Origin of the sequence: Arthrobacter sp. AB6, assembly GCF_031844545.1 — a bacterium.
GTDB lineage: Bacteria > Actinomycetota > Actinomycetes > Actinomycetales > Micrococcaceae > Arthrobacter.
The window spans coordinates 1-57,671 of the sequence record NZ_JAUZVL010000027.1; the positions used below are offsets into that span (position 1 = coordinate 1).

Sequence of the window (57,671 nt, forward strand, 5' to 3'; positions counted from 1 at the left end):
TAAGCTCGAGGGCCTGAGCCCGGTGCAATACCGAGCCCAGGCCCTCGCGGCTTAGGATCTTACTTGGCCAGTCCAACTATCGGGGACCACTTCACAGGCGGGGCCCTTCTCCTGTCTCCCATGGTTTCCGCCATCCTGGAGCGGCTGCGGTTGGATGCTAGATTTGAAGTGATGCCAGCCCAACAACCCTCTGGGGATGCCTTGAACGACGCCGCAAACCTGCCCCGCGTATCCATAGTCATCCCGGCCTACAACGAGGAGAGCGTTATCAGGCAGTGCCTGATAGCTGCCATCTACCAATCCGTCCCCGCCCACGAGATCGTGGTGGTGGACAACCTGTCCAAGGACCGGACCGCTGACATTGTGCGCCAAATGCAGCTCGAATACCCGGAAAGTCCGCTGATCCTGTTGAGCCAGGACCAGGAGCAAGGCCTTATCCCCACCCGGAACTTCGGGCTGGACCACGCAACAGGGGACGTCCTGGGCCGGATCGACGCCGACTCGGTAGTGGAGCCGGACTGGGTGGAGCAGGTGCAAAGGGCATTTCAGGACCAGTCGGTCCAGGCGGCCACGGGTCCGGTGGTCTATTACGACATGCCGATGCGCCGGTTTGGGCTCAAAGCCGATGACAAGATGCGCCAGCTGATGCTCAAGCTGGCCAAACACCAGTACCACTTCCTGTTCGGCTCCAACATGGCCCTCCGGTCCTCCGCCTGGGACGCCATCCGGGCAGAGACCTGCCGTGATGAAAAGGACGAGATGCACGAGGACATCGATCTGTCCCTGCACCTCGCCGAACACGACCTGAAAATCCAGTACTGGCCACAGATGGTCTCCGGCATGTCCGCCCGGCGGCTGGAGGACTCACCGCGGGACTACCGCTATTACGTCACGCGGTTCGACCGTACCTACAAAGCCCACAACGTCAAGAAGATGGCGCTGAAGGCTCCCATGGTGGTGTTCTTTTCGGTGTACTTCCCCGCAAAGCTCCTCCGGGCCATCCACACGGTCAACACAGCCCAGCCTGTGCGCCGCGGCGGCCAGTAGGCGCCCGGGCAAAGCGTCCTCAGTCCGTTCCCAACTCTGCAAGCGGCCGGTCCGACGGCGGTTCTTCCTGCCCGTTCCGCGCTGGCCTTCCCCGGCGCCATGGCCTGCCTGACCTTTGGCCCAGCACGACGACGGCGAGTCCTGCCAAAATCAGGCCCAGTCCGGCATAGGTTCCGGCCGGGAGCGTCTCCTCCAGGAAAACCGCGGCAAGCAGTGCAGCCCCCGGAATTTCCAGAAGGATAATCATGGAGACCACCAGCGGGCTCATGGAGGCCAGGAGGTGGTTGAACGCTGTGTGGCCCACAAGCTGCGCGCAGACTGTAATCGCCAGGATCCCCAGCCAGCCCGCCGCTTCAAAGCCCGCCAGCGGTTGCCCGGCCAGCAGAGCCATGACGGCCACGAAGGCTGCACACATCCCGTAGCAGAGGGTGGTGTACGTACCCGTCGTCATACTTTGCCGGGCCTTTCCGCCTGCCAGCGTGTAAAGGCCGGCCAGCGCGCCGCCGGCCACGGCCAGGAGGTCGCCCAGCAGGGCCTGCGGGGACGAGCCCATGTCAAACCCGGTAATGGCAACAACACCGCCAAAAGCGACGCCCAGCCCGGCCAGCACCTGCCACCGGTGGCGGGTCCCGCGGAAGAGTTGGAAGACCGCGATCCACGCCGACTGCAGGCACACCAGCGCCGTAGCAGCCGCGACAGAGGTGAGCTGCAACGAGGTGATGAAGCAGGCAAAGTGGAATGCCAGGGCGACGGCGGCCAGCAGGCACCAGCGAAACTCACGCCTGGTGATCCTGCCGAATTGCCGGGGCTCCCGCACCAGCGTGGGAGAGGCCATCACGGCTGCGCCGATCGCGTTGCGCCAGAAGGCAATGGCGAGGGCACTCACAGTGGTGGCGCCCAGGGTGGCAGCAATCAGCGGACCGGATGACGCGACCCCCAGGACGCCGAGGGCTGCAATAAAGAAGTTCACTGACCAACCCTAATGCGCAGTTCCATTTGCTGTTTGAGCTCATGCCGGCGGACAAAGCAAAAGTCCCGGCCGGCGTTTCCGCTGACCGGGACTTTCCTATGGTGGAGGCACGGGGACTCGAACCCCGAACCCCCTGCTTGCAAAGCAGGTGCGCTACCAATTGCGCCATGCCCCCATAAGAAGCAACCCGTCAATCATACCCTAGAACCAGGAGCCGTTTGACCAGCTCCAGTCCGGGCCCCGGCGCTAGTCCACCGAGTCGGTTGACTTGCTCCAGGCATCTTTCCGGGCTTCGGATTCCTGTGCTTTCCGGTAGAGCAGGACGCCTGCGATCGCTGCTGCCAGTACAAGCAACTTCTTCACATGCTCCCCGTTCCGGCCGGGCTGCGGGTTACGCGAACCAGACCTGCTTGAACCTGCACAGGTTCCGTGGGCGTACCAGGACTTGAACCTGGGACCTCTTCGTTATCAGCGAAGCGCTCTAACCGCCTGAGCTATACGCCCCGATGCCTCATCGGGCCGAGACATGACTTTACAGCACATCCCGGCCCGATCTCAAATCGGGCATTTTCGCCGGTATCCGGCCGGCGAAAGCGGGGACCCTAGTCGTCCGTAAGGGTGACGCCGATGCCGCCCACAAGGGTGGCAGAGATGTTGTAGAGCACTGCCGAGAGCATGGAGAGAGCGGTCAGCAGGACCACGTTCACCACCGCGATGATGGTGGCGAAGGATGCCACCTGTCCGAGCGAAGCCACCTTCTTCAGCTCAAAGCCGCCGCCCTCGGAGCCGGCCAGGGTGCCCAGCAGGCTGTCCACCTGGTCGAAGATACCGGTGAGGTCGAGAACGGTCCACAGCACAATGGCGGCCACCACCGTGACAATTCCCAGTGCGACGGACAGCAGGAACGCCATCTTCAGGACGGACCACGGGTCCACCTTGCTGATCAGCAGCCGGGCACGCCGGACCTTGGCTTTCGGAGCAGGCTTGACCAGGCCCGGGGTGCCCTGCCCGGGAACGCCCGACGGCGGGCGCTGGCCGGGTGCCGGGCGCTGGCCGGGCTGTCCCACGGGACGCTGTGCAGGCGGTCCCGCAGGCCGGTCGCCCTGGGCCGGCCGCTGGCCTGGCACCACCGGGCGCTGCCCCTGGGCGGAGGCTGGTGCGGCAGGGCGCTGTTGGGGACGAACGGGGGCGTTGACCCGGGGAGCGGCTGAGGGCCGGCTGCCGTCGGGAACGGTATTGTTCGACTTGGGAAATGAGTCGGGATTACTCACTCGTTACCTCCGTTTGGTCTTCGTTCGGCTCAGCGTTGCCCGAGGCGTCCTCTGACTCAACGGCCGGTGATTCTTCTGCCAATGCTGGGCTGGCTGATTCCTCGAGGGATCCGCCGTCTTCAGCCAACGTTACGTCATCCTCCGGTGATTCCTCGCCCTCAAGGCCGCGTTCGCTGTTGCGTGCCACCTCGATAATCCGGTCGTTTTTGTCCGGCTTGGCAAAGATCACGCCCATGGTGTCACGGCCCTTGGCAGGGACGCCGGCAACGGAGGACCGGACCACTTTGCCGCCCTCCATCACCACCAGCACCTCGTCCTCTTCCTGGACGATCAGCGCGCCCACGAGGTCGCCGCGTTCTTCCGCGAGCTTGGCTACCTTGATGCCCAGCCCGCCGCGTCCCTGAAGCCGGTATTCCTCTACCGCTGTCCGCTTGGCATACCCGCCCTCGGTCACGATGAAGACGTAGGAGCCGTCGGTCACCACGTTGGCAGCCAGCAGTTCATCCTCCTCGCGGAACTTCATACCGGTGACTCCGGAGGTTGCCCGGCCCATGGGCCGGAGGGCATCCTCGGTGGCGGTGAAGCGGATGGACTGGCCCTTGCGGGACACCAGCAAGAGGTCGTCAGTTTCCGAAACCAGCTGTGCGGACACCAACTCGTCGCCGTCGCGCAGGTTGATGGCAATCACGCCGGCAGAACGGTTGGTGTCGTAATCCTCAAGCCGGGTCTTCTTGACCAGCCCGCGTTTGGTGGCCAGGACCAAATACGGCGCCTGTTGGTAGTCCTTCAGGTCCAGGACCTGGGCGATGTGTTCGTCCGGCTGGAACGCCATGAGGTTGGCCACGTGCTGGCCCTTGGCGTCGCGGCCTGCTTCCATCAGCTCATAGGCCTTGGCCCGGTACACGCGGCCCAGGTTGGTGAAGAACAGCAGCCAGTGGTGGGTGGTGGTGACGAAGAAGTGCTCCACGACGTCGTCCCCGCGGAGCTGGGCACCCTTGATCCCCTTGCCGCCGCGCTGCTGCGAACGGTAGTTGTCGCTGCGGGTTCGCTTGACGTAGCCGCCGCGCGTAATGGTGACCACCATCTCCTCTTCGGGAATCAGGTCTTCCATGGACATGTCGCCGTCGAAGCCCATGAGGATCCGGGTACGGCGGTCGTCCCCGTGCTTGTCCACGATTTCGCCGAGCTCGGTGCTGATGATCTCGCGCTGGCGCTGCTCCGAACCAAGGATTTCGTTGTACTCGGCGATCAGCGCTTCAAGTTCGGCGTGCCGGTCCTGGATCTTCTGGCGCTCCAGGGCGGCGAGGCGGCGCAGCTGCATGTCCAGGATGGCCCTGGCCTGCAGTTCGTCGATGTCCAGCAGTTCCATCAGTCCGTCACGTGCCGCTTCGGTGGTGTTGGAAGCGCGGATGAGGGCAATTACCTCGTCCAGCATGTCCAGTGCTTTCAGCAGCGCCCGCAGGATGTGGGCTTCTTCCTCCGCCTTGCGCAGCCGGTACCGCGTGCGGCGGGCAATGACATCCATCTGGTGGGTCACCCAGTGCCGGATGAAGGCGTCCAGGCTCAGGGTCCGGGGCACGCCGTCAACAATCGCAAGCATATTCGCCGAAAAATTGGTCTGCAGGTCGGTGTGCTTGTAAAGGTTGTTCAGCACCACCTTGGCCACGGCATCGCGTTTCAGCACGATGACCAGCCGCTGGCCGGTGCGGCCGGAAGTCTCATCGCGGAGGTCCGCAATGCCCTGGATCTTGCCGTCCTTGACCAGTTCGGCGATCTTGATGGCCAGGTTGTCCGGATTTGCCTGGTACGGCAGCTCGGTGACCACCAGGCAGGTGCGTCCCTGCAGCTCTTCGACGTTTACCACCGCACGCATGGTGACGGAGCCGCGGCCGGTCCGGTAGGCATCCTCGATGCCCTTGTGGCCCAGGATGGTGGCTCCGGTGGGGAAATCGGGACCCTTGACCCGCAGCAGGAGTTCTTCCAGCAGTTCTTCGCGGCTGGCGCCGGGGTTGGCCAGGTACCACTGCACCCCGTCCGCCACCTCGCGGAGGTTGTGCGGCGGAATGTTGGTGGCCATGCCGACGGCGATGCCGGAGGATCCGTTCACCAGCAGGTTGGGGAACCTGGCGGGGAGGATGGTTGGTTCCTGGTTCTTGCCGTCGTAGTTGTCCTGGAAATCGACGGTTTCCTCGTCGATGTCCCGGACCATTTCCATTGCAAGCGGAGCCATCTTCGTTTCGGTGTACCGGGGCGCCGCCGCGCCATCATTGCCCGGGGAGCCGAAGTTGCCCTGGCCGAGGGCCAGGGGGTAGCGCATGGTCCAGTCCTGGATGAGGCGGACCAAAGCGTCGTAGATCGCCGTGTCGCCGTGCGGGTGGTACTGGCCCATGACCTCGCCCACCACACGGGCACACTTGTTGAAGGAACGGTCCGGGCGGTAACCGCCGTCGAACATCGCATAAAGGACCCGCCGGTGGACCGGCTTCAGGCCGTCCCGGACGTCCGGAAGGGCACGGCCCACAATGACAGCCATTGCGTAGTCCAGGTAGGACCGCTGCATTTCTGTCTGGAGGTCCACCTGCTCCACGCGGTCGATCAGCACGTCGCCTTCAAGAACGGTGTCCGGAGTGCCGGCGTCGGACGCCGGGTTCTCGGGTGTTTCGTCGCTCATTAATTATTTTCCGTTTCAGGTATATGTGAGATTCCGAATATTAGGACGGCGTGCTTCCTAGATATCGAGGAACCTGACGTCCTTGGCGTTCTGCTGAATGAAGTTGCGGCGTGATTCAACGTCCTCGCCCATCAGGACCGAGAAGATCTGGTCCGCCGCGAGGGCGTCGTCCATCGTCACCTGCAGCAGGGTGCGGTGGTCCGGATCCATGGTGGTGTCCCACAGTTCGGTGTAGTCCATTTCGCCGAGGCCCTTGTAGCGCTGAATGCCGTTGTCCTTGGGAATCCGGCGTCCGGCCGCCTGGCCGGCCACGAGTTTCGCGTCGCGTTCGCGGTCGCTGTAAACGTAATCGTGGGCTGCGTTGGACCACTTGATGCGGTACAGCGGCGGCTGGGCGAGGTAGACATAGCCGTTCTCAATCAGGGGACGCATGTAGCGGAACAGCAGGGTCATCAGCAGGGTGGTGATGTGCTGTCCGTCCACGTCGGCATCCGCCATCAGGACGATCTTGTGGTACCGGAGCTTGGAGAGGTCGAAATCCTCGCCGATACCGGTCCCGAAGGCGGTGATCATGGACTGGACTTCGGCGTTGCCCAACGCTTTGTCCAGGCGCGCGCGCTCCACGTTCAGGATCTTTCCGCGCAGGGGCAGGATGGCCTGGGTCTCCGGATTGCGGCCGCGTTTGGCAGAGCCGCCGGCGGAGTCGCCCTCCACGATGTAGACCTCGCACTTCTCCGGATTCTTCGAGGAGCAGTCGGAGAGCTTGCCCGGCATGCCGAAGGATTCCAGCGGGCTCTTCCGGCGGGCGTTGTCCCGTGCCTTGCGCGCGGCCATTCGGGCCTGCGCTGCGGAGATCGCCTTCCGAATGACGTCCCGGGCGGGTCCGGGGTTGCGCTCCAGCCAGTCACCCAGTCCGTCGGTGACCACGCGCTGCACGAAGCCTTTGACCTCGGAGTTGCCGAGTTTGGTCTTGGTCTGGCCCTCGAACTGGGGCTCGGCAAGCTTGACGGAAATGACGGCGGTGAGGCCTTCGCGGATGTCGTCACCGGTGAGGTTGTCGTCTTTTTCCTTGATGATTCCCTTCTCACGCGCGTAGCGGTTGATCAGGGACGTCATGGCAGCGCGGAAGCCTTCTTCGTGGGTTCCGCCCTCATGGGTGTTGATGGTGTTGGCGTACGTGTGCACGCTCTCGGAGTAGGCGTTGGTCCACTGCATCGCCATCTCGAGGGCTATCTTGCGCTCTTTGTCCTCAGTTTCGAAGGCGATGACGTCCTCATGGACCACATCCACCTTCTTGCCGGAGTTCAGGTGCTTGACGTAGTCCAGCAGGCCTTCGTCGTACTGGTACACCACGGTGCGGTGCTCTGCGCTGACTTCGCCCTCGGTAACCACGGCGTCCAGGTCCAGGTCGGCGTCGGCATCCGCCTCAGCAGCGGTGCGCTCGTCCGTCAGCGTGATGCGAAGCCCCTTGTTGAGGAAGGCCATCTGCTGGAAGCGGGCACGCAGCGTCTCAAAGTCGAAGTCGGTGCTTTCGAAGATCGCAGGATCCGGGTAGAAGGTCTGGGTGGTACCCGTAAGGTCCGTTTCCTCACCCTTGACCAGGCTGCCCTGCGGCTTGCCGCCGTCCGCAAAGGACATCCGCCAGACATGGCCTTGGCGCCGCACTTCAGTGTCCACGCGGCTTGAAAGCGCGTTGACCACGGAGATGCCGACACCGTGGAGGCCGCCGGAAACCGCATAACCGCCGCCGCCGAATTTTCCGCCGGCGTGCAGGATGGTCATGACCACTTCAACCGTGGGCTTGTGCTCCGTGGGGTGCATGTCGACGGGAATGCCGCGGCCGTCGTCCACAACTTTCACGCCGCCGTCGGCCTGCAGGACAACCTCAATGTGGGTGCAGTAGCCGGCAAGGGCCTCATCCACCGAGTTGTCAACAACTTCGTAAACAAGGTGGTGGAGCCCGCGGGGTCCGGTTGAACCGATGTACATGCCCGGGCGTTTCCGTACCGCTTCCAGGCCTTCAAGGACAGTGATGTCGCTGGCACCGTATTCACGCGGCGTCGCCGATGCAGCCGGGGTGTCAGGCGTACGGGCATCCTCGACTGCGGGTTCAGCTGCCAGAATATCTGTATTGTCGTTAGCCACAGGCGCTGTCGACTCCTCTGTTCTCGATGATGGCCGGCCGAGTCCCCTCCTAGATCAGGAAAGTCATCCGCCAACAGGCACAAACTTATAGCGCCGGTGGCCTGCTGATGGTGGGGATCCGCACTCCGCGTGCTGTGAGCGCGCGAAAACGGACTCAGTCAACGTTTCACCCGCGCCCAGTTATCTACACAGATTCTACCGCGCGCCAGCCCATTTCCCCGCATTCCGGGGCCGTCGGTGGGCAGTGGTGTGCCCATGCGAGGGCGTTGGCCGCGCCTAGGGCGCGTTGGAGGTACGGCCTCCGGGTGCCTATACGCCCGGCATCCCTTACAGGCCTCTACACGCCGTTGGGCGGATTATCAAGAGGACGGTGCCGGGCACTACCCGTAAGTGTCCCGGGGGCCCCGGCCGTTTACCGAGCGGCCACCCTTGCGCCAGCTCGGAGCCGCAGGGCCAAGCACCTGGATGCTGGTCACCACCCCGTCGCCCAGCTCCACCCGGAACTTTTCCAGGAGGCTGGTGCTAAGGAGCCGCAGCTGGGTGGCCCAGGCAGTTGAGTCGCAGCGGACGTGCAGGGTGGTGTCGGTGAAACTTTCCGGGATGCAGTGGGCCGAGATTTCAGGCCCGACCAGGGTTGCCCATTCAGCCATCACGGACCCCACCGCCACCGGGGAGGTCCATCCTCGTTCCGCCACCAGGCGCCCCACCACCTTGCCCAGGCCAAGGGGGTCGCGGCCCGTCGCGTGGAACTGGCTGAAGCCGCGGGTGTCGCGGGTGCCCTTTTTCGCCTTGGGGGTGCCCGGGCGGTGCGCTGCCCTGCGGATTTCGCCCCGCGCTGCGGCGGCCTCGCGCATCCGGTTCAGGGCAACCTGCGGGGCATCGATGTTGTCGGGATCGCGGCCGGGCTGGAGCCCGCCGCCCTTCTCATTGTCCCTGCTCATCAATACCTCCCGGGATGACTTTCACCCGCCGTCCGGACAGCTCTTCCGGGATGTCGGCGTCGACGGCGGCGGTCACCAGGACCTGCTCCGCGCCGGAGACTATTGCGGCCAGTTTACGCCGCCGCTGGACGTCCAGCTCGGCAAAAACGTCGTCGAGGATCAGGACGGGAGCCGACCCTCCGGTACGGGCGTCGTCCAGCATCACATAGTAGGAGGCGAGCCGCAGCGAGAGGCACATGGACCATGTTTCCCCATGCGAGGCATAACCCTTGGCCGGCGCCTGGCCGAGGATGAGTTCCAGCTCGTCGCGGTGCGGTCCCACGAGCGAAATGCCCCGTTCGAGTTCCTTACGGCGGGATTCGGCGAAGGCGCGGACGTACCGCTCCGCCAACTGGTCCACGGAGAACTGGCGCAGGTCCTCCACGTCCGCCGAAGTACCTCCAGCCGCGCTGCCCGCAGCGGGAGGCAGCGCTGCGCCGTCGTCGTCCACCTGGTTCTGGAGGGTGGAGCGGTAGACGGCATCTGCCGGTTTTGACCCGTCGGTCAGGTCAGCATACGCCCGCGCCAGGTGCGGGCGGATCCGCTCCACCAGTTCAAGCCTTGCGTAAAGGAGTTCCGCGCCGGCCTTCGCCATGTGCTGGTCCCACACATCCAGCGTTGCCTCATGGGCGGGAGTGAATTTGCCTGCGCGGGCAGACTTCAGCAACGCATTGCGCTGCTTCAACACGCGGTCGTAATCGCTCCGCGTTGCGGCATGATGCGGAATGAGGCTCGCGAGCAACTCGTCCAGGAACCGGCGCCGGTTAGAAGGATCCCCCTTGACCAAGGCCAGGTCCTCCGGAGCGAAGAGGACCGTCTGGCAGATGCCGAGCAAGTCACGGGCGCGAACCGGATTACTGCGGTTGATTCGGCCGCGGTTTGCCCGCCCTGCGTTGATCTCAAGTTCCAGGACCGTAGTCTGTCCGCCCCGGACCAGGCGAGCCCTCACCAAAGCCCTGTCCGTTCCAAACCGCAAGAGGGGTGCATCCGAGCTGACACGGTGGGAGCTGAGGGTAGCCAGGTAGCCGATGGCCTCCATCAGGTTGGTCTTGCCGATGCCGTTGTATCCAACCAGGACAGTGACGCCCGGACCCAGGGCAAGGTCAACGTGGGCGTAACTGCGGAAGTCAGTCAGGGAAAGGTGTTCGAGGTACACGCGGATTTCGGCAATTCTGGGAACCTCGCGGGTTCCCGGGTGGATGCTACTTGGCTGGACGGGTGGCGTGCCCGCCGAACTGGTGGCGCAGGGCGGACACCATCTTCATGGCCGGGGAGCTGTCCTCGCGAGATTCGAAGCGGGCGAACAGTGCCGCGGTGATGGCCGGGGCAGGAATTGCGTTGGCAATGGCCTCTTCCACCGTCCATCTGCCCTCACCCGAATCCTCGACGTAGTCGTCGATGTTCTGCAGCCCCGGATCCTCATCCAGCGCCTTGACCAGCAGGTCCAGCAGCCAGGACCGGACCACCGTGCCTTTTTGCCAGGCGCGGAAGGTGCCGGGGAGGTCGTTGATGATGTCCTTGGAAGCCAGCAGCTGGTATCCCTCGGCATACGCCTGCATCAGGCCGTATTCGATTCCGTTGTGGACCATTTTGGCGTAGTGGCCTGCGCCGATCCCGCCCACATGCACAAAGCTGTCTTCGCGTTCGCCCTCCGGGCGCAGGGCATCAAACACTGGAAGTGCGCGTTCAATATCCGCAGCATCTCCGCCCGCCATCAGGCCGTAGCCGTTCTGCAGCCCCCAGACTCCGCCGGACACGCCGCAGTCTGCGAAGCGGATGCCCTTGGCGCCGAGAAGTTCGCCATGCTTTTGGTCCTCGGTGAAGCGGGAATTGCCGCCGTCGATCACCAGGTCGCCTTGGTCCAGCTTTTCGCCGAGCTCGGTGATGACGGCGTCCGTGATTGCGCCGGCGGGAACCATGACCCAGATCAGCCGCGGAACCGGGACTGCGGCAAGAAGCTCATCAAGGGTCGCGACGTCGGTGATGTCCGGGTTCCGGTCGAAACCGGTGACCTCCACGCCGCCCTTGCGCAGCCGTTCGCGCATGTTGAATCCCATTTTGCCAAGGCCGATCAGTCCAATGTGCATTCTGGAACTCGTTTCTGCGCTAGAGGTGTGGCTGCGGGACCGTGTTCCCAACTAGGTAGCGCTAAGTGTCGTTTTGAACCTCCAAAACGACACTTGGCGCTACCTAGTTGGAGGGTGCTAGTTGGGGAGGCGGACGGGCATCACGAGGTAGCGGTAATCATCCTGGTCCTCGCCGTCGGCGTCCGCCTGGGCTGTGATCATGGCCGGTTTGGGCGCAGTGGTGAACGAGAACCGGACGAACTTGGTCTCGATCACGCTGAGGCCTTCCACCAGGTAGTGGGGGTTGAAGGCCACCGTGATGTCGTCACCGGAAAGCTGGGCCTCGAGTTCCTCGGATGCCTGGGCGTCCTCTCCGGTGCCGGCGTCTAGGTTCAGGAGCCCCTGGGTGAATGCGAGACGGACGGGGGTGTTACGTTCAGCCACCAGGGAGACGCGGCGTACCGCTTCAACAAGCTCCTGGGTCTGCACTGTCGCGTGGATGGGAGTCGAGTCCGGGAACAGCGAGCGGATCTTGGGGTAGTCCCCGTCCACCAGCAACGAGGTGGTGGTTCGTCCGCCGCTCTCGAAACCGATAAGCCTGCTGTCGTCGTCGGCGAGTGCAAGGTTGATGTCCCCGCTGTTACCGAGGGTCTTGGCGACTTCGTTCAGGGTTTTTGCCTTGACCAGGGCGCTGGTGGAGATGCCCGGGGTGACCGGCTTCCACGGCACTTCGCGCATGGCAAGGCGGTATCGGTCAGTGGCGAGCAGCGTGATGAGGTCGTCCTCGATCTCCATCCGCACACCGGTGAGGATGGGGAGGGTGTCATCCTTGCTGGCGGCAATGATGACCTGTGACACCGCTTGGGCGAAGGAATCACCGGGGACAGTTCCGCTGATTGCCGGGAGCGCAGGAAGCGGGGGGTACTCGGCCTCGGGCATTGTGGCGAGGTGGAAGCTGCTTCGACGGCAGGTCAGGGTGACCTTGTTGCCGTCCGTTTCGACGTCCACCGGTGCCGAAGGGAGGCTGCGGCAGATGTCCGCCAGGAGCCGGCCGGATACCAGGATGGTGCCTTCGTCCCTGACGTCAGCTGCGATTTCCAGGCGGGCAGAGGTCTCGTAGTCAAAGCTGGAGAGGCTGACCGTGCCGGCTTCAGCCTTCACCAGCAGGCCGGACAGGACTGGCACAGGCGGCCGCGGAGACAACGACCGGGCTGTCCAGGTGACGGCTTCTGCCAGGACGTCCCGATCGACTCTGAACTTCACGGAAGGGTGCCGCCTTTCATTGCTGCTGCCATAAGACCTGGAACTACCCGCAGGCAGTTCCAAAAAGTGGGGTGCCCCACCACCTGAACCTGCATGGTCCGTGCTGCAGGAACCACACGAAAACCCAAGGATGGGAGCGCTGCTGACAGCTTAGCCGGAAGATCGGGGATTAACCCATCCCCGATGCTCTCCGCTGCCCGAAGGGCCGCCCGGCCCGGTGTGGTCTGGACGAGCGCGGAGGTCTTGTTGTTTGAGGGATTTCAATTTCTTGGGATTAGTAGTGTTAATAACTACTGTGGAAACTGTGGATAACCTTCCCCTGCCGCGGGATTCAGGGGTTAAGCCCTGTTCATCCAGTGTGGGTGGCGCAGGTTTTAAACAGGGTGTGGATGGGGACAAGATTTTTCGCGATTTCTCGAATCCACAGGCGCCTTAAGGGTTTTAAGCCCATTAACCGCGGTTGTCCCCTTAAGTATCCACAGGCTTATCCACATGCACCTGTTAATAAGGTATGGGTGCGCCGGCTAGGAGTCGCGCTGCTGCTGCTTGATCCGGTTGGTCAGCTCTGTCACCTGGTTGTAGATCACACGCCGTTCCGCCATCAGCTCGCGGATCTTCCGGTCGGCGTGGATCACGGTGGTGTGGTCGCGGCCGCCAAGTTCCTGGCCGATCTTGGGCAGCGACATATCGGTGAGCTCGCGGCACAGGTACATGGCAATCTGGCGTGCTGTCACCAGGGTCCGGGTCCTCGACTTGCTGCACAGCTCTTCCATGCTCAGCTTGAAGTACTCGGCGGTCTGCTGGAGGATCTGGCTGGACGTGATCTCCTGGGCGCCGTCGTCGGTAATGAGGTCCTTGAGGACCATTTCCGCAAGTGCCACGTCCACAGGCTGGCGGTTGAGGCTTGCAAAGGCAGTGACCCGGATCAGGGCACCTTCAAGTTCGCGGATGTTGCTGGAGATCTTGGACGCGATGTACTCCAGCGCGTCATCCGGAGCAGAAAGCCCTTCGCTCAGGGCCTTCTTGCGGAGGATGGCGATGCGGGTTTCGAGTTCGGGCGGCTGGATGTCCGTGAGGAGGCCCCACTCAAAGCGGGACTTCATGCGGTCCTCGAATCCTGCCAGCAGCTTGGGCGGCTGGTCCGAGGTGATGACCACCTGCTTGTTGTTGTTGTGCAGGGAATTGAACGTGTGGAAGAACTCCTCCAGCGTCCGGTCCTTGCCCGCGAGGAACTGGATGTCATCGATGAGCAGTACGTCCACGTTGCGGTACGTGGTCTTGAAGCTGGCGCCTTCATCGTCACGGATGGAGTTGATGAAGTCGTTGGTGAACTCTTCGGAGTTGACGTAGCGGACGCGGATGCCGCTGTAGAGCCGGCGGGCGTAGTGGCCGATGGCGTGCAGCAGGTGCGTCTTGCCCAGCCCGGAATCACCGTAGATGAACAGCGGGTTGTAGGCCTTCGCCGGTGCTTCAGCGACGGCGACGGCCGCTGCGTGCGCGAAGCGGTTGGAGGAGCCGATGACGAACGTGTCGAAGACGTACTTAGGGTTCAGGCGGCCGAACTCGTGGGAAGTGCTGGGCAGCATGGGCTGCGGCTTCTGCTCGATGAGCTGGTCCGGGGAGAAGGACGGCTCGACGACGACGGGCTCGGGTTCTTTGTGGATAGGCACCAGGTCCGTGTCCACGTCGATCGCGCACCGGATGTCCTCGGAGAAAACGTTGTGCAGTGCGTCATCCAGGGCGTCCTTGACCTGGGTCTGGAGCACTTCGCGGGTGAGTTCGTTGGGAACTGCCACCAGGAGGGTGGACCCGATCAGGCCCTGCGCCTGGGCGAGGATGACAAAGCCGCGCTGCCGCGGTGAAACGCGGTGGTCCTGTTCCAGCAGGCTGACAACGCGCCGCCAGGAACTTCCGACAGTATTGGCGTGGTTGGCTTCGTCTACTGTCATCAATCGGTTCCCTCAAAACTTGCTTTGCCTGCATTGCCTGCAGCCGCGAGTCTTGAACCAGGATGGGTTCAGCTTCATCCACAGGGTTATGCACAGCACGTGGATAATCGGCTACTGGGCCACTCTAGGGGATGAAAAGCCTAGAAGATAGCTGGCAAGGAGCTTGTGGATAATTACATGGATGTGGTTCCGAAATCAGCCTTGTGAGCCACTTCATCCACAGGTCTGGACGGCGGGTTAGGCACAGCTGGGGATAGCCGGCAGGGGGTGCGTCGGTTTGACTCAGGGGTTCCGATTGCCCTAACGTTGTGAAGTCCTTTGTGTCCGCTTTTTGGCCCCATCTGAATCTCTTAGGCGCAGTGCGCTTGAGCAGCCGGGGGAAGCGTGCATATACAAAACTTAGCGTCGGCCAGTTCTTCCCCATACTGATCGGGTGGGCGCACCTTTGATCCACTGGAGTAACTAACGTGAGCAAGCGGACTTTTCAGCCGAATAACCGCCGTCGAGCCAAGAAGCACGGCTTCCGCCTTCGTATGCGTACCCGTGCCGGCCGCGCCATCCTGGCAGCCCGTCGTGGCAAGGGCCGTACCGAGCTGTCGGCGTAAATAACTGACTTGTCGGTAGACATTTCTTTGCGAGTTTAAAGGTGCTGGCCACCCGTAACCGTTTGAGGACTGCGACCGATTTTTCAACAACCGTACGTTCCGGTGTCCGCAATGGACGCCGGAACGTAGTGTTATATACGGCAGCTATTGCTGCCGACGAACCCAGCCGGATCGGGTTCATCGTTTCCAAGAGTGTAGGGAACGCTGTGGCCAGGAACCTCGTTAAGAGGAGACTGAGAGAAGCAGGTGCTGCCTCGCTGCGCGAGTACGGCACCGGGTTTGCCATAGTGGTCCGGGCGCTTCCCGCGTCCGCAACTGCCAGCTGGGACCAGCTGCTGTCGGATTACAATGCCGCATTGGAATCAACGATCACCCGGCTGGCCGGCCGTCCTGCAGGGGCTGCCGCAAACAGTTCGGCCGGTACTACACAGGAGGGGACACTGCGTGCGTAACGCCACCGCCGTCGTCGTTACCTGTCTCCGACGTAGTGCCGCAGCAGTTGCGCTGTTCCTCTGGAACCTGCCCCGCAACATCCTCATTCTTTTGTTAATGGCCTACCGCAAGGTGATTTCACCCTTGTACGGCCAGGTATGCCGTTTCTTTCCTTCGTGCTCGGCCTATGCCCTCGAAGCGATTACGGTGCACGGCGCCGTCAGGGGAAGTTGGCTGGCAGCCCTGCGCCTGGCGCGCTGCCATCCCTGGAACGCCGGCGGTGTGGACCACGTCCCCGCCGGCCACCGACACTGGCCTGAAAACCAGACCCCCACAATTGTTGTACTGAACAACCCGGACAAGTACCTGGCTGCGCAGTCTGATGGAGAAGGCCGCACTGCGGCCTGACGAATAGGGATATCGTATGGACTTCTTTGAAACAATCATGTTTCCGTTCAAGTGGCTTGTTTCCATCATCATGGTGGGCTTCCACGAGGGCCTGACCGCCATTGGCCTGCCGGAGGCTTCGGGCTGGACTTGGACGCTGTCCATCATCGGGTTGGTGCTGGTCATCCGTGCCGCCTTGATTCCCGTATTCGTCAAGCAGATCAAGGCCCAGCGCGGCATGCAGCTGCTGCAGCCGGACCTGAAGAAACTCCAGGACAAGTACAAGGGCAAAACCGACCAGCTGTCCCGCCAGGCCATGGCGCAGGAACAGATGGCCATGTACAAGAAGCACGGGACCAACCCGTTCTCCGCCTGCCTGCCCATGCTGATCCAGATGCCGTTCTTCTTTGCACTGTTCACCGTACTGTCCGGTATTTCGACGGCTAGCCGTGAGGGCAAAAGCATTGGTGCGATGAACCACGAACAGGTGGTCCAGTTTGACCAGTCCACCATTTTCGGGGCCCCGCTGTCTGCGACGCTGCTGCACGGAACGCCGCCGGGTGGCAACGTCGTTGCGGTCTGGATTCTCTCCATCCTGATGATCCTGGCCATGACGGCCTCGCAGTTCATCACGCAGAAGCAGATCATGGCCAAGAACATGTCCGAAGAGGCCATGGCTAGCCCGTTCATGCGCCAGCAGAAGATGATGCTCTACATCCTGCCTATCGTGTTCGGCGTGGGCGGCATCAACTTCCCCATCGGTGTCCTCATCTACTGGACCACCACCAACCTTTGGACCATGGGCCAGCAGTTCTTCGTCATCCGCCGCATGCCGACGCCGGGATCCCCCGCCGCCAAGGCCCTCGCCGAGCGCCGTGCCGCCAAGGGCCTTCCGGCCTTGCCCATCTTGGGCGGCAAGAAGGACGAAGCGGCCGAGGCCGCCGCCGCGGCGGCCGTCGCTCAGGCCAAAGCACAGCGCATCCAGCCACAACGCAAGAACAGGAAGAAGAAGTAATGTCTGCCGAGAGCACCGAACACGCCCTTTCCGAGGACATCATCGCGAGCCAGGCTGCGTCCGCGCATGGCGAATCCTTGGGGACTGACGTAGCCAAGGGATCGTCAGCCAGCCGCCTGGAGGAAGAGGGCGACGTGGCAGCGGACTACCTGGAGGAGCTGCTGGACATTGCCGACATCGACGGCGATATCGACATTGAAGTCCGCAACGGCCGCACTTACATTTCCATCGTGACCGAGGAAGAGTCCGATGCCCTGGATAGCCTGGTGGGTGAGGACGGAGAAGTCCTTGAGGCACTTCAGGAGCTCACCAGGCTCTCTGTTCTCTCGGCGACTGACAACCGGTCCAGGCTGGTCCTGGACATCAACGGCTACCGCCAGGAGCGCACCGGCCATCTGCAGAAGATCGCGGAAGATGCGGCAGCTTCGGTTAAGGAAAACGGCAAGCCGGTGGCACTGGAACCGATGAGCGCCTACGAGCGCAAGATTGTCCATGATGCCGTTGCCGACCTGGGACTGGTCAGTGAGTCCGAGGGCGAAGGCGACGGACGCCACATTGTTGTGTCCGCAGACTAGAGAATTGCTAACCCGCTAATCATGGTTGACATCACGGCAGCTGAACTCGTGGCCGCTGAGAAAATATTCGGTGACCGGTTGGACCTGGCTAAGCGCTATGTGGAACACCTGGCCACGTCCGGAACGGAGCGCGGCCTCATTGGACCGCGTGAGATTCCCCGGCTCTGGAGCCGGCATGTCCTCAATTGCGCTGTCATTGAAAGCGAGATTCCCGAGGGCAGCCATGTGGCCGACGTCGGTAGTGGCGCAGGCCTGCCGGGCCTCTGCCTCGCCATTGCCCGTCCGGACCTTGAACTGACCCTGATTGAGCCGTTGGAGCGCAGGGTCATTTGGCTGCAGGAAGTTGTTGACGATCTTGGCCTGGACAACGTCACCGTGATGCGGACCCGGGCCGAGTTGGCAGTGGGACACGTGGAGGCTGATGTGGTGACAGCCCGCGCGGTATCTGCACTCAGCAACCTCGCCGGCCTCACGATTCCGCTCCTCGGCGGCAAGGGCGAAGTTGTGGCCATCAAGGGTCGCAGTGCGGCTGAGGAAATCGAAAAGGCCGCCAAGACCATCCGCAAACTGGGCGGCATTGAAACGTCTGTTCGGACTGTGGGCGAGAGCCTGCTCGAGGAACCTACTACTGTGGTGCGCATCGTTGTAAACAAGTCCCAAAAGAAAGCCTAGTTCAGGCCCGGTGACCAAACTCTGCCGGGTCCAGCGGTTAGGCTAGACATCGGCAGCAAATTTGGCCGAACGAGAGTGAGTGTGCCCCAGTGACCAGTAGCGAAGCCTCCACGCAACGGATACCGCCGTTCGTGTCCTTGGGGTCAGCACGTTCCGTCGCTGGTCCCATCGTGGTCCCGGCCAGGGGTGGAATTCACCCGGAAAGGGTTGTTGCAGGCGCTAACGCCATGGCCGTTTCACGTGAAACAACCACCGCCGGTAGATCTAACATCATTGATGGAATTGATGATTCCAGCCCGATCGCCCGCGAACTGGCGCACGAAACCAAGCGCCGTGAACGGTTGGTGGGCCGGCAGCTTCCTCGCCCTGAGAAGACGCGCGTCTTTACTGTCTCAAACCAGAAGGGCGGAGTGGGAAAGACCACCACCACCGTCAACATTGCTGCCGCGCTGGCCGCGGCCGGGTTGAACGTCCTGGTCATCGATATCGACCCCCAGGGCAACGCGTCCACCGCCCTCGGAATCGAGCACCATGCCGATGTGGACAGCATCTACGATGTCCTGATAAACGATGTCCCGCTCGCCGACGTAGTGGCGCCCTGCCCCGACATCGACAATCTGATCTGTGCACCCGCCACCATCCACCTTGCCGGGGCGGAAATTGAACTGGTCTCGCTGGTGGCCCGTGAGCAGCGACTCCGCCGCGCAATTGACGTCTATGCGAAGGCGCGCGAGAAGAGCGGCGAACAGCGGCTCGACTACATCTTTATCGATTGCCCGCCAAGCCTTGGACTCCTGACGGTCAATGCCTTCTGTGCTGCCAATGAGGTTCTGATTCCCATACAGTGCGAATACTACGCACTTGAAGGATTGAGCCAACTCCTCAAGAACATTGAGATGATCCAGAAGCACCTCAACGCGGATCTTGTCGTTTCCACCATTCTTTTGACGATGTATGACGGACGGACAAATCTCGCCGCCCAGGTTGCGGCCGAGGTTCGCCAGCACTTCCCGGACCAGGTGCTGTCTGCTGTTGTTCCGCGTTCCGTGCGGATATCGGAGGCACCGAGCTACCAGCAAACTGTCATGACGTACGACCCTTCCTCCAGTGGAGCCCTGTCTTATCTGGAAGCCGCCGCTGAAATAGCAGAACGCTGAATCTTCAAACTGCAACGACCGGAGAACGGCAAGGCCGGGCTCTAACACTGGAGGGATTACCAATGAGCGAGAAGCGACGTGGCCTGGGCCGCGGTCTTGGCGCGCTGATTCCAAGTTCCGCCGCCGCCAACGGTTCGGGTAATGGTACAGCTGTTTCCCGACCGGTAGACCTCTTCTTCCCTGAGGGACGCAAGAAGACGGAACCAGCCGAAGACGCGACGAACAGCCAGTCCTCTGATGAGGCAGCAAGTGGACGGACCGTTGGTCCGTCCGCTAAGCAGTTGTCATCGGCATCTCCTGCGGGCAAGAGCACGGCTGGACGAAGCGCGGCGGGCAAGTCCCGTTCCTCAGGCAGTGTTTCCGCTGAAACTGAAAAGGTCAGTGAATCCCCTGACAAGGTTGAGGCCGCTCCTGACCAGCAGGAGCAGACAGGTATGACTGCCACCGCGCCGGCATCTGGTGATGGCGGTGAACGGAACGACGAACCCACCTGGACTGACTCGGGCGTGGAACTGGTAGAGGTTCCCGGTGTTCGTTTCGCTGAAATTCCGGTCTCGGATATCCACCCCAACCGCAAACAGCCACGATCGGTCTTTGACGAAGACGAGATGGCTGAGCTCGTTCACTCCGTCCGCGAAATAGGCGTCCTCCAGCCAATTGTTGTCCGGAAATCAACCGAACCCGGTGGTGAACCCTTTGAGCTCGTCATGGGTGAGCGCCGCTGGAGGGCGGTACAGGCTGCAGGCCTTGATACCATCCCTGCAATTGTCAGGGATACCACGGACGACGACCTTCTGCGGGACGCCCTGCTGGAGAACCTGCACCGGAGCCAGCTGAACCCTCTCGAAGAAGCGGCGGCCTACCAGCAACTCCTGGAAGACTTCGGAACAACCCATGAGCAGTTGGCCGATCGTATTGGCCGTTCCCGTCCCCAGGTGTCGAACACGCTGCGGTTGCTCAAGCTACCCCCATTAGTGCAGCGCAGGGTTGCGGCAGGTGTCTTGTCCGCAGGCCACGCCCGGGCGCTCTTGGCCCTGCCAGACGCAGCAGCAATGGAGCGACTGGCCCAAAAGATCGTGGCCGAGGGTATGTCTGTGCGAGCCACCGAAGAAGCCGTGACGATGTACCAGGATCCCGCCAAGCCTGCGAAGAACAACATTCCCCGCCCCGGGGCACGCCACGAGCGGCTCGACTACTTGGCGTCCTCGCTTTCTGACCGTCTTGATACCAACGTGAAAATTTCCCTTGGTGTCCGCAAAGGCAAGGTCAGTATCGAATTTGCAAGTGTAGAGGATCTAAACCGGATTATGGATGTCCTTGCACCTGGTTCGAACAACTAAAGCGCATCTTTCCGTAGCTTGAAGGCCTGATTCCTTGTGGATCAGGCCTTCATTTTTTGAGCAAAGGCTGCCTTTTGTTCACCGCGCTTATCCCGGTTGTCGTGTGAACCTGCAGCGGTTCAGCGGATGCCGGTCAGGCGCCGTTTCCCTAAATATCCCGATTTTGGTCCTGCCTCTGGGGCGTAATGAATGTTGCGGCACCCACGCCCGTGAGTGCAGCTAAAGCTCAGATGAATTTCTTAGGCTACGGCCCGTGTGGGCGGTGTTGCGGTCTCTTGTATTCGTCCTTTATCAGCGGTTGGACACCGTCCCATAGAGCTAATAGGACGAAAGAGGTGCACCTTCGACGTGGTACTTTTGCAGGGTGGCTCGGCCCTACGCTAACCGCCGACTTCGAAGATTTTCAGCATGTTTCACGTGAAACTTTTGGCTTTTTCCACTGTGCTGCGGGCTGCTTAATCGCCATCGGCACGTGGGTAGCGGTAGTTCTTTAGCACTGGAGCCGGGATGCGAATTGGAGAGCCCGCGATGCGTATGCAACCACTGCGCTTACTACTGTGTTCTGCCGCTCGCCTCGGGGAGGCTAGCCATCTTCACCGAGTTCCTCAAGTGCTATCCGAACCGGCCCTGCATCCACCTAGTGCTGTTCGTCCAATGGAACGATTCCGCTCGTGTTCAGCTCGCGTGGTGTATTCGTTTAGGACTGTCTGTAGCTCGCCGCCGAAACGCAGTTCCGCGGTGGTAGCGCAGCGCTGTTTCACGTGGAACAAGCGCGGCTGTGGAGCCGCGAGGACCGTGGATAGGTTGGTGCGATCTTTACTAGACTGCAGAAATCTGGATTTGTAGAGAGCCGAAATCGTCATGCCTACACGTGGTTTGGACTTTGGTTGCTGCCATATCCTCCACGGTTATGTCCGCATGAGCAGGGTGCAGAGACGCGTTCCTTTCGGTGGTCCCCGTCAATTTTGGACATGGGTCCAGCCCAGGGGGTCGGGTCAGCTTGGATAGTGAGCGTTCCCCGTGCGCAGGCCGAGGAGCTGGTTTGCGTTTAGATGCCTCACTGCAAATGTTGCGGATGACCCTTTCGCACCGCGTCCTACGTCGGTCCGCCCGGTCCCCCGCCGCATCCCGGGACGAACTTCTCTGTTTCACGTGAAACAATGCCCGGCACGGAGGGCCGCACTTCACAAGTTGCACGATACGTGTCGACAGCTGACGTGGGCGCACTGGGATGAGTAGCGGGTACAAGACCTGCGTAGCGGGTACAACACGTAAGGACGAGTGAGTGTGAGGGGCAGCTTAAGGTGAGAATCTCCTTACCGATATACGACCGGCAAGCCCATATGGTGGGGTTCTAATGCTTCTTAGGCGGCAGGAGGACGCGTCCTCAAAAGGATGTCCCGAAGCGGACAGAGGTCCGAGAGGCAGTTCTTCGCTAACCCGGGTATCAAGTCCGTTTCCCCAGCCAACAGGCTTCTGCAGAGCTGGCTCATGTCCCCGCTCCCCTGACTGGTCGTAAGCCCCGGCCGCCCACTGTACGGCCGCCGAGTAAGTGGCTCTGGTGGGACAGAGGTCTTGTACGAGGGTTCTCCCGACAACGTTCCTACGAACCTGCCGGTGGGAGGACCTTATAGCCGCGTACAAGTTGCGGGCACGCGGGCCGCCGCTTCCTCTACCCACCTGACGTCCTGGCGACCAAGGAGTCATCAAGGACCCAGCTGCGGACGGTCTGTGCGGGGCAACTACACGCGAACGCAACGGCCAGGTTTCCGAGCCCGTGCGCTGGTTGGTATGACAACGAGGGCCATGATGCCTGTGAGTCTGAGACCGCGCCCTGCGTAGGCACGACGCACCGCTCATGAGCACTGCGACAATCCTCGCTAGGTGTCCCCCGGGTGCTCCACCTCGTGGCTAGGAAGAACTGGGCTAGTTGTCGTCTGGGATGCTCTCTAGTGTATTTAGTCTTTCCACATGTCGGCCGAACTGTGGTGGATATCTCTGTGGATTGGGCTGTGGATAACTCTGTGGATTGCGGTCCTAAAAACGCAGCGTGTATGGGCCCATGAAGCAACAAGTCACGGTCCGCTCATCCCGTCGACGATCGTTCAGGAGTTCCTCCTTCACCCGGTTTCACGTGAAACAAAGCCAGGGGCACTTTCTGGACTGCTTCTTGAGCACCGATCTACTGCCAGCGGTTTAATCGGCGCATAAATGGAGTCGGTGAACGGGGCTAGGAGCGCGCTGGTGACCGATTGCTGGCTCATGAATAGGGCCGTCAGCTGCGCGTGCGGCCTGTGGCTCGCCTGCAGGCTTAGTGGCCACTGTGGGCTGGCGGATACGCCCCTGTGGATAAGGCTGTGAATAAAGCGCGAATGGCACTGTGGATAACTTGTGGATAGACGAGCGGTCGGTTGAGGGCTCCAGGAGCCCATTATGCGTCCTATGCTCGATCAGCACATGCAGGACCGGCGGACTATTAGGCGTGTAGACCTGTGGGTGGGAATCCGAGCGGTGAATCACACATGGGTGGCGCCATCGTTTTGCGTCGAAACCGACGGTACAGAGCCGAGGAGGAAGCTAATGACAATTACGGTCGGTGCAGCAACGGGTCGTGTGCCACGCCGTGACGCTGTCAGTGTGAGTGTGTACGAGGGTGCTTGGTAGATTTCTTGCCTAGGAAGAAGCGACCTGATGCAGACCCTGTCGGCTGGTCCCGCAGTTCACGTCGAGGGCGCCCGGTGACCGTATGGCCGTACAGCGGACCTTTTCCAATGGCTGTCGGGTGTCCCCCACGAATCGACGTCCAGGGGCCAAGCGACAGTCACTAGGCGGTACCGCCAAATGACATCAATGAGACTTGCCAGCGAGTACAGAGGAAGCGGAGCGGCGACCGGCTGTGGGTACGCTGTCGAGCTTTTCGGCATGCCTCTCGCGGCCTTTCCCGCCTGCGACCAAGGGAATGTTTCACGTGAAACGGATCCGGGCGTTGCCATGAACTAGCTTGTGAATCCAGGCAAGAATGGGCAGATGTGGTTGTGCTAGCCGGGCTGGATCAGCATTTTAGGGAAGTGGGCCGGCGCATGTCGGAGGCGCCGCTCTCGCGGATTGCTCAGCCACCAGATCCCCGGCAAGCGGGCTGAGACGCCGGCGAGAAGTACGTGATGCGGCGATGCTTGTACGAACTGTCGAGAAAGGATCTGGCAGCCAGGTTGTCTTGCGACTCTATGTGGGCTTGATCCAAGTGCAGCGGCACGAGGTGACGTTGAGCGGGGGGTGAGGCGGGCGTCGTTGAGTTCTGTCGATGCATCAGAGGTGGGCGTCACCTCGTTGGGCTTGGTTGGGTACCAGACGAACAGCAGGGCGACGCCAACTCGGCGTGATTTCTTGAATGTAGTAGTTTGGCATAAGTCGGGGCATTATGTGGCCGCCTGTGGGTTAGGCCATCCCTGTCGTTCGTCGCAGCCTTCGTTTCGGGGCGTCCGATCACGGCCCACCGCTTCTCCGCCGCTTCAGGGATGGTGTTCGGAGACGAGGAGCGAATTGCGATGAGGTCCTCGGAATTGAACGGTGCGGCGTTGGCGCTGTGCGGAGAACCGCGTTTGCTGGTGGAGAGACGGTTCAAGCGATCCACCGTGTCAGGTGTGGCGCGTTTCCAGACAAACGGGGCACGCCAGCAAATCCCTTGATGAGACATCGGGGCCAGCGTCACTCGGGGTCTACCAGGGCGAATTCGCTGTTGCTCCAAGGCACTGATGCGTGTTTCACGTGAAACGGACTGGTCTGGTCTGCAGCCGAAGGCCGAATGAACCACGAGCGGGTATGCGCAGTACTAAATCTCGTCACCTTGTTTGCGAAGTACGGGGGCCTCCCTCCCGATCATCGAAAGAAACGCGATGAATTCATGCGTGGCGTGGCGTGGCGTGGCGTGTCGTGGCGTGGCTCCGTGGCCGTACCCTGCCCGGAAGCGACTGACTCCACCAAGGAATGCGGGCTCCCTTTCGCTGGACCCCGCCCCCCAAAAAGAAACGCTGCTTCTCAGTACTGCGGCCAGCCGCGTACCGGCACCGTTTCACGTGAAACACAGAGGACGCACGGACTGGCTCGAACTGGCAGCGGATGTCAGCCCCGGGCTTGTCGGCCCGTCATGCCGCAGAGCGCACCGCCACAGTGCCCGAAACAAAGAAGTGGCCACCGCCGGAAGGCAGTGGCCACTTCTAAACTGCTGAAAGCGCGGACCCTAGGACAGGACGTCAGCGAATTCCTTTTCGAAAAACTGTTTCGGCTTAGCTCCAATAACAGTGTTCTTCACTTCACCACCCTGGAACAGGTACACAGCGGGGATGGATGTGATGCCGTATTCGGCGGCGATGGATGGATTGTCGTCCACGTTCACCTTGACGACATCAACCTTCTCGCTGTATTCCACCGAAATTTCGTCCAGGATAGGGCCGAGCTTGCGGCACGGGCCGCACCATTCGGCCCAGAAATCAACAATAACCGGCTTGTCGGAGGAAAGAACGTCCGTGCTGAAGCTAGCGTCTGTTACGTCTTTGGCGTTACTCATAACCCTTGTCTCTCTCTTCGGATACTGTTTGCGATGATTATGCGGGCAAATCTGCCAAGTAGTGCTCAACATCAATTGCAGCTACACAACCCGAGCCGGATGCCGTAATGGCTTGGCGATAAGTGGGGTCAACAACGTCGCCGGCGGCGAAAACCCCGGGGATGCTTGTCTTCGAACTCCGGCCTTCGACAGCAATGGTTCCCTCGGGTGTCAGGTCAAGGACATCCTTGACAAGCTCCGTCCTGGGGTCGTTGCCGATGGCCACGAATACGCCGGTCACCGAAAGATCGGAAACTGTCCCGTCAACGAGGTTCCTCAGCTTCAGGCCGCTGACTTTATCCTCGCCCACGACGTCATCCACGGTGCTATTCCAGATGAAGTTGATCTTTTCGTGGGCCAAAGCGCGGTCGGCCATGATCTTGGATGCCTTCAGGGTGTCGCGTCGGTGGACAACCGTCACCGTTTTCGCGAACTTGGTGAGGAACAGTGCTTCCTCCATCGCGGAGTCTCCCCCGCCGATCACAGCAATGTCTTGGTCTTTGAAGAAGAAACCGTCACAGGTTGCACACCAGCTAACGCCGTGGCCAGACAGGCGCTTTTCGTTCGGCAGCCCGAGTTCCCGGTAAGCGGACCCCGTAGAGAGGATGATTGCCTTCGCACGGAAGCTCTCACCCGTGGCGATGGTCACCGTTTTTACGGGACCTTCGAGGTGAAGCGAAGTCACGTCCTCAAACTGGATCTCCGTGCCAAAGCGTGCGGCCTGCTTCTCGAAGTTCTCCATCAGGTCCGGGCCCATGATCCCTTCCGGGAAGCCGGGATAATTCTCGACGTCGGTGGTGTTCATCAGCTCACCGCCGGCGGTGACGGAGCCAGCAAGCAAAAGCGGTTTGAGGTTGGCACGGGCGGTGTAGACAGCTGCCGTGTAACCAGCCGGGCCAGAGCCCACAATGATGACATCACGTACTTCGGACGCGGTGTTTTCTGCGATGGTCACTGAACGGTGAACCTCTTCCTTATTTGACGCGCCTCCCCGTGGAGGCCGGCCACATGGCACAACTGTTACTTGATCCTGAATATTCCGGCGCCTGGCCGTGGTGAAACGCCGGCGGACAGCGGACAGCAGTCACCGGAGGCGCTCTTCCAAGGTTACAGTCCAACCGCGCAGGCGCCGCGCCTGCCCCAGCCGTGGGCGGCGACAACCAGCGCAACAGCCCACTCCACTGCAGCTGCCGCCCCTCACGTAGATGGAGTTTACTGGACCTTGATCTCCGCGAGCCGGACGCCGTAACCGTAGCGCGTCTTAGGAGCAGCAAGCCGTGGCAGTGAGTTGATGGAGACAATCACGTACTGAGCCTGGACCGGCTCGGCCAAAGGCATTGTCAGGTCCGTTGACGTGAAGCTGTTGGTCCCTACGGCTTTGGCACCATCCAGGGCGGGCCGGTCGTTGGTGTATACCGTGATGTTGCCACCGGCCCCTCCCAACTGCGAGAGCGTGATGGAGGAAACCTTGGCGGGCTTCTTAAGCTTTACCACCAGCGGGACGCCCTGGGGTGCCAGTCCGCCCCAGTTTTCGGTGGCAAACTCCATGTCCGACCAGTAGCTGGCAGCGTTTCCGTCATAGGCCTTCACCAAGTCACCATCGAAGGTGGCCGCGAAATCGAAGCTCCCCTGCCTGCTGATGTTTTCAATTGCAGGCGGGGCGGCAGGAGCAGCCGATGAGGGCGCTTGTGTTCCGGGTGCCGTGGTTTCCGGGGCACCGCCGTTGGTGGCAGGGGCGGGGGAGCCGGCCTGCGGCTGCGGGGAGAAAAGGCTGCCCAAATTGGTCACGGCGAAAACAAGACCGGCAATGAGGACCACAGCGAGCAACCCGCCTACGAGCCATCGCATTGACCTGGGCTCGCGTCCGGCCTCGTCACGGTCATCGTCATACTCGCCTTGGCTGTCAAACGCAGCAGCCGCGGCCGTAGGCGCGGCGGAGCGCGCAAAAGAGGATGGCTTCTTGTTGGCCGTTTGGGGTTCGTCTTCAACCGGCGCGGTCCCGGAAGGCTGGTCTTCGGCGTAGGCGTAGTCGGCATCGGACCATAGGGACACTTTCGGCCTTCCGCCTGGAGTGCCCTCCACGTTTCCGGGAGTCGGGACCTGCTGGTCCCGTGCCTGGCCGGTGTTCAGCGCAGTAGCGCGGGTTGAGGCTTCGCTGGCGTTACGGGCTCCGGAGCCAGCCCCGGCAGCACCGCCCAACGCTCCACCCACGGTGGCTGCCCCGCCCACTGCGGAGGCCCCGGCGGACTTGCGGGCGGAGGAAGGCGACGCTGCTGGCTTCGCGGGCGGTTTCGGCGGCACAGCCGGTGCCTGCCGATAGGGGTCCACCTGGCTTGGGTGTGTGTCCGAGTACTTGATGTAGCCCGCTTCAATGTGGTCTTCATCGTCGTAGGGTTCGGGTTCGTGAGACCTCGGCTGGCCGAAGATTTCGCTGCCCAGCGTGTCGGTGAAAAAGGGTTCCACGTACGGCGGATTCGACGCAACCACCAGGTCAAGCAGATCCGCAGCCGACGTGTGGTTGGTGATGAGGTAGGTGGCAGCCTCGGTCATGCCAAGGTCCAGGACCTGGACGGTGCCGGGCCGTTCACCGGTGGCCACTTCCCGGGCGCTCTGGGCAACCTGTTCAGTGTTGCCGGGCCCGGCAACGAGGATGCTGACGGGACGGTTCAGGACCTGGTCCACACCGTCCAGCACCAGATCGTGGTCGTGCGAGGCCAATACAGTGGCGGTGACCTTGTAACGGCCGCCCAGTACTGATCCGACATCGATCGGGTTGGACACGTGTTCCTCCTAGACTGTCCGGGAGTGCCGGCTTGAATGATGCAACCGCCATCCAGGAGCCGCCGGGCGGCTGGCCCTGGATGCAACTACCCCTGTACCTTCTCGATCCTAGCCGATTGCGCCCCTTGCTCCCTGGATAAAGGCAGCGGCGAGCGACTCGAAAGTCACTTTTTTCGGGGGCGCCGAGGCTTGAAGTAGGGGTTCTCGCCGGGCTTCCCCTGGAAGGTACGGCGCCCTGGCAGCGGAATTTCTTCCCGCAGCAAACCTCCCCGGGCCGTACTGGGCTGGTCCTCCGCGGGAAGGTAATCCTCGTGGGACGACGCCGGGCCGTCGCCGTCGCGCGCCTGCCTCCGCCGTGCGTGGTGTTCAGCGTCTTCCTGTTCCGGAGCCGGCCCCGCCCTGAAGGAAACGGCGTCGAATTCGCCGGAAATCCGGGGAATGAGCCCGGTATCCACGGAGGTGGTGGCACGCTCCGGTGCGGGCCGTCGTCGTTCACTGGAGGATCCGCCAGGGGAAGAGTCCGACGGCGGGGTCCCGGCTTCCGCGGACGGTGCAGGCGGTGCGCCGCGGCCCAGCCGTCCCAGGAGGGGGCGGAGCAGGTCGCGCAGTTCAGCAACGCGGAACAGCTTGAGCAGGAAGAAGTAGGCCACCAGCATGACCGGGCCCACCACGACGAGCGTGATGAGGGCTGTGATCCGGTCGCGCCAGGCGAAACCGTCCGGGCTGTAACTGCCCATCAGCCACAGCGCACCTGCACCGGCAATGGCGGAACCAAGCGCCGCGTAGCCCATGCGGATGTAGGAGTTGGCGATCCGTGGCCCGTCCAGGTGTCCCAGGAGGCGCCGCAGGAACCAGGCACTGATGACCACGGAGAGGATATTGCCCACCATGTAGAGGACGGCGATCGCGTAGATGATCTGGGTAACCGGCAGGAACTGGATGGCGAAAGCACCGGCCACGTAGACAACAGCCAGGAGCAGCTGGATGTAGAAGGGGGTCCGGGCGTCCTCATTCGCGTAAAAAACCCGGGACATCATGAAGTTGGCGCTCATGAACGGCGTGCTGAGCGCGAGGATGGTCAGCGTCTGGGCCAGCATTACGCCATCCTGGCGAAGCCCGCCGGAGAAGAACATGCCCAGGGGCCCGGCGAGGGCAAAGAGGGCCAGGGCGCCAAACACGGTGGCAACCGCCATGGTCCGCAGGCCGTGCGAGAGTGCGTCGCGCAGTTCGTCGTGGTTCCCGTCCTGCGAAGCCCGGGTCATCCGGTTGAACAGCACCGTGGCCAGTGACAGCGCGATGATGGAGTGCGGCAGCAGGTACAGCTGGCTGGCCACCTCCAGCACTGCGTTGCCGGGCAGCATGTTCGCGGCCGGGTCTCCCGCCTGCTGCAGCCGGATGCGTTCCGCTCCCGGGATGGTGGCGATGCGCATGACGTACAGGAAGGCGAGCTGCCCGACGGCGGCAGTCAGCAGGGTCCAGACGCTCAGCTTGGCTGCCTGGCCCAGTCCCACGCCCCGCCAGCCGAACCGCGGGCGGAGTCCCAGCCGCAGCCGGAAAACGGGGATCATCAGGATGGCTGTCTGGGACACCACGCCGATGGTGGAGAACCCGGCCACCAGCAGGGTCTGGGTATCGCCCCAGTTGTCCAGGGTGTGCGGATTCAGCTCGTTCGCACCGAAGATCCAGATGAACATGCCCAGGCCGGCGATGGCCACCACGTTGTTGAGGATGGGTGCCCACATGGCGGGGCCAAACGCGCCGTTGGCGTTCAGGACCTGGGTGAGGAGGGCGTAGAGGCCGTAGAAGAAGATCTGCGGAAGGCACCAGAAAGCAAAGGTGATTGCCAACGCCTTCTGCGACGGAGAGTATCCCTGCGTGGTGAGTTCGATGACCCACGGCGCCGCCAGGGTTACCAGGGCGGTCAGGCCCAGCAGGAGGAGCACAGCCAGCGTCAGCAGCCGGCTGATGTAGTCCGCTCCCCTGTCCGGAGCCTTGCTTGCCTTGATGATCTGCGGCACCAGGACGGCGTTGAACACGCCGCCGGCAACCAGCAGGAAGATCAGGTTGGGCAGGTTGTTCGCGTTAATGAAGGTGTCATTGACGGTGGAGCCAAGACCCAGGGCGGTGCCCAGCATCCAGGTCTTTCCGAAACCCAGGAACCGCGAGACGAGTGTCCCGGCAGCCATGATGGCGCTGGACCTGGTTTCGCTGGCAACCGTGCCGCCCGGGGAACTGTCCGCCCCGGCCGGCACGGGGGGAACGCCGTCAGGGACGGCATCGCCGGGCGGGCCGGCTTTATCGGAAGGAAAGTTGGTAGCTGACATCGGGTTCATCGTCTCACTCAAAGGCAGTTAAAGCCGCAATGCAGGCACCGGCTGCCCGGAGCGGCTGCAGCCCTAAAGGTGCCCGGGAAGGACGTCCCTGGCCAGATCGGCGATCCGGCGCTCATTGGGGAAGGACAGCTTGCGCGCCAGTTCCTGGATGGGAACCCAGGCCACGTCCACGGCTTCCTGGTCCGGATCGTTCTCGATGGTGAGCTCGCCGCCGGTGGCTCGCAGGAGGTAGTGATGGACCGTCTTGTGCACTCGATGGCCGCTGACGGTAAACCAGTAGTCGATGCTTCCCAGCGGTGCGAGGATGTCGCCTTCGATGCCGGTCTCCTCGGCAATTTCGCGGACCGCGGCTTGCTCGTTGTTTTCTTTGCCCTCCGGGTGGCCCTTGGGAAGGCACCACTCCAGGCGCCCGCCGCGATTAAGGCGGGCGATAATCGCAACCCTCAATTCGGCGTCGGACGTGTCCACCACGACGCCGCCGGCGGAGACCTCCTCCACCGTAGGCAGGGATGCCGGTGCCGAATGCTGGGCAGGCGCAACGTGCGCACCAATTGCCGATGGCTTTGGCGCGTTTGTCCTCCTGCCTGGAGCGCTCGGTACTGGATGGGCCATGGAGTCCACTCTAACGACTGTTGCCCGTTCGTGATGACCGGAACATGACACCAACATGGACGGCATATGACGCACTTTGCCGTGCACCGAGCGATTCCGTGCGATCTTGACCCCAATTTGGCCTGCCGACACGCTGATTTCTGCCAAGCTTAAGTAACTATGGCGCACGCACATCACAAGACTGATTCCCAGACCGTCGATTTCCAAGTGGACCCGGTGGTCCTGGAGCTCGGCCGGCGCTTCGTGGACGCCGGCCACGAACTGTCCCTGGTAGGCGGACCGGTGCGTGACCTTTTCCTGGGCCGGACGTCCCCGGACCTGGACTTCACTACCGACGCCACCCCGGACCAGACCGTGGCACTCATCAAGAAGTGGGCGGATAACTACTGGGAGATCGGCCGGGCCTTTGGCACGATCGGCATGCGCAAAGCCGGCTTCCAGATCGAAATCACCACCTACCGGGCAGAGGCCTACGATCCCGATTCCCGGAAGCCGGTGGTGGCATTCGGTTCGTCCTTGACCGATGACCTGCTCCGGCGCGACTTCACCATCAACGCCATGGCCCTGAAGCTGCCCTCACTGGAACTGGTGGACCCCTTCGGCGGGGTCCGCGACCTTCATGCCTCCGTGCTGGCCACCCCGGGGGCACCCGAGCTGTCCTTCTCCGACGATCCGCTGAGGATGATGCGCGCGGCACGGTTCGCCGCCCAGCTGGGCGTATCCGTGCACGACGACGTCCGGCGGGCCATGACGCAGATGGCGGAGCGGATCACCATCATTTCCGCGGAACGCGTGCGGGACGAACTGGTCAAACTCATCTGTGGCGCCCGCCCGCGCGTCGGCGTGGACCTGCTGGTGGATACGGGGCTCGCGGAGTTCGTGCTGCCTGAGGTTTCCGCGCTCCGCCTGGAATCTGACGAGCACCACCGGCACAAGGACGTCTACCAGCACTCCCTGCAGGTCCTGGAGCAGGCAGCGGAGCTGGAGACGGACGGTGAAGGCTCCGTGCCGGGGCCGGACTTCGTGCTGCGCTTCGCAGCATTAATGCACGACGTCGGTAAGCCGGCTACGCGCCGCTTTGAACCGGGCGGCGCCGTGAGCTTCCGCCACCACGACATGGTGGGAGCCAAGCTCACCTCCAAGCGGATGAAGGCGCTGCGCTTCGACAACGACACCACCAAAGCTGTTGCCCGCCTCGTGGAACTCCACATGCGTTTCTACGGGTACGGAGACGCCGGCTGGAGCGATTCTGCAGTCCGCCGCTACGTGACCGATGCCGGGCCGCTGCTGGAACGGCTGCACCGGCTCACCCGCTCGGACGTCACCACCCGCAACCAGCGGAAGGCCGAACGCCTCGCTTTCGCCTATGACGACCTCGAAGCCCGCATCGCCGCGCTGCGCGAACAGGAGTCGCTGGAGGCTGTCCGCCCCGATCTGGACGGGGCCCGGATCATGGCCCTGCTGGGGCTCAAACCAGGGCCGGTGGTGGGCCGCGCCTACAAGTTCCTGCTGAATGAGCGGATGGAGAACGGGCCCCTGCCCACGGAAGTAGCGGAAGCACGGCTCCTCCGCTGGTGGACCGAACAACCGGAATCCACCCCGGATGAAGCTGAACCCGCGTCCGTTGAAGCCGATCCCGCACCCGCACCTGCCGCGGCGGAGGCTGGAACGCCTCCCGCCGCCGTCGAGCCTTTCCCTTCTGAGGAGTCCAAGTGACAATTCCCGCCCTTGCCCCGCGCCCCCAGCTGTGGATCCTCCGCCACGGCGAGACCGAATGGTCCAAGAGCGGCCAGTACACCGGGCTCACGGATCTTCCGTTGACTGTCGAGGGCGAACAGCAGGCCGTGGAGGCCCGTAAGGTCTTGGATCCCGTCGACTTCGACCTGGTGCTCACGTCTCCCCTGCGGCGGGCACGGCGGACAGCAGAGCTGGCCGGCTTCCCTGATGCCCAGCATGAACCCCTTGCCGTCGAATGGAACTATGGCGACTACGAAGGCATCAGCTCCGACCTGATCCGAAAGGACAACCCCGACTACCTGATCTGGACGCACGGGGTTCCCAATGGCGAAACGCTGGACGAGGTTGCGGCCAGGGCGGACAAAATCATTGGCCGGGTGCTGGAATCCGGCATGGATAACGTGCTGATTGTGGCCCACGGCCACTTCTCGAGAATCCTCACGGCGCGTTGGCTGGAATTGCCGCCCATGGAAGGCCGCCATTTCATTCTGGGCACCGCCAAGGTCTGCACGCTGGGCTGGGACAAAAGGACACCCGCTATTGTCCGCTGGGGCCTTTAAAGGTTTCTGGAATTTGTTGGATTTATTTTTGTTTTCTTACTGGCGGATATACTTCGCCATAGTGTAGTTTTGTTCCTGACCCCAGGGCGTCTGCCGGGGGTATCGGCGCATGTTGCAAGGCCCAAGGCCTAAGCAATGGCAGAGCAGAAAAGGAGGTTGGGAAAATGATTACTTTGACTAGCGGACGGAAGATGAACGTCACCGCGGCCCCGGCCTCTGATGCTTTTGCGCGCCCATTTTGGGGACACGCGGGCTCCTAGCCTTGCTTGGTTTGGGTGGACCGTCCTCCCACGTGCAACGCCATAGCCAGGACCCCTGAGTCGGCCCGTAAAGCCGGAGCCACGCTCTTTCCTTAGCCCGCTGTGCCCCCTGCCTTGCCAACCAACGGTCCGCGCGCTGTTTTGTTCGGCAATTCTGCCTAATCCCGGTTATTCCTAAGCGCGTTTTTTGCGCCCTAATTCCAGTCCCAATTGCATTTAGCGAAAAGGGATTAATTGCCGCGCCCGGTTTGCGGGCCAGCCAGTACAAAAGGAGGTGATACCCATGAGAAAGTTCCGGAAACTCCTGCTGCCGGCACAAGGCCGGCGCAGCGGCAGGAGGCTGATCAACGAACCCCTGCTGGAGAAGCAGCGCGAAGACGTCTTCGTCCTGCTGCACCAGCAGATCGGCGGTACGCGGTAGGCGGGACGGCAGGCACGTGGACCACGGCCCGTCCGCGGGAAGCGTGCCCGCCCTGTACCTGCCCGGTGCGGCGGTAAGCTCAAGCCATGCAGGAGTCCCAGCCGCCGGAGCACCAAGGAAGGTTGCACCTGGTGGTTCCCAGCCGGAGCGATGTCCTGCTGAGGAACTTCACTGAAGTTGTGGGCGGCCCCCTGGGATCCAGGGCATCTCCAGGAATCGTCTCCCCCGGCGTCTTCACTGTGGAACGTGTACTGATCCTGCTGACCGTGCTGGCGGCACTCGCGGGCATCCTGCTCAAGGGCTACTGCCGCGCCAACGGATGGGAATCCCCCACCCAGTTTTACGCCACCTGCTACTCAGACTTCCCGGAACTCTTCCGGAACCGCGGGCTCGCGGACGGACAGTTTCCCATCGCGGGCAGCGGAAGCCTGTTTGAGTACCCGGTCCTTACCGGCATGATCGCGGGGGTAACGGCATGGCTGGTTCCCGGGACCGGAGTGGCGGACGCCCGGATGCTCGCCTATTTCGATATCAATGCTGCGCTTCTGGCCGCCGTCACGGTGGTTGCCGTCCTGGCTACGGCCCGGATGACCAGCCGCCGCCCTTGGGACGCAGCCATGGTGGCGCTGGCCCCGGGCATCGTCCTGGCCGGCACCATTAACTGGGATCTTTGGGCGGTGGCCCTGCTCGCGGTGGGGATGTATTTTTTCTCGCGGGAACGGCTGGTTCTTGCGGGAGTCTTCATCGGGTTGGCCACGGCAGTGAAACTGTATCCGCTGCTCATCCTGGGCGCCATGCTCCTGCTCGCCGTGCGGACCGGCCGCTTCCGGCCCCTGTTGAAGACGGCGGGCGCCGCGGGGGCCGCGTGGTTGGCAGTCAACCTGCCGTTCGCCGTCGCAAATCCCTCCGGGTGGGCATACTTCTTCCAGTTCTCAACCGACCGCGGCGCCGGGTACGGCTCACCGTGGTTTGCCTACAACCTGCTGCTGAACAGGTTGAGGGGGCAGGAACTGGGCGCCGACGCGGTGAACCTGCTGTCGCTCGGCTTTTTTGCCGCGGCCTGCGTCCTGATCGCACTGATCGCCTTCACAGCGCCGCGCCGCCCGCGCCTGGCCCAACTGGCCTTCCTGGCCGTGGCGGCATTCATCCTCACCAACAAGGTCTACTCACCGCAGTATGTTGTCTGGCTGATCCCGCTGCTCGCGCTGGCCAGGCCGCGGTGGCGGGACTTCCTGGTCTGGCAGGGCGTCGAAGGCCTGCATTGGGCCGCGGTGTGGATGTACCTTGGACAGGTGACCAGCGCAGGTTCCTCCCAGCACAACCTGGATATGCCCTACTACGTCCTGGCCGTGGCGGCGCACATGGTGGCCGTTGCCTACCTGATGGCACGGGTGACGTGGGACATCTACGACCCCACCTACGATCCCATCCGGCGGCACCACCTGGACGATCCCCACGGCGGACCCTTCACCGGCGCCCCGGACCGGTTCCACCTGAACCTGCGGAAGGCGGCGGATCGGGGCGTCCGGCGGAAGGCCGCGTCCGATGCCTGACGTTGCGGTAGTGGGCTCCGGACCCAACGGGCTGGCAGCCGCAGCGGTGATGGCACGGGCAGGGCTCTCGGTAGAGGTTTTCGAGGCTGCGGCTGCAATCGGCGGCGGGACGCGCACTGCGGAACTCATGCAGCCGGGACACTTCCACGATGTCTGCTCTGCCGTCCATCCCATGGCCCTGGCATCGCCTTTCTTCCGCGCCTTCGAGCTGTCCCGGCGGGTGCAACTCGCGACTCCCGCGCTGTCCTACGGCTCTCCCCTGGACGGCGGCCGGTCCGCCCTTGCCTACCGGTCGCTTGACCGGACGGCAGCGGGACTCGGGCGGGACGGGGCCGCCTACCGGCGCCTCATGGGACCTCTGGTCCGCGCCATTGACGACGTCATGGACTTCACGCAGAACCAGCTCTTCCGTGTCCCCCGGAATCCCGTCGCTGCGGGCATCTTCGGCCTGCGGACCCTGGAACAGGGCTCGGGACTGTGGAACACCCGGTTCCGTGAAGAACTTGCCCCCGCCCTCCTCAGCGGCGTCGCTGCCCACGCCGTGTCCCACCTGCCGTCACTGGCCGCGTCCGGGGCGGGACTGATGCTGGGGGCGCTGGGCCACGCTGAAGGGTGGCCCATTCCCCTGGGTGGTTCCGCCGCCATTGCCGCCGCCCTGGCGGAGGACATCAGGGCGCACGGCGGGGTCCTCCACACGAACGCCCCGATAAACCGGCTGCAGGACCTCCCGGCCGCCCGGGCCACCCTGCTTGACGTAGCGCCGCGGGGACTGGCGGACATGGCCGGGAATTCCCTTCCCCACCGTTACCGCAAAGCCCTGGAGTCCTTCCGCTACGGGAACGGCTCATGCAAGGTGGACTTCATTCTTTCCGGCCCCGTGCCGTGGACAGCTGCGGAACTGGCAGAGGCCGGAACAGTCCACGTGGGCGGCACCAGGGCCGAACTCGCGCATGCGGAAAACGAAGTCAGCGCGGGCCGCCACCCCGAGCGGCCGTATGTGCTGGTGGCCCAGCCTTCACGCTTCGATCCCGGCCGGGCTCCCGCCGGGCGCCACACGCTGTGGACCTACTGCCATGTACCTGCCGGCTCAACCAAGGACATGTCCGGGGCGATCACCGCCCAGCTGGAACGGTTTGCCCCGGGCTTCCGGGACCTGGTGCTGGACACGAACGTGGTTACCGCGGCGCAGCTGGCAGAGTACAACCGGAACTACATCGGCGGGGACTTCAGTGCCGGGACCATGGACCTCCGCGGCCTGGTCCAGCGGCCGGTGGTGTCGCGGCACCCGTGGCGCACCCCGCTGCGGGGCGTCTACCTCTGTTCCTCCTCCACGCCGCCCGGCCCGGGGGTTACGGGCATGCCCGGCCTCCACGCGGCAACGCATGCGCTAAAGGACATGTTCCAACTGCCCGTTCCCGCGCTGGGCCTGAACACGCCCTAGGAAAGCGGGCCGCCTGCGAAGGGCCCCTGAATGGCCAATTGCACTGGGCGCAACGGGTGATAATAACCGGATGGGGAAAACAACAAAACTTTCTATGGCCGCCGCCGTGCTGATCCTGGGAACGTCGCTGGTGGCCTGTGACGACGGCAGGAGCGGGGCCGAAGCGGCAGCCAGGCAGTTCGCCACAGCCGTATCGTCCCTGGACGTGGGGCCGGTGGCCTTCGAGGGCAAGGACGCCGCAGCCGCCAATGACCAGCTGCGAAACGTCTTTGCTGCACTCGACCCCCTGAAGCCGGCGGTTGAAGCGGGCGACGTAACCCTTGACGGGGACAATGCCTCCGCGCCCCTGAACTACACCTGGACATTCGGCGAGGCGGAGTGGAAGTACACGGTTCCGGCAAAGTTCCGGAAGTCCGGGGACAAGTGGCTTGCGGTCTGGGACCCCGCCACGCTGGCGCCCGGCCTTGCCGACAGCGAGATCCTGTCCAAAGGCTCCCAGTCCCCGCAGCGCGCGGACATCCTCGGAGCCGGTGATGTCCCGCTGGTCACGTACCGGCCGGTGGTGAACGTCGGTATCGATAAGCCCCAGCTGGTGGGTGCCGACCCCGCAGACTCTGCCGCCAGGCTCGCCGCCCTCGTCGGCGTTGACCCGGCCGGTTACGTCCAGCAGGTGCAGGCCTCCGGCGCCGAAGCCTTCGTTTCCGCGATCACCCTGCGGGAAGAGGGCCGGACCATCACCAATGAGCAGATCGCTGCCATTCCCGGTGCCCGTGCCATTCCCGCCTCGGTGCCGCTGGCGCCCAGCCGGACCTTCGCCCGCGCCGTCCTCGGCACCGTCGGCGAGGCCACGGCAGAGCAGATTGAAGCCTCCGAAGGCGCCCTGACCGCGGGGGACGTGACAGGCATCGGCGGGCTGCAGCAGCAGTACGACGAACAGCTCAGGGGGACGGACGCCGTCGTGGTCCGCGCCCAGCGCGCGGACCTGACCCGCGAACAGATCCAGTCGGCGGCAACGGACCCCCGGCGGGTCCTCTTCGAAGTGGCTCCCACGCCGGGAACGCCGCTGAAGACAACCATCGATCCGAGGCTGCAGTCGTTGGCCGAAAGCACCTTGCAAGGCGTCGCTCCGGCCTCCGCCATCGTGGCGCTGCGCCCTTCCAGCGGCGCAGTCCTGGCCGTGGCGTCGGGTCCGGGCAGCAACGGCTACAACACCGCCATGCTGGGCCAGTACGCGCCGGGATCGATCTTCAAAATGGTGGATTCCCTGGCGATGTTCCGCAACGGATTGACTCCTGACTCCAAGGTCGAATGCACGCCCACGCTGACAGTGGACGGGCGGACGTTCAAGAACGCCGAAGGCTACCCGGAGGGCTCCCTCGGCTCCGTCAGCCTGCGCGACGCCTTTGCGCACTCCTGCAACACGGCGTTCATCGCCGCCAGGAACACTGTGTCGCAGGGGCAGCTGGAAGCCGCCGCCCTGGCCATGGGAATCGCCGTCGAGGCACCTTCACTGGGGGCGGAGGCGTTCCTGGGATCCGTTCCCGGGGAGGCGACAGGGACGGAGCATGCCGCCTCCATGATCGGCCAGGGCAAGGTGCTGCTCTCGCCCCTGGCAGCAGCCATGATGGCCGGTTCCGTGGCCAAGGGTGCGCCCGTCTCGCCGCAGCTGGTGATGAATCCCGGCGGCGGCGCTGCAGCCGCCGGGACAACGAGCGGTTCCACGGCACCGGCCGCCCAGCCCTCGGCCACAGCAACGGCTGAGGCTCCGGTGACGGCTTCAGCCGAGCCCATCACGGCAGCGGAGGCTGCCTCCCTGGCGGAAATGATGCGCGCCGTGGTCACCTCGGGGCATGCCGGCTTCCTTTCAAGCGTTCCGGGCGCTCCAGTAGGGGCCAAGACCGGCACGGCGGAGTTCGGTAAGGAGAATCCCCCGAAGACGCACGCGTGGATCGTGGCTGTCCACGGAGACCTTGCCGTGGCCGTCTTCGTGGAGGACGGCGGACTGGGCGCGACCACCTCCGGGCCGCTGCTGAAGGAGTTCCTCACCGCCGCCGGGTGACGCGGGGGCAAGAACCCGCCGCCGGCGGCGGTGAGCGTCGTCAGGCTGCGAAACCGTCAGCGATCTCCAGCACCTCGTCCAGGATGGCCAGGCCGGCCTTCGTATCCGCCACGCTCGTGTTGCAGGGCGGAACCACATGGATGCGGTTGAAGTTGGCGAACGGCAGCAGGCCCCGGGACTTGCACGCGGCGACAAGCTGGTTCATTTCCGGGCTGGACCCGCCGTATGGTGCCAGCGGTTCCCGGGATTCCCGGTTGCGGACAAGCTCGATGGCCCAGAACACGCCGACGCCCCTGACGTCGCCGACAGACCTGTGCCGCTCCGCAAAGGCGCTGAGTGCTGGACCGATCACCGTCTCACCCAAGGTGGCCGCGTGCTGGACTATACGCTCGTCCTCCATGGCGTTAATGGTGGCCACCGCTGCTGCCGTAGCCAGTGGATGGCCGGAATAGGTCAGGCCGCCGGGATAGGTCCGCTGCCCGAATGTGGCGGCGATCTCCGGGCTGATGGCCACCCCGCCCAGGGGGACATAGCCGGAATTGACGCCCTTGGCGAAGGTGAGCAGGTCAGGCACCACGTCGAAGTGCTCTACTGCGAACCACTTGCCCGTTCGGCCGAAGCCTGCCATGACTTCGTCTGCGATTAGGACGATACCGAACCGGGTGCAGAGCTCACGGACGCCCTCGAAGTAGCCCGGCGGAGGCATGTAGATGCCTGCAGTTCCGGGAATGGACTCCAGGATGAGCGCTGCGATGGTGGACGGGCCCTCCATGCTGATCAGCTGTTCGAGGTGGGCGAGGGCACGTTGGCTTTCCTCTTCCTGCGTCGTGGCGTGGAAGGCCGAACGGTACAGGTAAGGCGGGAAGAAGTGGACCGTTCCGGTGCTGCCGTTGTCGCTGGGCCAGCGCCGGGGGTCGCCGGTGAGGTTGACTGCCAATTGGGTGCCGCCATGGTAGGAGCGGTAGGCCGAGAGCACTTTGTGGCGCCTGGTGTGCAGTCTGGCCATCCGCACGGCGTGTTCGTTGGCATCGGCGCCGCCGTTGGTGAAGAACACCTTGTCCAGTTCCCCGGGCGTCCGCTCGGCGATCAGGCGGGCCGCTTCGGAGCGGGCGTCGTTGGCATAGCTGGGCGCAATCGTGCACAGCTTGGTGGCCTGCGCCGCGATCGCGGATACCACCGCGGGGTGCTGGTGGCCGATGTTGGTGTTCACCAGCTGGGAGGAGAAGTCCAGGTATTTGTTCCCGTCGCCGTCCCAGACATGGGATCCCTCGGCAGCTGAAATAACCATGGGATCCAGCAGGTCCTGGGCGGACCAGGAATGGAAGACGTGCTTGCGGTCCAGTTCATAGGCACGCCGGGAGATGGCAGGATCAATGTCCGGCAGCGGACCGGACTCAATGGTTGAGGTCATTGCAGTTTCCTCTCGGGAGTCTTGGCGCTTATGCGTTCTGCGGGAAGCCGAGGTTGATGCCGCCGTGGCTGGGGTCCAGCCAACGGGACGTGACCGCCTTGCCGCGGGTGAAGAACCCGACGCCTTCCGTGCCGTGCGCGTGGGTGTCGCCGAACAGCGAGTTCTTCCAGCCGCCGAAGGAGTAGTAGGCCATGGGAACGGGAACCGGGACGTTGATTCCCACCATGCCCACTTCCACTTCATTCTCGAAGCGCCGGGCTGCCCCGCCGTCGTTGGTGAAGATTGCCGTGCCGTTTCCGTAGGGGTTGCTATTGATCAGGTTGAGCGCCTGCTCATAGGTGTCCATGCGGACCACGGACAGGACCGGGCCGAAGATCTCGTCCTGGTAGATGGACATGTCCGGCGTGACGTTGTCGAAGAGGGTGGGGCCCACGAAGAAACCGTCGCCTTCGGCGTCCGCGGCGATGTTCCGGCCGTCGACGACGACAGTGGCACCGGATGCTTCGCCGGCGTCGATGTAGCCGGCCACTTTGTCGCGGTGCTGGGCGGTGACGAGCGGGCCCATGTCGCAGCCGCGCAGTCCGTCGCCGGTGCGAAGTGCCGCGGCGCGCTGGGCGATCTTGGCGACGAGGTCGTCTGCGATGTCGCCCACGGCCAGGAGGGCGGAGATGGCCATGCAGCGTTCTCCGGCGGAACCAAAGCCCGCGTTGATTGCGGCGTCTGCAGCCAGGTCAAGGTCCGCGTCAGGAAGGACAATCATGTGGTTCTTCGCGCCGCCGAGGGCCTGGACGCGCTTCCCGTTGGCCGTAGCGGTATGGTAGACGTACTTGGCGATCGGCGTGGAGCCGACGAAGGATACGGCCTTTACATCGGGGTTGTTCAGCAGGCCGTCAACGGCGACTTTGTCGCCGTGCAGGACGTTGAAGACGCCGGCTGGAAGCCCCGCTTCCTTCCACAGTTCCGCCATCCAGTTGACGGCCGTGGGGTCCTTTTCGCTGGGCTTGATGATCACTGTGTTGCCGGCCGCGATGGCAAGCGGGAAGAACCACATAGGCACCATGGCCGGGAAGTTGAAGGGGCTGATGACCGCGACGGGACCAAGCGCCTGGCGGATGGAATGGACATCGACGCTGGTGGAGGCGTTCTCCGTGTAGCTGCCCTTGAGCAGGTGCGGGATGCCGCAGGCGAACTCGACGACCTCCTGGCCGCGCGTCACTTCGCCCAGCGCGTCATCCAGGACTTTGCCGTGCTCCGAGGTGATGATGGCTGCGAGCTCGCCCTTCCGGGAATTGAGCAGCTCTCGGAAGGCGAAAAGGATCTGGGTGCGGCGGGCAAGGGACGTGTCCCGCCAGGCGGGGAAAGCGGCCTTGGCGGCGGCCACGGCTGCATCGCATTCCTGGCTGGAGGCCAGCGCCACCTGTCCGGTGACCTTGCCGGTGGCAGGATTGGTGACCGGAGCGGTGCGGTCCCCGACCGGGACGTAGCTGCCGTTGATCCAGTGCTCGATCGTGTTCAAAGTTTCTCCTTGATGGGCGTGCAATGCGTCCAGTCTTTAGGGAGCCGGTGCCGGGCGTAAGGGACGGTGTGTAAGGCAAATCACAGGATCGTTTACACTTTGTAAATGCTCCCCTCGGTTCGTGACGTCCTTGCGCTGCCTGTGCTTCAGGACGGCGCCCTCCAGCTCCTGGGCAGTTCCAGCCGCTTGGACCTGCCTGTCCGCTGGGTGCACGTCAGCGAAGTGCTGGATATTTCCGGCCTGCTTGCCGGCGGGGAACTGGTCCTCACTACCGGCCTGGAATTGGAAAAGGACCCCGGGCTGACAGCCTCATTTGTGGCGTCGCTGGAACAGGCGGGAGCCGCCGGTCTCGTCGTCGAACTCACCGGCAAGCGTGACCGCAGCCTGGCCGCGCTGCGGGCGGCGGCGCAAGGGACCACCCTGCCGGTTGCCGTGGTGCAGCGGCGGGTCCGCTTCGTCCAGGTTACGGAGGTGGTGCACCGGATGATTGTTGCCGAACAGCTGGAACGCGTGGAACACGCGCGCGATGTCCACGAGGCGTTCACGCTCCTGAGCCTGGAAAATGCCGGGACGGAGCTGGTAGTGGAAAAGGCGGCTGAGTTGATCGGCGCTCCGGTGGTCCTGGAGGACCTGTCCCACCTGGTCCTTGCCTTCTCAGCCCCGGGCCACTCGGCAACCGAGCTGTTGGAGGACTGGGAGCGGCGGTCCCGCACAACCCCCTCGCCGGCCGGAACGGCGCGCGCGGGAGCAGAGGACTGGCTGCAGACCCGGGTGGGACTGCAGCGGCAGCTTTGGGGAAGGCTGGTAGTTCCGTTCGGAGTGGACGACGACGGCCTGGCGGGGATGGTGCTTGAGCGTGCGGCACAGGCGCTGGCGATCAACCGGCTCGCCGAAAGGGACCGGCGGGAACTTAGCCAGCAGGCCCAGGCGGGCCTGCTCAATACGCTCCGCCAGCCGCGCGGCCTCGATGAAGCCGAGGCACTGGCCCGGGCAGGAGCCCTGGGTTTGAAACGTTCCCCGTTGTACATGCCGGTGGTGTTCCGCAGAGTGGGCCCGCAGGCAGCCGCCCCTGCCGGGCCGGGATCGCGGGCCGGCGGGCCGTCCTCCCGCGATCCGCTTGCCGGCCAGGAGGAGGAGCGGGTTCTCCTTGAGCAGCTGGGCCGCGCCCTCAAGTCCATTTCCGGCACAGCCCTGACAGCCAGCATCCATTCCGGGTCGGTGGGGATGATCCTTGCCTTGCCGGCGAAGCAGTTGGAAGACCCTACGCTGCACCGCCTGGCCAATGCCCTCGACCGCCAGCCGGACAGCGTCTCACCGGGGTGGAACATCGGCGTGGGCCAGGCACGTTCAACGCTGCTTGATGCAGCGGCCGGGATTGATGAGGCAGCGCATGTCGCGGAAACCTCAGCCACCCTGCGCGGTGCCCGGAAACCTTTCTACCGGGCAACGGACGTGCGCCTGCGTGGGCTGCTGGCACTCCTGCGGAATGACCCGCGCGTCCAGCAGTTCGTGGAATCCGAGCTGGAAGGAGTGCTGCAGGCCGAAGCGCATGGCCAGGGAGGACACCTGGACCTTCTGGCGCAGTACCTTGACTCGGGCGGGAACAAGGCAGCCATGGCACGCAGCGGCTATCTCAGTAGGCCCACCCTGTATGCCCGGCTGGCGCGGCTCGAGGAGCTCCTGGGCCTGGACCTGGAGGATGCCGAATCCCGCACGTCACTGCACGTGGCGCTGCTCCTCCACAGGCTTCGGACGGTCTGAACACATGTCATCCCGGACCTACCGGACTTCAAAGGCGGCCCGTGCCGCAGGATATGGATACTAACTGATGGCCAAGCCATTCACCCTCACGCAGCTGCGCTATTTCTCGGTGGTTGCGGAGCTCGAAAACATGACGGCGGCCGCCGAACGGTTGCTGGTGACGCAATCAACGCTGTCCACGGCGATCGCCCAGTTGGAGTCAAGCCTTTCCACCCAACTTTTCGTACGGCTGCACACCCGGGGGCTGCGCCTCACACCCTCCGGCAGGCACCTTGCCCAGGACATCAAAGTGCTGCTGGAGCATGCCGATTCCCTCTACGAGTCTGCCCGCGGGCTTGCTGCGGGCCTGGTGGGCGAACTCAAAGTGGGCGTGTTCGCGCCGCTGGCACCCTTCCGGCTCCCGGCCATCCTGCAAACCTTCGAGGTGCAGCATCCTGGAGTGGAAGTATCTTTCCTGGAGGCCGACCTCGCCACCCTCCAAAGCGCCCTGCTGGACGGCCAATGCGATGTTGCGCTCATGTACGGACTGGGGTTGGGCCGCGGTTTTACCTACAAGGTCCTGGACCGCGTTCCTCCCCACGTCCTGGTGCACGCAGCGCACCCTGCCGCGGCGCGCCCGGACCGGAGCATTGCGCTCAGGGACCTCGACGGCGAACCCTCCGTGGTGTTGGACCTTCCCCACAGCCGCGAGTACTACGAGCAGCTCTACGCGTTGGCTGGTGTCGTACCGAACGTCCGGCACCGCTTTGCGGGGTACGAGACTGTTCGGTCGTTTGTGGCAAAGGGGCACGGCTACGCCATGCTCAACCAGCGGTTGAACAACGACATGACCTATTCCGGCGGGAAGGTGGTGGTGCTGGCACTGACGGACAACTTTCCGCCCATCGAGGTGATGCTGGTCCGGCCCGAAGGGGTGCAGCCGACCCGCCGGACTTTGGCATTCGAGGAAACGTGCCACCGGGTATACGGATCGGCAGGACCGGCAGCGTCATTGACGGAATCTATCGGGTAGTCCAGATCAATCAATTGGACAGATGTGGAATGGATCACACACAGTAGATCCAGCGCGGGTCGCAGCAGGGTTCCCGGAAGGGTCAAGCCCTTCCGGTCACGGCGTGCACAAACCCCTCCGAACGCGGGACAACCATGTTGATCAAAGGAGATTCAGTGGTTCAGATCCACCCTCAACCCCAGCAGGCACCCGAAGCAGTCCTGAGTGCAGCAGCAACCGGTGCTCCCGTCCTTGAACCCGGCACCCCCAGCGCACGCCCGGGTATAACCAAGATGCAGAAGCGCGTGCTGGCCGGCGGCAGCATCGGGCAGTTCATCGAGTTTTACGACTTCACCCTCTACGGCCTCACCGCGGTGATTTTCTCGCAGCTGTTCTTCCCCGGCACTAACCCGATAGCGGCTATGCTCGCCACCTTCGCCACTTTCGGCGTCGCCTTTGTGGTCCGGCCCATCGGCGGCCTGTTCTTCGGCGCGCTCGGTGACAGGATCGGCCGGCGCCGGGTCCTCACCATAACCCTCATCGCCATTGGCGGGGCCACCGCCCTCATGGGCATGCTGCCTACCTACGGCCAGATCGGTGCCTGGGCACCGGCGCTGCTGGTGCTCTGCCGCCTCGTCCAGGGCTTCTCGGCCGGCGGCGAGTCCGTGGGCGCGCCGTCGTTCGTCTTCGAGCACGCCCCCGTCAAGAGCCGCGGCTTCTGGCTCAACATCACTATTGCCGCCACCGCGCTGCCTTCCGTAGTTGCCGGGACCCTGATCCTGATCCTCAGCAGGTCCATGCCCAACGAGGACTTCATGGCCTGGGGCTGGCGCATTCCGTTCCTGCTGGCACTGCCGCTTGCGCTGTTTGGGGTCTGGATTCGGAGCCGCACCGTGGAGAGCGATGCCTTCAACGAGGCCCAGGCCAGCCGGACCAAGGAGTTCAGCCCTGTCCGCGAAGCCTTCCGGGAGAACAAACTGCGGATGGTCCAGGTCATCTTCGTCATGGGCCTGACGGCCATGGGTTTCTACTTCCTCTCTGCCTACTTCGTGTCCTACGTGCAGACGTCGGGCGGGCTCAGCCGCGAACAGTCCCTGATGGTCAACGCTGCAGCGCTGGCGCTCTACGCCGTGCTGCTCCCCTTGGGCGGCCGCATTGGTGACCGGGTGGGACGCAAGCCGATGCTGATTGCCGGCTCCGCAGTCCTGGCCCTGGTATCCGTGCCGTGCTTCATGCTGGTGACCAGCGGCAGCCTGCCGCTGGCGCTCCTGGGCCAGTCGCTGTTCGTGGTGGCGCTGTGCATCTACGGCGGTGGCTGCTACACGTTCTTCGTGGAGATCTTCACCACCAAGACCCGGTTCACCTCCGCGGCGATCAGCTACAACGGCGCCTACGCGCTGTTCGGCGGCACCGCACCGTTCATCGGCACGGCCCTGGTGGGCGGCAGCGGTGTGCCGCACGCGCCGGGCTTTTACATGGCCGCCGCGGCCGCCGTCGTACTCCTCCTGGTGCTGTTCACCAAGGTGCCGGAAACCCGCGGCCGGATGGGCTAGCAGCCTGCCCTCCCCTCACTCAGCAATACAAAGGACTTTCCCATGAATTCAGTAGCTTTCCTGTCCGACTTCCATCACGTGGCCACCATCGGCGCCACGGCGAACAACGGCGTGGACCGCCAGGCGGCCTCCGCCGAGGATGCGCTCACCCGGCAATGGTTCGCCGCCTGGGTGGACGACGCCGGCTGGGAACTCCGTGTGGACTCAATCGGCAATATGTTCGGGCTGCTGGAGTGGGTGCCAGGGGCGCCATACGTCATCATCGGCTCGCATCTGGACAGCCAGCCGCTGGGGGGCCGTTTCGACGGCGCCTACGGCGTGATCGCCGCGCTGCACGCAGCGCGGCGGCTGGAGGCGGAGGTGGCTGCCGGCGGGCAGCTGCCCCGGTTCAACCTTGCTGTGGTGAACTGGTTCAACGAAGAGGGCGGCCGCTTCGCACCGAGCATCATGGGCAGCTCGGTGTACGCAGGACTGTTGGACCGGGAAAAGATGCTGGCCGTCACCGACCTGCAGGGGGTCACCGTCCGCGATGCCCTGGAAGGCATCGGGTACCTTGGCACGGCCGAGGCACCCGATGCCGCCGGCTACGCGGAAATCCACATCGAACAGGGCCGCATCCTGGAGCGCGAAGGCATCGCGATCGGCCTGGTGGACAGCAGTTGGTACACCCAGAAGCTGGACATCGAGGTGTTGGGCGAACAGTCACACACCGGGGCCACCGCCATGGCCGACCGGCACGACGCACTGGTGGCCGCCTCCAAGATCATCCTCATGGTCCACGATGTCACCAAGGACTTCGCGGAGGAGGCGATCGTCTCCTCCGTCGGCCAGCTGACACTCGAGCCGAACTCACCGATCGTGGTGGCCCGGCGGGTGCACCTGGTGGCGGACCTGCGTTCAGGTGACCCGGATATCGTCAAGGCAGCCCGGGCCAAGCTCCTGCAGGACATTGATGCGCTGGCACGCGAACACGACATCAAAGTCAACGTCAAGGACTTCGACATCCGTCCCATCAGGCGCTTTCCCGAGGCCGGACTGGAACTGGCGGACAAGGTTGCGGCCAACCTGGGCCTCTCCGCACGCCGGATCCAGACCATGGCCGGTCACGACTCGGTGGCGATGAACACGGTGGCCCCCTCCGTGATGCTGTTCATCCCCAGCGTGGACGGAGTCTCGCATTGCGAACGGGAGTTCACCACTGACGCCGACATGGTGGCCGGGGTGGACATGCTCACCGGGGTTGCCCGCGAGCTGGTGGCCGGGGCCCTGGCCGAAACGTTCGCGCCGTCCGCGGTAGCCCTCGCATGACCGAACTGCACTACCTCGACGCATCCAGCGCGCTGCGGCTGTTCCGGACCCGGGAGCTTTCCCCGCTGGAGCTCCTGGAGACGCTGATAACTCGGACAGAAGCGGTCAACGGGTCCATCAACGCCCTGACCGAAACGCTGTTCGACGAAGCCAGGGTGGCCGCCAGGCAGGCGGCCACCCGCTATGCCCGGGGCAGGGACATCGCCCCGCTTCTGGGACTCCCGGTGGCCGCGAAGGAAAAGCATGGCCTCCGTGGCCGCACTCTTTCACAGGGGCTGCTTGCCAGGAAGGGCGACATCGCAGCGGCGGACCATCCCGTCATCGAACGCATCAAGCACGCCGGCGGCATCATCCATACCCGCACCACTACACCCGAGTACAGCTGCGCCACGGTAACCCACAGCCCGTTGTGGGGCGTCACCCGGAATCCGTGGAACCTGCGGTACTCCCCGGGCGGCTCGTCCGGAGGTTCGGGGGCCGCGCTGGCGGCAGGGCTGGCTCCACTGGCCACAGCCTCGGACATTGCCGGCTCCACCAGGCTGCCGGCAGCGTTCACCGGAACGGTGGGCTTCAAGGCCCCGTACGGACGGATTCCCGGGCTGGCTCCGCTCTCCGCGGACCACTACCGTGGCGACGGCCCCATGGGCCGGACCGTGGCGGACACCGCGCTGCTAGCCAACGTCATGGCCGGAAAGCATCCCGGCGACCACACCTCTCTTGCCGGAGTACCGCATCTGGCCTCGGCCCCGGGTGCTGCTGATGCCGCCGCCGGAATGCGGATCGCACTGTGTGTCAGGCTGGGCAACTACCCGGTGGCCGCGGACGTGGAAGCCAACACCCGCGCCGTGGCGTCAGCACTGCGTGAGGCCGGAGCCGTGGTGGAGGAAATCGAACTTCCCTGGACCACGGAGCTGATCAGCCGCACAATATTCACCCATTTCGGCTACCTGCTAGGGCCGGCCATGGAGGACGAAACCGTGGGCACCGCCGAAACGCTCGCCTCCTACACCCGCAGGTTTATGGCAGACGCCCGGCGGGCTGCCGAGCAAAACCGCTACCTCGATGGCGTGCGCGCGGAGACCCGCATCCAGGCTGAACTTGCCGCGGCGATGGCAGGGTACGACGCCCTCATCTGCCCGGCCTCCGCGGTGGCGTCGCTCGATGCCGACGGCGACTATCTGGACGGCATCGATCTTGACGGAACCGGCGACGGGAGGCACCTGGAGCACTACTGGGAAGGCCACATGACGGCGCCCTTCAACATCGCCAACCGGTGCCCGGTCCTCGCGGTGCCCAGCGGAACCGCCGGTTGCGGAATCCCCACGGGGGTGCAGATCGTGGGACATCCGTTCGATGACGCGACAGTCTTCCGGGTGGGCAGCGCTGTGGAAGCCGTTCGGCCGTGGAGTGACCGGCGGCCGGAGTTCCTGGCCGGCTGATGCCCGCGGGGCTGCGGGCATCAGCCGGCGCCAAAAACGATGGCAGGCAACGCGTGGGAGGATGGAACGCGTGGCCCATATTGACGTTTCCGGTATCGATTACTTCCTCTCCGACGGCACCCAGCTGCTCAACGGAGTGACCTTCAAGGTCCCGGACGGCACCAAGACTGCCCTGATCGGCCCCAACGGCACCGGCAAGACCACCCTGTTCCGGATTATTGCCGGAGACCTGCTGCCGGATGAAGGCGTCATCGGACGGTCCGGGACCATGGGCATCATGCGCCAGTTCGTGGGCCAGGTCCGGGACGGCTCCACGGTCCGCGACCTCCTGGTGTCCGCAGCCCCGCCGGCCCTGGCCGCAGCGGCGCGCGAGGTGGACGATGCGGAGCTCGCCATGGTGGAGAACGACGACGAGCCCAGCCAGATGCGCTACGCCCAGGCCATCGTGGACTGGGGAGACGCGGGCGGCTACGACGTCGAGACCGTCTGGGACGAGGTCTGCATGGCCGCGCTGGGACTCCCCTTTGACCGCGCGCAGCACCGCCCGGCGTCGAGCCTTTCCGGCGGCGAGCAGAAGCGCCTGGTGCTTGAAGCCCTCTTCGCCGGCCCCGACGACCTGCTGCTGCTCGACGAACCGGACAACTACCTGGACGTTCCCGGCAAGCGCTGGCTCGAGGACAAACTCAACGAGTCCAAAAAGACGATCTTCTTCATCAGCCACGACCGTGAACTGCTGAACAACGCCGCGGGACGCATCGTCACGCTGGAACCGGGCATCAACGGTGCGGGCGCCTGGATCCACGGCGGCGGCTTCGGTTCGTACGTGGAGGCGCGGGCGGACCGGAATGCGCGTTTCGAGGAACTGCGCAAGCGCTGGGACGAGGAGCACGTCAAGCTCAAGGAACTCGTCAACATGTACAAGAACAAGGCAGCCTTCCGCTCCGACATGGCCAACCGGTACCACGCGGCCCAGACCCGCCTGGCAAAGTTCCTGGAGATCGGTCCGCCCGAGGCACTGCCGATCGAGCAGAACGTCCGGATGCGGCTTAAGGGCGGACGAACCGCCAAGCGTGCCATCGTTGCGGAGTCGCTGGAACTGACGGGCTTGATGAAGCCGTTCTCCACCGAAGTGTGGTTCGGTGACCGGGTGGGCGTCCTGGGGTCCAACGGCTCAGGAAAATCGCACTTCCTGCGGCTGCTCGCCACAGGCGGCACCGATCCGGAACGCGAGCACCTGCCCGTCTCCGACGTGGAAATCGCCGAAGTGCCGCACGAGGGTACGGTAAAGCTGGGAGCCCGCATCCGTCCCGGCTTCTTTGCCCAGACCCATGTCCGGCCGGACCTCCTGGGAAAGACGCTGCTGGAAATCCTGCACCGCGGCGACGAGCACCGCTCCGGCCTCGGCCGGGAGGCAGCGGCCGGGGCACTGGACGGCTACGGTCTTGCCGGCCAGTCCGAGCAGAAGTATGAGTCCCTCTCCGGGGGCCAGCAGGCCCGGTTCCAGATCCTGCTCCTGCAGTTGAGCGGCGCAACGCTGCTGCTCCTCGACGAGCCTACCGACAACCTGGACCTGCACTCCGCGGAGGCACTGGAGCGGGCCATCGACCACTTCGAAGGCACCGTCCTCGCCGTGACGCACGACCGCTGGTTCGCCCGGACGTTCGACCGCTTCCTGGTGTTCGGATCCGACGGCAAGGTGTACGAATCGCCGGAACCGGTGTGGGACGAGAAACGCGTGGAGCGCGCCCGCTAACCCCGACGCTCTCTCACTCCCTGCGGCTTTTGGGCCATCGCTCTCTCACCGGTGAGAGAGCGATGGGAAATTTCCGGCATTAAGTGAGAGAGCGTCTGATGATCAAATGATCAATAGTTGCTATCATTTGATCATGAAGACGGACGAGCGGCATCGCACCATTGCCGAACTGCTCCGCCGGCGCCAGGAGGTAACAGTGGAGGAGCTGACGGTTGCCTGTGACGCATCGGGGGCGACCATCCGCCGTGACCTTGAGATCCTGGCAGCGAACGGCGTTCTCCGCCGGGTCCACGGCGGAGCGCGCAGCCTCATTGTGCGCGGTGAAAATCCGGGTTACGGCCAGCGCGAGCTGGAGGACCGGGACTCCAAGAAACGCATCGCAGCCGCCGTGGCAGGCCTGCTGGTTGACCGTGAACATGTCTGGCTGGACAGCGGCAGTACCGCCACGGAGGTTGCCCGCGCCTTATTCGCGAGGGAACTGACCATCATGCCGATGTCACTCCGGTCCCTCAACGTCCTCGCGGGTGGCGACGCCGCAGGCACCCGCCCTGCCTTGCTGCTGCCCGGCGGCAGCTTGATCCCGGGCGAGCTGAGCTTCCGCGGCCCCATGGCTGAATCCAATATCCGTTCCCTGCGCTTTGATACGGCCGTCCTAACCCCCTGCGCCGTGGACCTCAAGGACGGCATCCTGGCCCACGATATCGATGATGCAGCAGTGAAGCGGGCTGGCCTGGAATCCGCCGGGCGCGTGGTGGTTGCCGCCTCAGCATCCAAATGGGATGCGCAGGCGAGGGCGCTGGTCTCCGGGCTTGAGCGGGTGGACGTTCTGGTGACAGACAAGAAATTCAGCGCCGAAGAGCGCGCACAACTCGACCAAGGCTCCCTGGAAGTAGTGACTGTATGACCATCAATACCCGTACCTCGCAGGACGCCGGACTAAGGGCAGCCGCGGCCGCCACCTTCGTGGTCTTTGGCATCAATGGCCTGGTTTTCGCCAGTTGGGCCGCCAGGATCCCTGCCGTCACGGAGATCCTGGCCATCACCTCCGGGCAGATGGGCACGCTGCTGCTGTGTACCGCCCTGGGGTCACTGCTGGCACTGCCCACCGCGGGCCTGGTGGTGGGCAAGATTGGAACCGCCAACACAGTGCGGTTTGGCGGGCTCCTGGCTGCCCTTGCAGGGGTGGGCATCGCCTTGTCGCTCTCCGTGGCATCGGTCCCCGGCACGGCAATCGCGCTGTTCTTCTTCGGCATAGCCATCGGCCTGTGGGACGTGTCCCAGAACATTGAAGGCGCCGACGTCGAGCACAAGCTGCGGCGCACCATCATGCCCCAGTTCCACGCGGCATTCAGCGGCGGCGCCTTTGTGGGCGCGCTGATCGGTGCCGGCCTTTCCAACCTCGGCATCGGCCTGCCCCTGCACCTGCTGGTCATCGCCGGCATCGTGGTTCTGGTGACGCTGACCGCGCCCCGCTACTTCCTTCCGCACATCCCAACGTCCACCCCGGACGGTGAACCGAAACCGGCCAAGGGCCCGTCAGCATGGCGGGACAGCCGGACCCTGCTCATCGGCGTGGTGGTCCTGGGGGCCACACTGACGGAAGGTGCGGGCAATGACTGGATTGCGAAAGCCTCCGTGGACGGGCTGGGCACCTCCGAGTCCACCGGTGCCTTGATGTTTGCCCTCTTTGTCCTGGCGATGACGGCCATGCGGTTCCTCGGCGGCCGGGTCATCGACAAGTACGGCCGGACTGCCGTGCTGCGGGCCAGCATGGGAGCTGCCGCCTTGGGCCTGTGCCTCTTTGTGCTTGCCGGAAACGTTTGGCTGGCGGCCGTGGGGGCGGCATTGTGGGGTGTTGGGGCCGCGCTGGCCTTCCCCATGGGGATGTCGGCGGCGGCGGATGATCCGAAACATGCAGCAGCCAGGGTCTCCGTTGTATCAACCCTTGGCTATATCTCGTTCCTGGCAGGACCCCCCCTCCTGGGATACTTGGGCGACCTCACCGGCATCCATCTGGCGCTCCTGGCCATCCTTGCGCCGATCCTGCTTGCCCTGCTCCTGGCGGGGGCAGCCAAACCCCTCAAGGCGGGGTAGCAGAGCTTCCGGTGCGTGCCGCGGTTCGCCTGTAACAGCGCGATAGGGTGAGGGGATGCAGAGCAAATGGCGCCGAAGCCATCGTTGGATCAGCCGGGTTGACAGATACCTGCTGAGGCATGTTTCGGACCTCCCTGGCGGAAACCACGACGACTTCTTCCGGCGCCTCTCCGCCTCCGCCAACCACGGCAAGCTCTGGATGGGCGCCGCGGCGGTGATGGCGGCCTTCCCGGGAAGGACGCGCCGCGCGGCACTCCATGGCCTCATAGCCCAGGCTGTTGCATCCGCCGTCACGAACGGCGTCTTCAAAACCCTGCTCCCCCGGACCCGGCCGCTGCCGGAGCACCTTCCGGTGTTCCGGTTCGTCCACCCCCAGCCCACAAGTTCATCCATGCCGTCCGGCCACTCGGCGTCGGCGGTCGCGTTTGCCGTAGGGGCGGGAATGGTCCGGCCCGCCCTTGGCGTCGTACTGGCTCCTGTGGCTGCGGGAGTGGCGTACTCACGCATACACACTGGAGCCCACTGGCCGTCCGATGTCCTTTTCGGCTCCGCACTTGGCGCCGGGGCTGCACTCGTGACCCGGCACTGGTGGCCGGTGCGGCCGGCCTTTCCCCAGGTTGCACGCACCTGGGCTGAGGCGCCGGAGCTGCCTGGCGGCCAAGGGCTGAGCATCGTAGTGAACACCCTCGGCGGATCCTTCACTGAGGAGACAGCCGCGGCGCTGCAGGAAGTATTCCCCGAAGCGTATATAAATACCGTCCAGCCGGAGGAGAACCTGGTTGAGGAGATCCGGAAGACAGCGGAGCACCCCGGCACCCGTGCACTCGGTGTGTGGGGCGGGGACGGCACCGTGGGAGCGGCTGCCGCTGCCGCCGTCGAAAGATCCCTCCCGCTGCTGGTCCTCCCGGGCGGGACGCTGAACCACTTTGCCCGGGACGCCGGCACGGGGAGCCTCAAGGAGGCCGTTGCAGCCGCATCGAGGGGGGAGGCAGCCATGGCCGACGTCGGCATTGTCACCGTTGAGCGCGGCCTCGCCGGCAACCCGGAAACGGCGCGGCTGACAATGCTTAACACGTCCAGCGTTGGCCTGTACCCGAACTTTGTCCGGCGCCGGGAGCAACTGCAGCCCGCCCTCGGAAAACCGCTGGCCGGCGTGGTGGCCATGTTCCGCACCTTCGCCGCCGGCACTCCCACCATCCTGACTGTCGACGGGCGCCGGCATAAAGTGTGGATCGCCTACGTGGGGCGGGGCCGGTACTACCCGCGGGACCACGCCCCCCTGCTCCGGCCCGTGATGGACGACGGTGTCCTGGACGTCCGCATGATCACGGCGGACGAGTCGTTTGCCCGGCTGCGGCTGCTGTGGGCAGTGCTGACCGGTACCGTTGCAACCTCGCGCATTACCCACCTTTCGGAGGGCACCCGGGTGCGCATCGACGCAGGAGGGTCACCCATGGCCCTGGCAGTGGACGGTGAAGCGCTGGCCGGCGTCCTCAGCGCGGAGTACACCGTCCGGCCCCGGGCGCTTGCCTACTACTCCCCCCACCCCTAGTTATTCCTGCACCGGTCATCCAACGGGACTACCCTGATCTGCCCCTGAATCATCCCTGAGACCGGCGAAATCCTGCCCTGCCGTGGGTAGCGTGGTGCCTACCAGTCTTCCGAAGTGCACCCCGCAGCCCGCGGCTGCCGTCCTAAGGAACATCCATGATTGAGGCAACAGGGCTGACCAAGGTCTACGGCGACAAAACCGCCGTGGACAGGGTCAGCTTCACTGTCCACGCAGGTCGCGTTACCGGCTTCCTGGGCCCAAACGGCGCCGGCAAGTCGACCACCATGAGAATGATCATGGGGCTCGACCGGCCCACGGCAGGTTCGGTGACCGTGAACGGTGTGCCGTTCGCCCGGCACGCCGCCCCGCTGCGAGAGGTGGGCTCACTCCTTGACGCCAAGGCCGTCCACACCGGCCGCACTGCATACCACCACCTGCTGGCCATGGCCGCGACCCACAGCATCCCCAGGAAGCGCGTCCGGGAGGTCATCGAGATGACAGGTCTGGGGGAGGTCGCGAAAAAGAAGGTGAAAGGGTACTCCCTCGGAATGGGGCAGCGGCTGGGTATTGCCGCAGCCCTGCTGGGGGACCCGCAGACCATAATCCTGGACGAGCCGGTGAACGGCCTCGACCCGGAGGGCGTGGTCTGGGTCCGGAACCTGGTGAAGTACCTGGCCTCGGAAGGGCGGACCGTCTTCCTGTCCAGCCATCTGATGAGCGAAATGGCGCTGACGGCCGACCACCTGATTGTCATCGGCCGAGGCAGGATCATTGCCGACGCCCCCATCGGCGAGATCATCACGGGCAAGGGCCAGTCGCGTGCCCGTGTCCGCACCGACCAGCCGCAGCAGCTCATGCGCCTGCTCGCTGACGACGGCGTCTCCGTGGAGGTCCAGGACTACGAACTCCTCGAGGTCAAGGGCCTGCCGCCCCGGCAGATTGCCAGGATGGCGCTGGACAACCAGATCATGGTCTACGAGCTCACGCCCCTGCAGGCGAGCCTCGAGGAAGCGTACATGGAACTTACCAAGGACGAAGTGGAGTACCACTCCCTCATCACCGGCGGCGCCGAGGCGCCCGCCCAGGCCGGAGGAAAGCAATGAGCACGGCAGCCCTTGAATCCCGCCGGCAGCACAACGGGTTGGGCCCGGGCCCCAGTTTCCTGCGCGTCCTCAATTCGGAGTTCATCAAGTTCAGGACCCTGCTCTCCACCTTGGTTCTGGTGGGGTCCACGGTGCTGGTGATGGTGGGTTTTGCAGCCCTGAATGCATGGGGCATCGGGCAATTTTCCGAAGCGTCAGAGACCGACCCCCAGGCGGCCGCGGCCTTTGCCGCCCAGGGCGCCGACCTGACTGCGGGGGTCCCGACATCGGGCATCGCCTTTGCCCAGCTCATCATCGGATCCCTGGCAGTGCTGCTTATGAGTTCCGAGTTCACCACGGGTATGGCACGGTCCACCTTCACGGCTGTCCCCAAGCGCATCCCGGCATTCATCGCGAAACTGCTGGTGGTGACGGTCTGTGCCTTCGTTGTGACGGTGGTGTCATCCTTCCTGGCCTACATCGCGGCCATCCCCATCCTGGACAGCTACGGCTTTGACATAGACCTGGGGTCCGAGCAGTCCCGCCGCCTCATCTGGGTCAGCGGGGTGTATGTAGCGGCAGTTGCGGCGATTGGCATGTCCCTGGGAACGCTGCTGCGCAACTCCGCAGGTGGAATCACGTCCCTGGTGGGGCTCTTCTTCGTGGTCCCTATCGCCTTCCAGCTCATCCCGGGCAAGTTCTTCGAGGAGGCGCGGAAGTACCTTCCGGATAATCTCTTCGAGAGGATCGTGACGTCTGCACCCGCCGATGGCGCCCTGGAGGTGTGGCAGGCCGCCGCCTGGCTTGGCGTGTGGGTGGTAGTCCCCTTGGTGGCTGCGATGATCCTGCTGAAGAAACGCGACGTCTAGCAGGGCCGGGAGGATCGCCGTCTACACTCAAGACCATGCCTTCTTCCTCCGCCGCAGACCACATCCAGGACCTTGGCGCCTTTGTCAGCGCGTCGCCGTCGAGCTTTCACGCCGTGCAAGAGGCAGGCCGGCGGCTGGAGGAGGCCGGCTTCCTGCGCCTGGACGAGCTGCAGCCCTGGGAGGGTGGCCCCGGACGGTTCTTCATCATCCGGGACGGTGCGCTGATCGCCTGGGTCCTGCCGGAGGGCGCAGGTCCGGCCACCGGGTTCAATATCCTGGGAGCACACACCGATTCGCCCACCTTCAAGCTCAAGCCCAAGGCCACCACCGGCGCCCACGGTTGGCTCCAGGCGGGCGTTGAGGTGTACGGCGGGCCGCTGCTGAATTCGTGGCTTGACCGTGAGCTGCAGCTGGCCGGCCGCCTGGTGATGCTGGACGGGACCGAGCATTTGGCGGCCACCGGGCCCATGCTCCGGTTCCCGCAGCTGGCCATCCACCTGGACCGGGCCGTGAACGACGGGCTCACTTTGGACAAGCAGCGCCATATGAATCCCGTGTGGGGCCTGGGGAATGCTTCCGACTTTGACCTGTTGGCGGTGCTGGCCGCCCACGTTTCAGGCGCCTCCGTGGATCCCGCCGGGATTGGCGGGTACGACGTCGTGATTGCGGACACGCAGGCACCTTCGGTTTTCGGGGGCAACAGTGAGTTCTTCGCCTCCGGGCGGCTCGACAACCTTTCCTCGACGCACGCGGGGCTTGCGGCGCTGATCGCGCATGCCGCCGCGCCTGCTGCTGGCGGCGCCGGCGCGCCGATCGCTGTCCTGGCCGCGTTCGACCACGAGGAGATCGGCTCCAACTCCCGCTCGGGTGCCTGCGGACCCATCCTCGAAGATGTCCTGGTGCGGATCTCCGACGGCCTCGGCGCCACGGTGAGCCAGCGGCGGCAGGCGCTGGCGTCGTCGTTCTGCATGTCTGCCGATGCCGGCCACGCCGTGCACCCCAACTACGCGGAGCGGCATGACCCCGTCAACCACCCGGTGCTCAACGGCGGTCCGCTGCTGAAGATCAATGCCAACCAGCGCTACGCCACGGATGCGCCCGGCGCGGCCTTTTGGGCCCGGCTCTGTGCGGAGTCCGGGGTGCAGTACCAGGAATTCGTGTCCAACAACGCGATCCCCTGCGGCTCCACGATCGGGCCGCTGACGGCTACACGGCTGGGCATCCGGACCGTCGACGTGGGAGTGCCGCTGCTTTCCATGCACTCCGCGCGCGAGATGTGCGGCGTGGAAGACCCCTGGCGGCTGGCCGCGGTGACGGAAGTATTTTTCAGGACGGCTCTTTAAACAACCCCCTACCTATTGAAATTCACGGGATGGACAACCCCTATACCTAACGAATTCACCATTCGGTAACCCCGTTACTTACTGACAGGCCGAA

The 57,671-nt window shown here is 64.0% G+C and carries 44 protein-coding genes and 2 tRNA genes; 27 read left to right on the plus strand and 19 right to left on the minus strand.

Annotation, left to right across the window (positions count from 1 at the left end; translation table 11 throughout):
- Window positions 1–171: 171 nt before the first annotated feature.
- Window positions 172–1,047 carry a glycosyltransferase family 2 protein gene (locus Q9R30_RS16945; protein WP_104996255.1) on the plus strand — a complete coding sequence of 292 codons (876 nt, stop codon included), beginning with the start codon at window positions 172–174 and terminating at the stop codon, window positions 1,045–1,047.
- A 19-nt stretch (window positions 1,048–1,066) separates the two neighbouring features.
- On the opposite strand, the gene Q9R30_RS16950 is transcribed toward Q9R30_RS16945, so the two are convergent.
- From Q9R30_RS16950 to dnaA, 12 genes are all read right to left on the minus strand, one after another.
- Complete coding sequence (locus Q9R30_RS16950; RefSeq protein ID WP_311218327.1) at window positions 1,067–2,017, minus strand: DMT family transporter; 951 nt, start codon at window positions 2,015–2,017, stop codon at window positions 1,067–1,069.
- Window positions 2,018–2,116: 99 nt separating this feature from the next.
- Window positions 2,117–2,192: transfer RNA gene (locus Q9R30_RS16955), tRNA-Ala, on the minus strand.
- A 71-nt stretch (window positions 2,193–2,263) separates the two neighbouring features.
- Window positions 2,264–2,380 (minus strand): DLW-39 family protein, encoded by a 117-nt coding sequence (locus tag Q9R30_RS16960; RefSeq protein ID WP_234005471.1) that lies wholly within the window; start codon window positions 2,378–2,380, stop codon window positions 2,264–2,266.
- A gap of 67 nt (window positions 2,381–2,447) precedes the next feature.
- Window positions 2,448–2,521, minus strand: a tRNA-Ile gene (locus tag Q9R30_RS16965).
- Window positions 2,522–2,619: 98 nt separating this feature from the next.
- Window positions 2,620–3,288 carry a DUF3566 domain-containing protein gene (locus tag Q9R30_RS16970; protein ID WP_104996253.1) on the minus strand — a complete coding sequence of 223 codons (669 nt, stop codon included), beginning with the start codon at window positions 3,286–3,288 and terminating at the stop codon, window positions 2,620–2,622.
- Window positions 3,281–5,959 (minus strand): DNA gyrase subunit A, encoded by a 2,679-nt coding sequence (gene gyrA, locus Q9R30_RS16975; RefSeq protein WP_104996252.1) that lies wholly within the window; start codon window positions 5,957–5,959, stop codon window positions 3,281–3,283. The genes Q9R30_RS16970 and gyrA overlap by 8 nt, the downstream gene beginning before the upstream one ends.
- 57 nt (window positions 5,960–6,016) lie before the next feature.
- A complete protein-coding gene (gene gyrB, locus Q9R30_RS16980) occupies window positions 6,017–8,104 on the minus strand; it encodes a DNA topoisomerase (ATP-hydrolyzing) subunit B (RefSeq protein WP_311218328.1) in 2,088 nt (695 codons plus the stop codon).
- A 380-nt stretch (window positions 8,105–8,484) separates the two neighbouring features.
- Window positions 8,485–9,045 (minus strand): DUF721 domain-containing protein, encoded by a 561-nt coding sequence (locus Q9R30_RS16985; protein WP_104996250.1) that lies wholly within the window; start codon window positions 9,043–9,045, stop codon window positions 8,485–8,487.
- Window positions 9,029–10,240, minus strand: a complete 1,212-nt coding sequence (gene recF / locus Q9R30_RS16990; protein WP_311218329.1) for a DNA replication/repair protein RecF — start codon at window positions 10,238–10,240, stop codon at window positions 9,029–9,031. Before recF ends, Q9R30_RS16985 begins: the two co-directional genes overlap by 17 nt.
- A 46-nt stretch (window positions 10,241–10,286) precedes the next feature.
- Window positions 10,287–11,171: a phosphogluconate dehydrogenase (NAD(+)-dependent, decarboxylating) gene (gene gnd / locus Q9R30_RS16995; RefSeq protein ID WP_104996248.1), complete on the minus strand. Its 885-nt coding sequence runs from the start codon at window positions 11,169–11,171 to the stop codon at window positions 10,287–10,289.
- A gap of 117 nt (window positions 11,172–11,288) precedes the next feature.
- Window positions 11,289–12,413 carry a DNA polymerase III subunit beta gene (gene dnaN, locus Q9R30_RS17000; RefSeq protein WP_311218330.1) on the minus strand — a complete coding sequence of 375 codons (1,125 nt, stop codon included), beginning with the start codon at window positions 12,411–12,413 and terminating at the stop codon, window positions 11,289–11,291.
- A 524-nt stretch (window positions 12,414–12,937) separates the two neighbouring features.
- Entirely contained in the window at window positions 12,938–14,362 is a 1,425-nt protein-coding gene (dnaA, locus tag Q9R30_RS17005; protein WP_104996246.1) for a chromosomal replication initiator protein DnaA, read from the minus strand.
- A 467-nt stretch (window positions 14,363–14,829) separates the two neighbouring features.
- Here dnaA and rpmH point away from each other — a divergent pair, with 467 nt between their 5' ends.
- The 8 genes from rpmH (at window position 14,830) to Q9R30_RS17045 (ending at window position 20,545) form a co-directional block, all read left to right on the plus strand.
- Window positions 14,830–14,967, plus strand: coding sequence for a 50S ribosomal protein L34 (gene rpmH, locus Q9R30_RS17010; RefSeq protein WP_003800212.1), 138 nt, complete (start codon window positions 14,830–14,832; stop codon window positions 14,965–14,967).
- Between the two features lie 41 nt (window positions 14,968–15,008).
- Window positions 15,009–15,419, plus strand: coding sequence for a ribonuclease P protein component (rnpA, locus tag Q9R30_RS17015; RefSeq protein ID WP_104999543.1), 411 nt, complete (start codon window positions 15,009–15,011; stop codon window positions 15,417–15,419).
- The gene (gene yidD / locus Q9R30_RS17020) at window positions 15,412–15,807 is read left to right on the plus strand and encodes a membrane protein insertion efficiency factor YidD (protein WP_199775298.1); all 396 of its coding nucleotides are present in this window, start codon (window positions 15,412–15,414) and stop codon (window positions 15,805–15,807) included. Before rnpA ends, yidD begins: the two co-directional genes overlap by 8 nt.
- A 16-nt stretch (window positions 15,808–15,823) precedes the next feature.
- Complete coding sequence (yidC, locus tag Q9R30_RS17025) at window positions 15,824–16,801, plus strand: membrane protein insertase YidC (protein WP_104999542.1); 978 nt, start codon at window positions 15,824–15,826, stop codon at window positions 16,799–16,801.
- Window positions 16,801–17,376: a R3H domain-containing nucleic acid-binding protein gene (locus Q9R30_RS17030; protein ID WP_104999541.1), complete on the plus strand. Its 576-nt coding sequence runs from the start codon at window positions 16,801–16,803 to the stop codon at window positions 17,374–17,376. The genes yidC and Q9R30_RS17030 overlap by 1 nt, the downstream gene beginning before the upstream one ends.
- A 21-nt stretch (window positions 17,377–17,397) precedes the next feature.
- Complete coding sequence (rsmG, locus tag Q9R30_RS17035; RefSeq protein WP_104999540.1) at window positions 17,398–18,048, plus strand: 16S rRNA (guanine(527)-N(7))-methyltransferase RsmG; 651 nt, start codon at window positions 17,398–17,400, stop codon at window positions 18,046–18,048.
- Window positions 18,049–18,137: 89 nt separating this feature from the next.
- On the plus strand, window positions 18,138–19,205 hold the full coding sequence (locus tag Q9R30_RS17040) for a ParA family protein (protein WP_311218331.1): 1,068 nt from the start codon (window positions 18,138–18,140) through the stop codon (window positions 19,203–19,205).
- A 62-nt stretch (window positions 19,206–19,267) separates the two neighbouring features.
- A complete protein-coding gene (locus tag Q9R30_RS17045; protein ID WP_311218332.1) occupies window positions 19,268–20,545 on the plus strand; it encodes a ParB/RepB/Spo0J family partition protein in 1,278 nt (425 codons plus the stop codon).
- Between the two features lie 4,237 nt (window positions 20,546–24,782).
- On the opposite strand, the gene trxA is transcribed toward Q9R30_RS17045, so the two are convergent.
- The 5 genes from trxA to Q9R30_RS17070 all read right to left on the minus strand — a co-directional run bounded on the left by trxA (window position 24,783) and on the right by Q9R30_RS17070 (window position 30,874).
- Window positions 24,783–25,109, minus strand: coding sequence for a thioredoxin (gene trxA, locus Q9R30_RS17050; protein ID WP_104999538.1), 327 nt, complete (start codon window positions 25,107–25,109; stop codon window positions 24,783–24,785).
- Window positions 25,110–25,146: 37 nt separating this feature from the next.
- Window positions 25,147–26,103, minus strand: coding sequence for a thioredoxin-disulfide reductase (trxB, locus tag Q9R30_RS17055; protein WP_311218333.1), 957 nt, complete (start codon window positions 26,101–26,103; stop codon window positions 25,147–25,149).
- Between the two features lie 257 nt (window positions 26,104–26,360).
- Window positions 26,361–27,929 carry an ABC transporter substrate-binding protein gene (locus Q9R30_RS17060; RefSeq protein WP_311218334.1) on the minus strand — a complete coding sequence of 523 codons (1,569 nt, stop codon included), beginning with the start codon at window positions 27,927–27,929 and terminating at the stop codon, window positions 26,361–26,363.
- A gap of 164 nt (window positions 27,930–28,093) precedes the next feature.
- Window positions 28,094–30,253, minus strand: coding sequence for a murein biosynthesis integral membrane protein MurJ (gene murJ / locus Q9R30_RS17065; RefSeq protein ID WP_104999535.1), 2,160 nt, complete (start codon window positions 30,251–30,253; stop codon window positions 28,094–28,096).
- A gap of 72 nt (window positions 30,254–30,325) precedes the next feature.
- On the minus strand, window positions 30,326–30,874 hold the full coding sequence (locus Q9R30_RS17070; protein ID WP_104999534.1) for an NUDIX hydrolase: 549 nt from the start codon (window positions 30,872–30,874) through the stop codon (window positions 30,326–30,328).
- Window positions 30,875–31,033: 159 nt separating this feature from the next.
- Between Q9R30_RS17070 and Q9R30_RS17075 the strand changes: the two genes are divergently transcribed.
- The 6 genes from Q9R30_RS17075 (at window position 31,034) to Q9R30_RS17100 (ending at window position 38,905) form a co-directional block, all read left to right on the plus strand.
- Window positions 31,034–32,590 carry a CCA tRNA nucleotidyltransferase gene (locus Q9R30_RS17075; protein WP_311218335.1) on the plus strand — a complete coding sequence of 519 codons (1,557 nt, stop codon included), beginning with the start codon at window positions 31,034–31,036 and terminating at the stop codon, window positions 32,588–32,590.
- Entirely contained in the window at window positions 32,587–33,171 is a 585-nt protein-coding gene (locus Q9R30_RS17080) for a histidine phosphatase family protein (RefSeq protein WP_104999532.1), read from the plus strand. The genes Q9R30_RS17075 and Q9R30_RS17080 overlap by 4 nt, the downstream gene beginning before the upstream one ends.
- Before the next feature lie 543 nt (window positions 33,172–33,714).
- Entirely contained in the window at window positions 33,715–33,852 is a 138-nt protein-coding gene (locus tag Q9R30_RS17085; RefSeq protein WP_311218336.1) for a hypothetical protein, read from the plus strand.
- 86 nt (window positions 33,853–33,938) lie between these two features.
- Window positions 33,939–35,405: a glycosyltransferase 87 family protein gene (locus Q9R30_RS17090; protein WP_311218337.1), complete on the plus strand. Its 1,467-nt coding sequence runs from the start codon at window positions 33,939–33,941 to the stop codon at window positions 35,403–35,405.
- Entirely contained in the window at window positions 35,398–36,846 is a 1,449-nt protein-coding gene (locus tag Q9R30_RS17095) for an NAD(P)/FAD-dependent oxidoreductase (RefSeq protein WP_311218338.1), read from the plus strand. Before Q9R30_RS17090 ends, Q9R30_RS17095 begins: the two co-directional genes overlap by 8 nt.
- 70 nt (window positions 36,847–36,916) lie before the next feature.
- Window positions 36,917–38,905, plus strand: a complete 1,989-nt coding sequence (locus tag Q9R30_RS17100) for a penicillin-binding transpeptidase domain-containing protein (RefSeq protein ID WP_311218339.1) — start codon at window positions 36,917–36,919, stop codon at window positions 38,903–38,905.
- A 40-nt stretch (window positions 38,906–38,945) separates the two neighbouring features.
- On the opposite strand, the gene Q9R30_RS17105 is transcribed toward Q9R30_RS17100, so the two are convergent.
- The gene (locus Q9R30_RS17105; protein ID WP_311218340.1) at window positions 38,946–40,316 is read right to left on the minus strand and encodes an aspartate aminotransferase family protein; all 1,371 of its coding nucleotides are present in this window, start codon (window positions 40,314–40,316) and stop codon (window positions 38,946–38,948) included.
- 28 nt (window positions 40,317–40,344) lie between these two features.
- Window positions 40,345–41,832 carry a CoA-acylating methylmalonate-semialdehyde dehydrogenase gene (locus Q9R30_RS17110; RefSeq protein WP_311218341.1) on the minus strand — a complete coding sequence of 496 codons (1,488 nt, stop codon included), beginning with the start codon at window positions 41,830–41,832 and terminating at the stop codon, window positions 40,345–40,347.
- A 105-nt stretch (window positions 41,833–41,937) separates the two neighbouring features.
- On the opposite strand from Q9R30_RS17110, the gene Q9R30_RS17115 reads away from it, so the two are divergent.
- From Q9R30_RS17115 to Q9R30_RS17170, 12 genes are all read left to right on the plus strand, one after another.
- Window positions 41,938–43,593 carry a PucR family transcriptional regulator gene (locus tag Q9R30_RS17115; RefSeq protein ID WP_104999526.1) on the plus strand — a complete coding sequence of 552 codons (1,656 nt, stop codon included), beginning with the start codon at window positions 41,938–41,940 and terminating at the stop codon, window positions 43,591–43,593.
- Window positions 43,594–43,660: 67 nt separating this feature from the next.
- Window positions 43,661–44,605, plus strand: coding sequence for a LysR family transcriptional regulator (locus tag Q9R30_RS17120; RefSeq protein WP_104999525.1), 945 nt, complete (start codon window positions 43,661–43,663; stop codon window positions 44,603–44,605).
- A gap of 155 nt (window positions 44,606–44,760) precedes the next feature.
- The gene (locus Q9R30_RS17125) at window positions 44,761–46,137 is read left to right on the plus strand and encodes an MFS transporter (protein WP_311218342.1); all 1,377 of its coding nucleotides are present in this window, start codon (window positions 44,761–44,763) and stop codon (window positions 46,135–46,137) included.
- 42 nt (window positions 46,138–46,179) lie between these two features.
- A complete protein-coding gene (locus Q9R30_RS17130) occupies window positions 46,180–47,445 on the plus strand; it encodes a M20 family metallo-hydrolase (RefSeq protein ID WP_311218343.1) in 1,266 nt (421 codons plus the stop codon).
- Window positions 47,442–48,884, plus strand: coding sequence for an amidase (locus tag Q9R30_RS17135; protein WP_311218344.1), 1,443 nt, complete (start codon window positions 47,442–47,444; stop codon window positions 48,882–48,884). Before Q9R30_RS17130 ends, Q9R30_RS17135 begins: the two co-directional genes overlap by 4 nt.
- A gap of 70 nt (window positions 48,885–48,954) precedes the next feature.
- Window positions 48,955–50,637, plus strand: coding sequence for an ATP-binding cassette domain-containing protein (locus Q9R30_RS17140; protein ID WP_311218345.1), 1,683 nt, complete (start codon window positions 48,955–48,957; stop codon window positions 50,635–50,637).
- A 133-nt stretch (window positions 50,638–50,770) separates the two neighbouring features.
- On the plus strand, window positions 50,771–51,541 hold the full coding sequence (locus Q9R30_RS17145) for a DeoR/GlpR family DNA-binding transcription regulator (RefSeq protein WP_311218346.1): 771 nt from the start codon (window positions 50,771–50,773) through the stop codon (window positions 51,539–51,541).
- Window positions 51,538–52,731 carry an MFS transporter gene (locus tag Q9R30_RS17150; protein ID WP_311218347.1) on the plus strand — a complete coding sequence of 398 codons (1,194 nt, stop codon included), beginning with the start codon at window positions 51,538–51,540 and terminating at the stop codon, window positions 52,729–52,731. The genes Q9R30_RS17145 and Q9R30_RS17150 overlap by 4 nt, the downstream gene beginning before the upstream one ends.
- A 55-nt stretch (window positions 52,732–52,786) precedes the next feature.
- Entirely contained in the window at window positions 52,787–54,283 is a 1,497-nt protein-coding gene (locus Q9R30_RS17155) for a phosphatase PAP2 family protein (RefSeq protein ID WP_311218348.1), read from the plus strand.
- Between the two features lie 155 nt (window positions 54,284–54,438).
- Window positions 54,439–55,386: an ABC transporter ATP-binding protein gene (locus Q9R30_RS17160; protein ID WP_104999518.1), complete on the plus strand. Its 948-nt coding sequence runs from the start codon at window positions 54,439–54,441 to the stop codon at window positions 55,384–55,386.
- Window positions 55,383–56,234, plus strand: a complete 852-nt coding sequence (locus tag Q9R30_RS17165; protein ID WP_311218349.1) for an ABC transporter permease subunit — start codon at window positions 55,383–55,385, stop codon at window positions 56,232–56,234. The genes Q9R30_RS17160 and Q9R30_RS17165 overlap by 4 nt, the downstream gene beginning before the upstream one ends.
- A 35-nt stretch (window positions 56,235–56,269) precedes the next feature.
- On the plus strand, window positions 56,270–57,577 hold the full coding sequence (locus Q9R30_RS17170; protein ID WP_104999516.1) for a M18 family aminopeptidase: 1,308 nt from the start codon (window positions 56,270–56,272) through the stop codon (window positions 57,575–57,577).
- The last annotated feature ends 94 nt before the right edge of the window (window positions 57,578–57,671 follow it).

Coding starts and splice junctions, on each gene's coding strand:
- Q9R30_RS16945 (WP_104996255.1), top strand. CDS start 172: ATGCCAGCCCAACAACCCTCTGGGGATGCCTTGAACGACGCCGCAAAC.
- gyrA (WP_104996252.1), bottom strand. CDS start 5,959: ATGAGCGACGAAACACCCGAGAACCCGGCGTCCGACGCCGGCACTCCG.
- Q9R30_RS16985 (WP_104996250.1), bottom strand. CDS start 9,045: ATGAGCAGGGACAATGAGAAGGGCGGCGGGCTCCAGCCCGGCCGCGAT.
- gnd (WP_104996248.1), bottom strand. CDS start 11,171: ATGCACATTGGACTGATCGGCCTTGGCAAAATGGGATTCAACATGCGC.
- dnaA (WP_104996246.1), bottom strand. CDS start 14,362: ATGACAGTAGACGAAGCCAACCACGCCAATACTGTCGGAAGTTCCTGG.
- yidC (WP_104999542.1), top strand. CDS start 15,824: ATGGACTTCTTTGAAACAATCATGTTTCCGTTCAAGTGGCTTGTTTCC.
- Q9R30_RS17030 (WP_104999541.1), top strand. CDS start 16,801: ATGTCTGCCGAGAGCACCGAACACGCCCTTTCCGAGGACATCATCGCG.
- rsmG (WP_104999540.1), top strand. CDS start 17,398: ATGGTTGACATCACGGCAGCTGAACTCGTGGCCGCTGAGAAAATATTC.
- Q9R30_RS17045 (WP_311218332.1), top strand. CDS start 19,268: ATGAGCGAGAAGCGACGTGGCCTGGGCCGCGGTCTTGGCGCGCTGATT.
- trxA (WP_104999538.1), bottom strand. CDS start 25,109: ATGAGTAACGCCAAAGACGTAACAGACGCTAGCTTCAGCACGGACGTT.
- murJ (WP_104999535.1), bottom strand. CDS start 30,253: ATGTCAGCTACCAACTTTCCTTCCGATAAAGCCGGCCCGCCCGGCGAT.
- Q9R30_RS17070 (WP_104999534.1), bottom strand. CDS start 30,874: ATGGCCCATCCAGTACCGAGCGCTCCAGGCAGGAGGACAAACGCGCCA.
- Q9R30_RS17075 (WP_311218335.1), top strand. CDS start 31,034: ATGGCGCACGCACATCACAAGACTGATTCCCAGACCGTCGATTTCCAA.
- Q9R30_RS17085 (WP_311218336.1), top strand. CDS start 33,715: ATGAGAAAGTTCCGGAAACTCCTGCTGCCGGCACAAGGCCGGCGCAGC.
- Q9R30_RS17090 (WP_311218337.1), top strand. CDS start 33,939: ATGCAGGAGTCCCAGCCGCCGGAGCACCAAGGAAGGTTGCACCTGGTG.
- Q9R30_RS17095 (WP_311218338.1), top strand. CDS start 35,398: ATGCCTGACGTTGCGGTAGTGGGCTCCGGACCCAACGGGCTGGCAGCC.
- Q9R30_RS17100 (WP_311218339.1), top strand. CDS start 36,917: ATGGGGAAAACAACAAAACTTTCTATGGCCGCCGCCGTGCTGATCCTG.
- Q9R30_RS17105 (WP_311218340.1), bottom strand. CDS start 40,316: ATGACCTCAACCATTGAGTCCGGTCCGCTGCCGGACATTGATCCTGCC.
- Q9R30_RS17115 (WP_104999526.1), top strand. CDS start 41,938: ATGCTCCCCTCGGTTCGTGACGTCCTTGCGCTGCCTGTGCTTCAGGAC.
- Q9R30_RS17120 (WP_104999525.1), top strand. CDS start 43,661: ATGGCCAAGCCATTCACCCTCACGCAGCTGCGCTATTTCTCGGTGGTT.
- Q9R30_RS17130 (WP_311218343.1), top strand. CDS start 46,180: ATGAATTCAGTAGCTTTCCTGTCCGACTTCCATCACGTGGCCACCATC.
- Q9R30_RS17135 (WP_311218344.1), top strand. CDS start 47,442: ATGACCGAACTGCACTACCTCGACGCATCCAGCGCGCTGCGGCTGTTC.
- Q9R30_RS17145 (WP_311218346.1), top strand. CDS start 50,771: ATGAAGACGGACGAGCGGCATCGCACCATTGCCGAACTGCTCCGCCGG.
- Q9R30_RS17150 (WP_311218347.1), top strand. CDS start 51,538: ATGACCATCAATACCCGTACCTCGCAGGACGCCGGACTAAGGGCAGCC.
- Q9R30_RS17155 (WP_311218348.1), top strand. CDS start 52,787: ATGCAGAGCAAATGGCGCCGAAGCCATCGTTGGATCAGCCGGGTTGAC.
- Q9R30_RS17160 (WP_104999518.1), top strand. CDS start 54,439: ATGATTGAGGCAACAGGGCTGACCAAGGTCTACGGCGACAAAACCGCC.
- Q9R30_RS17165 (WP_311218349.1), top strand. CDS start 55,383: ATGAGCACGGCAGCCCTTGAATCCCGCCGGCAGCACAACGGGTTGGGC.
- Q9R30_RS17170 (WP_104999516.1), top strand. CDS start 56,270: ATGCCTTCTTCCTCCGCCGCAGACCACATCCAGGACCTTGGCGCCTTT.